The sequence below is a fragment of the Rehaibacterium terrae genome, assembly GCF_014202935.1.
Taxonomy (GTDB): Bacteria; Pseudomonadota; Gammaproteobacteria; order Xanthomonadales; family Xanthomonadaceae; genus Rehaibacterium; species Rehaibacterium terrae.
Map to the genome: position 1 here is coordinate 55,262 of NZ_JACHHX010000008.1, position 56,392 is coordinate 111,653.

Annotated in this window: 46 protein-coding genes (2 of these 46 cut by a window edge); 16 read left to right on the forward strand and 30 right to left on the reverse strand. The window is 71.3% G+C overall.

The window, feature by feature from the left end; all coding sequences use genetic code 11:
* Window positions 1–599 carry the 5' portion of a sensor histidine kinase gene (locus tag HNQ58_RS07075; RefSeq protein ID WP_183948211.1) on the reverse strand. 454 nt of this gene lie to the left of the window's left edge, so only the first 599 of its 1,053 coding nucleotides appear in the window; the start codon lies at window positions 597–599; the stop codon falls past the left edge of the window.
* A gap of 270 nt (window positions 600–869) precedes the next feature.
* On the opposite strand from HNQ58_RS07075, the gene HNQ58_RS07080 reads away from it, so the two are divergent.
* Window positions 870–1,589 carry a hypothetical protein gene (locus tag HNQ58_RS07080; RefSeq protein ID WP_183948212.1) on the forward strand — a complete coding sequence of 240 codons (720 nt, stop codon included), beginning with the start codon at window positions 870–872 and terminating at the stop codon, window positions 1,587–1,589.
* Window positions 1,590–1,664: 75 nt separating this feature from the next.
* Here HNQ58_RS07080 and HNQ58_RS07085 read toward each other — a convergent pair whose 3' ends face one another.
* On the reverse strand, window positions 1,665–2,477 hold the full coding sequence (locus HNQ58_RS07085) for a rhomboid family intramembrane serine protease (RefSeq protein ID WP_183948213.1): 813 nt from the start codon (window positions 2,475–2,477) through the stop codon (window positions 1,665–1,667).
* A 150-nt stretch (window positions 2,478–2,627) separates the two neighbouring features.
* Here HNQ58_RS07085 and HNQ58_RS07090 point away from each other — a divergent pair, with 150 nt between their 5' ends.
* The 5 genes from HNQ58_RS07090 (at window position 2,628) to HNQ58_RS07110 (ending at window position 8,064) form a co-directional block, all read left to right on the forward strand.
* Entirely contained in the window at window positions 2,628–3,818 is a 1,191-nt protein-coding gene (locus HNQ58_RS07090; protein WP_183948214.1) for a GGDEF domain-containing protein, read from the forward strand.
* A gap of 40 nt (window positions 3,819–3,858) precedes the next feature.
* The gene (locus HNQ58_RS07095; RefSeq protein ID WP_183948215.1) at window positions 3,859–5,034 is read left to right on the forward strand and encodes a class I SAM-dependent rRNA methyltransferase; all 1,176 of its coding nucleotides are present in this window, start codon (window positions 3,859–3,861) and stop codon (window positions 5,032–5,034) included.
* A gap of 124 nt (window positions 5,035–5,158) precedes the next feature.
* Window positions 5,159–5,725: a GbsR/MarR family transcriptional regulator gene (locus HNQ58_RS07100; protein WP_183948216.1), complete on the forward strand. Its 567-nt coding sequence runs from the start codon at window positions 5,159–5,161 to the stop codon at window positions 5,723–5,725.
* Window position 5,726: 1 nt separating this feature from the next.
* Window positions 5,727–7,070 carry a cytochrome ubiquinol oxidase subunit I gene (locus HNQ58_RS07105; protein WP_183948217.1) on the forward strand — a complete coding sequence of 448 codons (1,344 nt, stop codon included), beginning with the start codon at window positions 5,727–5,729 and terminating at the stop codon, window positions 7,068–7,070.
* A gap of 1 nt (window position 7,071) precedes the next feature.
* Window positions 7,072–8,064 (forward strand): cytochrome d ubiquinol oxidase subunit II, encoded by a 993-nt coding sequence (locus HNQ58_RS07110; RefSeq protein WP_183948218.1) that lies wholly within the window; start codon window positions 7,072–7,074, stop codon window positions 8,062–8,064.
* 266 nt (window positions 8,065–8,330) lie between these two features.
* Here the strand turns inward: HNQ58_RS07110 and HNQ58_RS07115 are convergent, their stop codons facing one another.
* The 7 genes from HNQ58_RS07115 to HNQ58_RS07145 form a co-directional block, all read right to left on the reverse strand.
* Entirely contained in the window at window positions 8,331–8,825 is a 495-nt protein-coding gene (locus HNQ58_RS07115; RefSeq protein ID WP_183948219.1) for a GNAT family N-acetyltransferase, read from the reverse strand.
* On the reverse strand, window positions 8,826–9,095 hold the full coding sequence (locus HNQ58_RS07120; protein WP_183948220.1) for a type II toxin-antitoxin system TacA family antitoxin: 270 nt from the start codon (window positions 9,093–9,095) through the stop codon (window positions 8,826–8,828).
* A 74-nt stretch (window positions 9,096–9,169) separates the two neighbouring features.
* Window positions 9,170–11,020 carry an exodeoxyribonuclease V subunit alpha gene (recD, locus tag HNQ58_RS07125; RefSeq protein WP_183948221.1) on the reverse strand — a complete coding sequence of 617 codons (1,851 nt, stop codon included), beginning with the start codon at window positions 11,018–11,020 and terminating at the stop codon, window positions 9,170–9,172.
* Window positions 11,017–14,634, reverse strand: a complete 3,618-nt coding sequence (gene recB / locus HNQ58_RS07130; RefSeq protein ID WP_183948222.1) for an exodeoxyribonuclease V subunit beta — start codon at window positions 14,632–14,634, stop codon at window positions 11,017–11,019. The genes recD and recB overlap by 4 nt, the downstream gene beginning before the upstream one ends.
* Window positions 14,631–17,927: an exodeoxyribonuclease V subunit gamma gene (recC, locus tag HNQ58_RS07135; RefSeq protein ID WP_183948223.1), complete on the reverse strand. Its 3,297-nt coding sequence runs from the start codon at window positions 17,925–17,927 to the stop codon at window positions 14,631–14,633. Before recC ends, recB begins: the two co-directional genes overlap by 4 nt.
* Before the next feature lie 124 nt (window positions 17,928–18,051).
* Window positions 18,052–20,448, reverse strand: a complete 2,397-nt coding sequence (locus HNQ58_RS13545; RefSeq protein WP_183948224.1) for a methyl-accepting chemotaxis protein — start codon at window positions 20,446–20,448, stop codon at window positions 18,052–18,054.
* Window positions 20,449–20,558: 110 nt separating this feature from the next.
* Window positions 20,559–20,951, reverse strand: a complete 393-nt coding sequence (locus HNQ58_RS07145) for a hypothetical protein (protein ID WP_221301199.1) — start codon at window positions 20,949–20,951, stop codon at window positions 20,559–20,561.
* A gap of 252 nt (window positions 20,952–21,203) precedes the next feature.
* Between HNQ58_RS07145 and folE the strand changes: the two genes are divergently transcribed.
* Window positions 21,204–21,797 carry a GTP cyclohydrolase I FolE gene (gene folE, locus HNQ58_RS07150; protein WP_183948225.1) on the forward strand — a complete coding sequence of 198 codons (594 nt, stop codon included), beginning with the start codon at window positions 21,204–21,206 and terminating at the stop codon, window positions 21,795–21,797.
* A gap of 114 nt (window positions 21,798–21,911) precedes the next feature.
* On the opposite strand, the gene HNQ58_RS07155 is transcribed toward folE, so the two are convergent.
* A complete protein-coding gene (locus tag HNQ58_RS07155; protein ID WP_183948226.1) occupies window positions 21,912–24,386 on the reverse strand; it encodes a TonB-dependent receptor plug domain-containing protein in 2,475 nt (824 codons plus the stop codon).
* 302 nt (window positions 24,387–24,688) lie between these two features.
* Between HNQ58_RS07155 and HNQ58_RS07165 the strand changes: the two genes are divergently transcribed.
* On the forward strand, window positions 24,689–24,979 hold the full coding sequence (locus HNQ58_RS07165) for a YchJ family protein (RefSeq protein WP_409616474.1): 291 nt from the start codon (window positions 24,689–24,691) through the stop codon (window positions 24,977–24,979).
* A 118-nt stretch (window positions 24,980–25,097) separates the two neighbouring features.
* On the opposite strand, the gene HNQ58_RS07170 is transcribed toward HNQ58_RS07165, so the two are convergent.
* Window positions 25,098–25,418, reverse strand: coding sequence for an I78 family peptidase inhibitor (locus HNQ58_RS07170; protein ID WP_183948227.1), 321 nt, complete (start codon window positions 25,416–25,418; stop codon window positions 25,098–25,100).
* 115 nt (window positions 25,419–25,533) lie between these two features.
* On the opposite strand from HNQ58_RS07170, the gene HNQ58_RS07175 reads away from it, so the two are divergent.
* Entirely contained in the window at window positions 25,534–26,292 is a 759-nt protein-coding gene (locus tag HNQ58_RS07175) for a pyridoxine 5'-phosphate synthase (protein ID WP_183948228.1), read from the forward strand.
* Between the two features lie 81 nt (window positions 26,293–26,373).
* On the opposite strand, the gene HNQ58_RS07180 is transcribed toward HNQ58_RS07175, so the two are convergent.
* The 13 genes from HNQ58_RS07180 to dnaA form a co-directional block, all read right to left on the reverse strand.
* Window positions 26,374–26,760 (reverse strand): ExbD/TolR family protein, encoded by a 387-nt coding sequence (locus HNQ58_RS07180; protein ID WP_183948229.1) that lies wholly within the window; start codon window positions 26,758–26,760, stop codon window positions 26,374–26,376.
* Between the two features lie 169 nt (window positions 26,761–26,929).
* The gene (locus HNQ58_RS07185) at window positions 26,930–27,316 is read right to left on the reverse strand and encodes an ExbD/TolR family protein (protein ID WP_246417145.1); all 387 of its coding nucleotides are present in this window, start codon (window positions 27,314–27,316) and stop codon (window positions 26,930–26,932) included.
* 60 nt (window positions 27,317–27,376) lie between these two features.
* A complete protein-coding gene (locus tag HNQ58_RS07190; protein ID WP_183948231.1) occupies window positions 27,377–27,790 on the reverse strand; it encodes an ExbD/TolR family protein in 414 nt (137 codons plus the stop codon).
* Window positions 27,791–27,825: 35 nt separating this feature from the next.
* Window positions 27,826–28,623, reverse strand: a complete 798-nt coding sequence (locus tag HNQ58_RS07195; RefSeq protein ID WP_183948232.1) for a MotA/TolQ/ExbB proton channel family protein — start codon at window positions 28,621–28,623, stop codon at window positions 27,826–27,828.
* An 18-nt stretch (window positions 28,624–28,641) separates the two neighbouring features.
* Window positions 28,642–29,307: an energy transducer TonB gene (locus tag HNQ58_RS07200; protein ID WP_183948267.1), complete on the reverse strand. Its 666-nt coding sequence runs from the start codon at window positions 29,305–29,307 to the stop codon at window positions 28,642–28,644.
* A gap of 128 nt (window positions 29,308–29,435) precedes the next feature.
* The gene (locus HNQ58_RS07205; protein WP_183948233.1) at window positions 29,436–30,716 is read right to left on the reverse strand and encodes a tetratricopeptide repeat protein; all 1,281 of its coding nucleotides are present in this window, start codon (window positions 30,714–30,716) and stop codon (window positions 29,436–29,438) included.
* A 105-nt stretch (window positions 30,717–30,821) separates the two neighbouring features.
* The gene (locus HNQ58_RS07210; RefSeq protein WP_183948234.1) at window positions 30,822–31,619 is read right to left on the reverse strand and encodes a M48 family metallopeptidase; all 798 of its coding nucleotides are present in this window, start codon (window positions 31,617–31,619) and stop codon (window positions 30,822–30,824) included.
* A gap of 132 nt (window positions 31,620–31,751) precedes the next feature.
* Window positions 31,752–32,723, reverse strand: coding sequence for an alpha-L-glutamate ligase-like protein (locus HNQ58_RS07215; RefSeq protein WP_183948235.1), 972 nt, complete (start codon window positions 32,721–32,723; stop codon window positions 31,752–31,754).
* A 7-nt stretch (window positions 32,724–32,730) separates the two neighbouring features.
* Window positions 32,731–34,290: an inactive transglutaminase family protein gene (locus tag HNQ58_RS07220; RefSeq protein ID WP_183948236.1), complete on the reverse strand. Its 1,560-nt coding sequence runs from the start codon at window positions 34,288–34,290 to the stop codon at window positions 32,731–32,733.
* Between the two features lie 254 nt (window positions 34,291–34,544).
* The gene (gene gyrB, locus HNQ58_RS07225; protein WP_183948237.1) at window positions 34,545–36,962 is read right to left on the reverse strand and encodes a DNA topoisomerase (ATP-hydrolyzing) subunit B; all 2,418 of its coding nucleotides are present in this window, start codon (window positions 36,960–36,962) and stop codon (window positions 34,545–34,547) included.
* 73 nt (window positions 36,963–37,035) lie between these two features.
* Window positions 37,036–38,151 (reverse strand): DNA replication/repair protein RecF, encoded by a 1,116-nt coding sequence (gene recF / locus HNQ58_RS07230; RefSeq protein WP_183948238.1) that lies wholly within the window; start codon window positions 38,149–38,151, stop codon window positions 37,036–37,038.
* An 88-nt stretch (window positions 38,152–38,239) separates the two neighbouring features.
* On the reverse strand, window positions 38,240–39,340 hold the full coding sequence (gene dnaN, locus HNQ58_RS07235; RefSeq protein ID WP_183948239.1) for a DNA polymerase III subunit beta: 1,101 nt from the start codon (window positions 39,338–39,340) through the stop codon (window positions 38,240–38,242).
* 211 nt (window positions 39,341–39,551) lie between these two features.
* Complete coding sequence (gene dnaA, locus HNQ58_RS07240) at window positions 39,552–40,895, reverse strand: chromosomal replication initiator protein DnaA (RefSeq protein WP_183948268.1); 1,344 nt, start codon at window positions 40,893–40,895, stop codon at window positions 39,552–39,554.
* 171 nt (window positions 40,896–41,066) lie between these two features.
* On the opposite strand from dnaA, the gene rpmH reads away from it, so the two are divergent.
* The 4 genes from rpmH to mnmE all read left to right on the forward strand — a co-directional run bounded on the left by rpmH (window position 41,067) and on the right by mnmE (window position 45,166).
* On the forward strand, window positions 41,067–41,207 hold the full coding sequence (gene rpmH / locus HNQ58_RS07245) for a 50S ribosomal protein L34 (protein WP_183948240.1): 141 nt from the start codon (window positions 41,067–41,069) through the stop codon (window positions 41,205–41,207).
* Between the two features lie 67 nt (window positions 41,208–41,274).
* Window positions 41,275–41,736 (forward strand): ribonuclease P protein component, encoded by a 462-nt coding sequence (gene rnpA, locus HNQ58_RS07250; protein WP_183948241.1) that lies wholly within the window; start codon window positions 41,275–41,277, stop codon window positions 41,734–41,736.
* 37 nt (window positions 41,737–41,773) lie between these two features.
* Window positions 41,774–43,483 carry a membrane protein insertase YidC gene (gene yidC / locus HNQ58_RS07255; protein WP_183948242.1) on the forward strand — a complete coding sequence of 570 codons (1,710 nt, stop codon included), beginning with the start codon at window positions 41,774–41,776 and terminating at the stop codon, window positions 43,481–43,483.
* A gap of 312 nt (window positions 43,484–43,795) precedes the next feature.
* Entirely contained in the window at window positions 43,796–45,166 is a 1,371-nt protein-coding gene (gene mnmE, locus HNQ58_RS07260; RefSeq protein WP_183948243.1) for a tRNA uridine-5-carboxymethylaminomethyl(34) synthesis GTPase MnmE, read from the forward strand.
* A 72-nt stretch (window positions 45,167–45,238) separates the two neighbouring features.
* Here mnmE and HNQ58_RS07265 read toward each other — a convergent pair whose 3' ends face one another.
* The 4 genes from HNQ58_RS07265 to HNQ58_RS07280 form a co-directional block, all read right to left on the reverse strand.
* A complete protein-coding gene (locus HNQ58_RS07265) occupies window positions 45,239–46,411 on the reverse strand; it encodes an ABC transporter permease (RefSeq protein WP_183948244.1) in 1,173 nt (390 codons plus the stop codon).
* Entirely contained in the window at window positions 46,408–47,154 is a 747-nt protein-coding gene (locus HNQ58_RS07270; RefSeq protein ID WP_183948245.1) for an ABC transporter ATP-binding protein, read from the reverse strand. Before HNQ58_RS07270 ends, HNQ58_RS07265 begins: the two co-directional genes overlap by 4 nt.
* 418 nt (window positions 47,155–47,572) lie before the next feature.
* Window positions 47,573–49,033: an alpha/beta hydrolase gene (locus HNQ58_RS07275; protein WP_183948246.1), complete on the reverse strand. Its 1,461-nt coding sequence runs from the start codon at window positions 49,031–49,033 to the stop codon at window positions 47,573–47,575.
* Between the two features lie 146 nt (window positions 49,034–49,179).
* A complete protein-coding gene (locus HNQ58_RS07280) occupies window positions 49,180–49,929 on the reverse strand; it encodes an FAD-binding oxidoreductase (RefSeq protein ID WP_183948247.1) in 750 nt (249 codons plus the stop codon).
* A gap of 185 nt (window positions 49,930–50,114) precedes the next feature.
* Between HNQ58_RS07280 and HNQ58_RS07285 the strand changes: the two genes are divergently transcribed.
* Window positions 50,115–51,053, forward strand: coding sequence for an ABC transporter ATP-binding protein (locus tag HNQ58_RS07285; protein ID WP_183948248.1), 939 nt, complete (start codon window positions 50,115–50,117; stop codon window positions 51,051–51,053).
* Window positions 51,050–51,829 carry an ABC transporter permease gene (locus HNQ58_RS07290; RefSeq protein WP_183948249.1) on the forward strand — a complete coding sequence of 260 codons (780 nt, stop codon included), beginning with the start codon at window positions 51,050–51,052 and terminating at the stop codon, window positions 51,827–51,829. The genes HNQ58_RS07285 and HNQ58_RS07290 overlap by 4 nt, the downstream gene beginning before the upstream one ends.
* A gap of 178 nt (window positions 51,830–52,007) precedes the next feature.
* Here the strand turns inward: HNQ58_RS07290 and HNQ58_RS07295 are convergent, their stop codons facing one another.
* The gene (locus HNQ58_RS07295; protein WP_183948250.1) at window positions 52,008–52,802 is read right to left on the reverse strand and encodes a TatD family hydrolase; all 795 of its coding nucleotides are present in this window, start codon (window positions 52,800–52,802) and stop codon (window positions 52,008–52,010) included.
* A gap of 96 nt (window positions 52,803–52,898) precedes the next feature.
* Between HNQ58_RS07295 and hrpB the strand changes: the two genes are divergently transcribed.
* A complete protein-coding gene (gene hrpB / locus HNQ58_RS07300) occupies window positions 52,899–55,388 on the forward strand; it encodes an ATP-dependent helicase HrpB (RefSeq protein ID WP_183948251.1) in 2,490 nt (829 codons plus the stop codon).
* 355 nt (window positions 55,389–55,743) lie between these two features.
* On the opposite strand, the gene HNQ58_RS07305 is transcribed toward hrpB, so the two are convergent.
* Window positions 55,744–56,392 carry the 3' portion of a class I SAM-dependent methyltransferase gene (locus tag HNQ58_RS07305; RefSeq protein ID WP_183948252.1) on the reverse strand. It continues 101 nt past the right edge of the window, so the window shows 649 of its 750 coding nt (coding positions 102–750); the start codon falls outside the window, past its right edge; the stop codon is at window positions 55,744–55,746.

Genomic DNA, 56,392 nt, shown 5'->3' on the forward strand with positions numbered 1-56,392 from the left:
GCCAGCTCGCGCCGGCCGGCCAGCGCCGGGTCGCGCGCGAGCGCGCGCAAGTTGAGCTTGAGAGCGGTCAGCTTGTGCCCGGCGACGTCGTGCAACTCGCGTGACAGCCGCAGCCGCTCGGCGTCGCGCGCGCTCTCGTCGAGCAGTGAGCGGGTCGCCAGCAGACGCGCGTTGACCTCGCGCAACTGCTCGGCCATCGCCTCGGCGTGGTTGGCATAGCGCAGCACCAGCGCGGCGAAGACCTGGAACGCGCCGTAGGCGACCACGCTGGTCAGTGCGTAGGTCCAGGACACCTGCCAGCGCCAGCGCAGCAGGACCAGCAGCAGCAGGTTCACCGTCAGCAGGGCCAGCGTCAGGCCGCGGGTGTCGAAACGCTCGGCGAGCACGCAGGCCAGCAGCACCAGCAGGATCGGCGCGGTGCCGGTCGGTCCGAGCGCGATCAGCGCGAACGCGCTGCCGGCGAGCGCCAGCAGGACGACATCGTCGTGCCAGCGCAGCTGGCGCGGCGCGCAGGCGAGCACACGGAGCCAGGCGGCGAGAAACACCAGCAGCGCGATCCGCGCCGCCCAGCCGAGCGCGGCCCCGCGCGCCGCCAGCATGCCGACGCTGCCGAGCCAGACCGCGGTCCAGGCGGCTTACGAGGCCAGCGCGAGCGGCGAGAGCAGCTGCTGAAGCGGGCGCGGAAGGCGATCGAGCATGCGCCAGAACTACCCCCGCCGCGGCGGCGCGGCAAGAGGCGCGACGCAGAAAGTGACTTCCGGCACCCGGCCGCGGTGACCGCCGGCACCTGCCGCGGCCAGGGCCGTCGTCGAGACTGCCCCTCGCCGGCTGCACCGCGTGCGCGGCCGGCGTTGCCGCAGGAGCTTCCGATGAGCCTCTATCAGACCAGCCTGTTTCTCCACGTCGTCGCCGGCAGCCTCGCACTGGCCACGTTCTGGTTCGCCGCGGCGCTGCGCAAGGGCAGCCCGCTGCACCGCCGCAGCGGCCAGCTCCATCTGCTGGCGATGCTGGCGGTGATCGTGAGCGGCGTGCCGCTGACCGCTGTCTTGTTCGCGCGCGGCCAGGCCGTGTTCGGCCTGTTCCTCGGCTTCCTGCTCGTACTCGTCGCCACGAGCTGCTGGAACGCCTGGCGGGCGATCCGCGACCGTCACGCCCCGGCCCGCTACGCCGGGACGGTGTTCCGCCTGCTCGCCGTGCTGCTGTTCACGGGCGGGCTGCTGCTGGGCGCGCTCGCGCTGCGCTGGCAGCAGCCGCTGCTCGGCGTGTTCGCCGCGATCGGCGTGCTCGCCGGCCTCGACGCGCGCCGCTTCCTGCGCCGTCTGGCGCAGGGCGCGCTGCCCGCCAACTGGTGGCTGCGCGAGCATTACGGCGCCATGATCGGCAACGGCATCGCCGTCCACATCTCGTTCTTCGGCGTCGGTCTGCGCACGCTGCTGCCGCAGCTCGACCCGGGCCTGCAGCTGTACCTGATGTGGCTGCTGCCGGTCGCTGGCGGCCTCGCCGCGGGCTGGTGGCTGGACCGGCGCTACGGGCGGACGATGGGTGGCAAGGCGGGGGTGGCGACCCGGCAGCCGGGGCTGGGCACCTAGGCCGGGCTGGTAAGCGTAGCCGGCCGGCAAGCCCGGCACTCCCGCAGGCCACGATGCTGGGCTTATCAGCCCAGCCTACGTCCCCGGTCCTTGCGACTCGCCGTCCGCGCGACGATCGGGAAAGCGCAGCACCACGCCGCGGCTTTCCGGCGGCCGCTGCCAGAGCACCGGCACGTCGCGCGGCGGCGGCGGCTCGTACTGGCTGGCCTCGCTGGGCGGGCCGCCGTCGCCGGTGTCCCCGTCCTCGTCTTCCCAGCTGTAGCGGCGGCGCGGCGGCGCCGGGTCGAGCCGGCGCCACAGCACGGCCGCCAGCACGCCGGCCAAGGCACCGAACAGGTGGTATTCCCAGCTCACGCCCGGCTCGCGCGGCAGCACGGTCAACAACATGCCGCCGTACAGGAAGAAGGCGATCATGCCCGCCGCGATGGCAGGCCGGTCGCGGCGCAGCAGGCCGAGCAGGAAGACGAAGAACATCAGTCCGTGGGTGAGTCCGCTGGCGCCCAGGTGCGCCGGCGGCCGGCCGACCCACCACACCAGCGCGCCGGACAGCAGCCAGATCAGCGGCAGCGCGCGCAGCGCGGCTTTCGGGTAGACGCTCAGCGCCAGCCAGCCCAGCACCAGCAGCGGCAGCGTGTTGGCCGTCAGATGGGCGACCGAGCCATGCAGCAGCGGTGCGGTGAGGATGCCGACCAGACCCACTGCCTCGCCCGGCCGCAGCGCCAGCGCGGAAAACGCGCCCAGCCAGGCCTCCAGCAGCTTGATCCACCACAGCAGGGCGACGAAGGCCGCGCTGGCCAGCAGGGCGTGCACGAAGCGGGCGCGGTCGGCGCGCGCCTGGGCGGCGGGATCGGCGGGATCGGCGGGCGGGGCGGGCTGCGGCAGGTCCATGTTCAACAGGGTGTGGGCGATCGCGGGCGACACAAGCCGCCGCGGCCCGGGAGGCAAGGTCCCGACGGACGGAACGTCCTGACGCCGACAGCGCCGGAATCGGGTAGGCTCCGCGCAATGGCCGGGGAGGACGGCCGCTCGGGTAGCGCCATGGACCTGGATCTGCGTAGCGTCGTCGCCGTCTGTGCCTTCCTCACCCTGCTGCTGGCGGTGTTCATGCACTTCGCCAGCGCCCGCTACCCGGCCAAGTGGCGTCCGACGTTGCTGCTGTGGAGCCGCGCCCTGTTCGTGCTGCCGCTCGGCTGGGCCCTGCTGAGCCTGTACGAGCAGTTGCCGCTCTCCCTCGGTGTGGCGCTGCCCAGCCTGCTGCTGTACTACGGCTTCGGCCTGCTGGCGGTCGCGCTGGCCCGCTTCATGGGGGTGCGCGGCCCGCAGTGGCAGGTCTGGACGGTGGTGGCGCTCACCGCGCTCAGCACGCTGTTCTTCACTTTCGTCCACGAAAGCCATCTGGGCCGGGTGCTCAGCGGCTCGCCGCTGCTGGCGCTGCTGTTCTTCCTGACCGCACGGCCACTGCTCGACGCGTTCCGGGCCGGCGGCGCGGTCAGCCAGCGCATCACCGCCACGGTGTTCCTGACCGGCGTGGCGCTGATGCTGGCGCGGACCGTGGTCGAGTCGATTCCCGACTGGCGCGCGCAGGGCCTGTACGACCTGCACTCGATGCAGCCGCTGGTGCTGTTCTACCTGCCGGTCGCGCCGCTGATCGCCACCTTCGGCTTCCTGCTGATGTCGGCCGACCGGCTGCACGCCGAGCTGGAGCAGCTCGCCACCCTCGACCCGCTGACCGGAGCCTGGAACCGGCGCGCCATGCTCGAACAGTGCGCGCGCGCGCTCGGCCTGGACCGCCGCCACCGCCGCCCGTCCGCGCTGCTGCTGCTCGACGCTGACCACTTCAAGCGGGTCAACGACACCTACGGCCACGAGGCCGGCGACGCCGTGCTGCGCGAGCTGGTGCGGCGGATGCGCGAGGTGCTGCGCCACGAGGATCTGGTCGGCCGGCTCGGCGGCGAGGAATTCGTCGCCCTGCTGCCGGGCACGCCGGAGCAGGGCGCGGCCGAGGTCGCCGAGCGTCTGCGCGAGGCGGTGGCGCGGGAGAATTTCTTCTACCGCGGCGAGGAGATCCCGCTGACGGTCTCGATCGGCGTTGCCGAGCGCGAGGTCGGCGAGGCCGACATCGCCGCCCTGGTGCAGCGCGCCGACCGCGCCATGTACGCCGCCAAGCGCGCCGGCCGCGACCGCGTAGTGACCGCCTCCTCGTTGCGGGCCGCGGCGACCCTGGCCTGAGCTTGGGCGGCCGTCCGGCCGCAGCCGGTACAATCCGGCGATGAACGACATCCACGCCCTCCCCGCCGTCCGCCTCAAGATCGAACGCCGCTCCAACCACCCCTGGATCTTCCAGAAGATGGTCGAGAAGCCGGCGCAAAAGCCCAAGCCGGGCAGCGTCGTCGACATCCACGACAACACCGGCGCCTGGGTCGGGCGCGGTTTCTACAACGGCCATTCGCGCATCGCGCTGCGCGTGCTCACCGAGAATCCCGACGAGGCCATCGACGAGGCCTTCTTCCACGCGAAGATCGCCGAGGCGGTGCGGCTGCGCCGCGAGATCCTCAGGCTCGACGCGGTGTCAGACGCCTGGCGCGTGTTCCACTCCGAGGGCGATGGCATTTCCGGCCTCGTGGTCGACCGCTACGGCGACCTGCTGGTGGTGGAGTTCTTCTCCGCCGGCGCCTTCCGCCACCGCGATTGGATCTACGCCGCGCTGCGCGCGCAGTTTCCCGGCTGCCGCTTCTACGCCTTCGCCGAGGAGCACGTGCAGAAGCAGGAGAGCTTCGACTTTCGCGCCCCCGAGGCGCCGGCGCCGAGCATCATCACCGAATACGGCGTGAAGTTCCGCGCCAGCCCGGGCAGCGGCCACAAGACCGGCTTCTTCGCCGACCAGCGCGACAACCGCGAGTACCTGAGCCGCTTCACCGAAGGCAAGCGCGTGCTCGACCTGTGCTGCAACTCCGGCGGCTTCGCGCTCTACGCCAAGGCGCGCGGCGGCGCCGACGAGGCGATCGGCGTCGACCTCGACGAGGAGATTCTGGAAATCGCCAGGAAGAACGCGCAACTCAACCAGGTGCGCGTGCGCTTCGTCCAGGCCGACCTGTTCCCCTGGTTGCGCGACGCCCACGCCAACGGCGAGCGCTTCGACGTGGTCGTCCTCGACCCGGCCAAGCTCACCCGCGACCGCGAGCAGGTGATCCCGGCGCTGAAGAAATACCTGGACATGAACAAGCTCGCGCTCGGCGTGGTCAAGCCGGGCGGCATCTTCCTGACCTGCTCGTGCACCGGCCTGGTCAGCGAGGAGCAGTTCCTCGACATGCTGCGCCGCGCCGCCTTCTACGCCGGCCGCACGGTGCAGGTGCTCAAGGTGGCCGGCGCCGGCGCCGACCACCCCTTCCTCGCCCACGTGCCGGAGAGCCGCTACCTCAAGGCGGTGTTCTGCCGGGTGTGGTGAGTCGGGCCGGCGGCCCGTAGGCCGACATCGGCCATCGGCCCGCCGGTGCAACACAGTGTCTTCACGCCGCCGACGGGTCCTTGCGTTAGGATATTTCAGAAATTTCTGAAAATTCGGTAGCTGCATGAACCTGCCGCCACTCATCCAGGCCTTCGTGCTCCATTTCGGCGAGATGGGCAGCCGCTGGGGCATCAACCGCACCGTCGGGCAGATCTACGCCCTGCTCTTCGTCGCCGATCGTGCGCTCAACGCCGATGAAATCACGGAAAAACTCGGGGTTTCCCGCTCCAACGTCAGCATGGGCCTGAAGGAGCTGCAGGCCTGGCGGCTGGTGCGGCTGGAGCACCGCCCGGGCGACCGCCGCGAGTACTTCTCCGCGCCCGAGGACGTCTGGACGATCTTCAAGACCCTGGCCGAGGAGCGCCAGCGGCGCGAGGTCGAGCCGACCCTGTCGATGCTGCGCGACGCCCTGCTGGTCTCGCCCGACTCGGCCGAGGAGCGCCACGCCCAGGCGCGGATGCGCGAGATGTACGCGCTGATGGAGCAGATGACCGAGTGGTTCGCCGAGATCCGCAAGCTGTCGCCGGAGACGCTGGCGCGGCTGATGGCGCTCGGCGCCAAGGTGCAGAAGCTGCTGGAGATGAAGGACAAGCTGCGGCTGGTGCCGCCACCGCCCGAGGAGGTCGCCTGAGATGGACACCGCCGTCGATCCGGTGATGCTGGCGCGCATCCAGTTCGCCGCCAACATCACCTTCCACATCCTGTTTCCCGCCATCACCATCGCGCTGGCCTGGATCCTGCTGTTCTTCAAGCTGCGCTTCGCCGCCACCGGCGAGCAGCGCTGGATGGACGCCTACGGCTTCTGGGTGAAGGTGTTCGCGCTGAGCTTCGCGCTCGGCGTGGTCAGCGGCATCACCATGAGCTTCCAGTTCGGCACCAACTGGCCGGGCTTCATGGAGCGGGTGGGCAACATCGCCGGGCCGCTGCTCGGCTACGAGGTGCTGACCGCGTTCTTCCTGGAAGCGACCTTCCTCGGCGTGATGCTGTTCGGCCGCAAGCGGGTGGGCGAGCGCATGCACACGATCGCCACCTTGCTGGTCGCCGTCGGCACCTCGCTGTCGGCGTTCTGGATCCTGGCGCTCAATTCGTGGATGCAGACCCCGGTCGCGTTCGAGATGATCGACGGCCAGGCGCATCCATTGAGCTGGTGGGGGGTGATCTTCAACCCGTCCTTCCCGTACCGGCTGGCGCACATGCTGCTGGCCTCGGGCCTGACCGCGGCCTTCCTGGTCGCCGGGCTGTCGGCCTACCGCCGCCTGCGCGGCGACCGCAGCGCCGGCGTGCAGGCGGCGTTGCGCACCGGCGTGGTCGCCGCCGCGCTGCTGATCCCGCTGCAGATCTTCGTCGGCGACCTGCACGGCCTGAACACCCTCGAACACCAGCCGGCCAAGGTGGCGGCGATGGAGGGCATCTGGGAGGACGAGCAGGGCGCCGCGCTGCGGCTGTTCGCCTGGCCCGACGAGGCCACCCGCAGCAACCGCTTCGAGCTGAGCATCCCCAAGGCCGCCAGCCTGATCCTCACCCACTCACTCGACGGCGAGGTCAAGGGCCTGAATTCCTTCCCCGACCACCCGCCGGTGGCGCCGGTGTTCTGGAGCTTCCGGGTGATGGTCGGCGTCGGCCTGCTGATGCTGGCGGTGTCGTGGCTGGCGGCGTGGCAGCTGCGCCGCCGCGGCGAACCGGCGCCATGGCTGCTCAAGGTGCTGGTGGCGATGAGCTTCTCCGGCTGGGTCGCCACCGTCGCCGGCTGGTACGTCACCGAGATCGGCCGCCAGCCGTGGCTGGTCTACGGCGTGCTCACCACCGCCGAGGCAGCCTCGGACGTGCCGGCGCCGCTGATCGGCCTGAGCCTGTCGGCCTATCTCACCGTCTACGTGGTGCTGCTGCTGGCCTACGTCTCGGTGCTGTTCCACATGGCGCGCAAGGCGTCGCAACCGCATGTCGACGCCGCCCCCGCCGCGGCGCAGGAGGCCTGAGATGGACGCCTGGCTGCCGTTGATCTTTCTGGGCCTGATGGCCCTGGCGATGCTGGTCTACGTGGTGCTGGACGGCTACGACCTCGGCGTCGGCATCCTGCTGCAGGGCGCAAGCGACACGCAAAAGGACGCGATGATCGCCTCGATCGGCCCGTTCTGGGACGCCAACGAGACCTGGCTGGTGCTGGGCGTCGGCCTGCTGCTGGTGGCCTTCCCGATGGCGCACGGGGTGATCCTGACCGCGCTCTACCTGCCGGTGGCGGCGATGCTGATCGGGCTGATCCTGCGCGGCGTGGCCTTCGACTTCCGGGTCAAGGCGCACGACGAGCACAAGCCGTTGTGGAACGCCGCCTTCTGGGCCGGCTCGCTGCTGGCCGCACTGGCGCAGGGCTTCATGCTCGGCCAGTACATCCTCGGCTTCCGCAGCGACGGCGTGGCGCTGCTGTTCGCCGCCTTCATCGCCGTGTGCCTGTGCGCCGGCTACGCCCTGCTCGGCGCCTGCTGGCTGATCATGAAGGCCGAGGGCGAGCTGGTGGACCGCGCGGTGCGCTGGGCGCAGCGCGCGCTGTGGCTGACCGCGATCGGTATCGCGGCGGTCTCGATCGCCACGCCCTATGTCAGCCCGCGCATCTTCGAGAAGTGGTTCAGCGTGCCGACCCTGTTCCTGCTGCTGCCGATCCCGGTGCTGACCGCGCTGCTGTTCGCCTGGTGCGAGAGCCGCCTGCGCCGGATGGCGCGCGGCGAGCACGGCAAGCCGTGGGCGCCGTTCGCGGCGGCGGTGGGCATCTTCGTGCTGGCCTTCGCCGGCCTCGCCTACAGCCTGTTCCCCTACCTGGTGATCGACCGCCTCACCATCTGGGACGCCGCCGCCGCGCCGGGCTCGCTCAAGTTCATCCTGGTCGGCGCGCTGATCACCCTGCCGGCGATCATCGGCTACACGATCTATTCCTACTGGGTGTTCCGCGGCCGCAGCGAGGCGCTGCACTACGAGTAGCGCCGGATCGGACATGATCGGCCGTCGCATCATCGACACAGCGACAGGGGACGTCATGGCCGAACGCCAGACTCGACGACAACGCCCGCCGCCGCTTTGCGCTGCGGCCGGTGTGGTTCCTGACCGGCGAAGACTGACCCCCGCCGAGTACCGCAATCACCACGAGGCCAGCGACTCTACTTCCAAAATGTCCGCTTGACGGGGGAGGTTACGAAGTCACTGGATCCCCACTTTCGCGGGGATGACGGCACTTGTTCAGCGCTTCCTCAACCCACGCGGCCCAGCGGCAGGTACCACTGTCGCTCGCCGTCGTCGCAGGGTGAGAACCCGTAGCGTTCGTAGAAGCGCGCGGCGCTGTCGTCGAGTGCATCGACGGCGAGGGCGTAGCAGGCGATCTCGTCGCCCGCGGCGAGGCAGCGCTTGACGGCGTTCTGCAGCAACAGCTCGCCGTAACCGCGTCCGCGATGGGCTTCATCGACGGCCAGCCGGCCCATGCGGGCGGCCGGCACCGGGTGGCGCGGCAGTTTCCTGCGCTCGGCCGGCGGCAGGTCGTCGAGCCGCAATGCGCCGAAGCTCAGGGTGTAGTAGCCGAGGATCCGGCGCGGTGCGGCGCTGTCGATCAGCACGTAGGTGGTGGAGACGCGCCTGCGCTGATGCTGTGCGGCGAGTTCATGCAGGTAGCGGTCGAGCGACGGCACGCCGCAATGGAAGTCGGCGCGGTCGTGGCGGGCGGCGTCCAGCCGCTCGATGGACAGCGGCATTCAAAGTCCGAGCTTGTCACCGCGGGCCAGAGCGGCCCGGAGTTTGGCATTGGGCGTGAACGGCCGATCCAGCGCCTGCAGGAAGCGCCGCGATTCCTTTGCCGAGAGCACGACGGTCTTTTCGGCCTCCAGCACGCGCTCGGCCTCGCGCACGAGCACGCTGCGCGCGAACGCGGAGACGCCCTCGCCCTGCAGCTCGGCGGCGCGGGCGATGGTCTGCTTGTCCTGCGCGCTGATGCGCACCTCGAGGCGGTCGGCGGTGGTGGTCATGGCGTCGCTCCTGCGTACGGCAATATGCCGTACATGCGCCCATCCCGCAAGCGGACTGGCGCGGCGGCCTGGCGTCATCCTTGCGCCAAGCGCTCGACCAGCCCGCTCCAGCGCTGCGTGCGTCGGGCGATCGCCGCGCGCAGCACGTCCTCGCGCGCCCACAGGGTGACCGCACGGCGGGCGCGGGTGAGGCCGGTGTAGAGCAGCTCGCGGCCGAGCACGCGGGCGTCGCGTTCGGGCAGGGCGAGGAAGACGTCGTCGAATTCCGAGCCCTGCGACTTGTGCACGGTCAACGCATAGGCGCCGGCGTGCGCGGGCAGCGCGGCCGGCAGCCACGGACGCAAGCCGTCTGCGGTGTCGAACCACACCCGCAGCGTGCCGTCGGCTTCGCGCCAGCACAGGCCCATGTCGCCGTTGAACAGGCCGTGGCGGTAGCTGTTCTCGGTGACGATCAGCAGGCGGCCGTGGAACAGCTCGCCGGCGCCGTTGGGACGCAGCGCGTCGGTGATCTGCGCGTCCAGCGTGCGCGCGCCGGCCGCGCCCTCGCGCAGTGCCGCGAGCACGCGGAACGCGCGCGCTCGGCGCAGGCCCTCGCCCGGGTCGGGCGCGGCGGCGACGGCGCGGTAGTGCGGCAAAGCCGAGGCCAGCACCTGTTCGGCCAGCGCGCGGTCGCTGCCCTGTCGCCACGCCACGCCGGTGAAGTCGCCGCGCTGCAGGCCGGCGATCGCCGCCTCGGCCTCGCCGGCGCGGATGCATGCGGCCAGCGGCGCCAGCGCCAGCCCTTCGCCCTGGCGGTAGGTGCGCCGCAGATGCACGCGCGCGCCGGCCAGCGGCGCGTCGCCGTCGCGCACGGCGACCGGCGCGCCGAGCAGGCCGCCGGCCCATTCGGCGAAGGCGCCGTCGAAGCCGTCGCCCTCGCCGGCGGCGTCGCACAGCGCGGCCAGCACGTCGCCGGTTTCCACCGAGGGCAGCTGGTCGCGGTCGCCGATCAGCACCAGCCGCGCGCCGGGCGGGACGGCCTCGACCAGTTTGGTCATCAGCGGCAGGTCGATCATCGAGGCCTCGTCGACGATCACCAGATCGGCCGCAAGCGGGTGGCCGGCGTGGTGGCGGAAGCCGGTGCGGCCGGGCTGCCAGCCGAGCAGGCGGTGCAGGGTTTTCGCGTCGCTGGGAATGCGCGCGGCGAGCGTTTCATCGAGTGCGCCGGTGGCGACCAGCCGGGCGAGGTTGTCGCGCAGGGCTTCGGACAGGCGGGTGGCGGCCTTGCCGGTCGGCGCGGCCAGCGCGATGCGCGGCAGCTCGCCGCCGCCCTGGAGGGCCTGTTCGACCAGCAGCACCAGCAGGCGGGCGACGGTGGTGGTCTTGCCGGTGCCCGGGCCGCCGGTGAGCAGCAGCAGGCGGCGGCGCAGCGCGGCCAGCGCGGCCAGGGCCTGGGCGTCCGGCGCGTCATCGCCGCTGGCCGGGAACAGGGCGTGCAGGCGCGCGCGCAGCCAGGCCTCGTCGCCGGCCTCGCCGCATGGCCGGGCGAGCCGGCGCAGCGCGCTGGCCAGGCGCTGCTCGTAGTCGTGGTAGCGGCGCAGGTAGAGGCGGTCGGCATCGAGCACCAGGGGGTAGCCGCGCGTGGGGTCGTCCGGGTGTTGCGCCGGGAGCGCCGCCACCCATGGCGAGGCGGCGAGCGCCTCGCGCCATTCCGCCAGCGACGGCAGTGGCGGCGGTGCAGGCTCGGGCGCGATCTCGCGCAGGAAGTCGTCGATGTGCGCCAGCGGCAGGCCGCTGTGGCCGTGGGCGACGGCGTGGCTGGCGAGCGCGGCGGCGGCGAGCACGCGCGGGTCGGTGTCCGGGCGCCGCCGGCGCAGCGTATCGGCCAGGGCCTCGTCGATGGCGCGCAGCCAGCCGCCCCGGCGCAGGGCGTCGTACAGGCTCATGCGGCATCCTCCCCCGGGGTGCCGAACAGCGCGTCCAGCCCTTCGATCAGCGCGCGCGGCGGGGTGCAGGCGAACACGCCCGGCGAGGGCGCGGCGTCGGCGTCCAGCCCGCGGCAGAACAGATAGCGCACGCCGCCGAAGTGGCGATCGTAGTCGTAGTCGGGCAGGCGGAAACGCAGCCAGCGGTGCAGCGCCAGGGCGTAGATCGCGTACTGCAGCTCGTACTCGCCGTGACGCATCGCTTCCAGCACGCCCTCGGTCCCGTAATCCCGCAGCCGGTTGGACTTGTAGTCGAGCAGGTAGCAGCGGCCGGCGTGCTGATAGACCAGATCGATCTTGCCGGTCATCAGGCCCTCCAGCCGCTCGCGCGCGCCGAAGCCGTGGCGCGCGCGCAGCAGGCCGTGCGCGTGCAGCAGGTCGAGCAGGATCGGCACCGTGACCGGACGCAGGGCGAAATGGAACTCCAGCTCGTTGCGGCGCGCCTGTGGCGGCAGTTCGGCGAGGCGGATGCCCTCGGGCAGCGGCGTGTTGAGCGTGTGCCGAACCAGCGCGGTGAGCAGGCGCTCGCCCTCGGCCAGCAGGGTGTCGCTGTCGTAGCCGCCGCCGCGCAGCGCCTCGCGCAGCGGCGCGGCCTGCGCCGGTGGCGGCTCGTCCCGGCGCCAGCCGTGCCAGGCGGCGAAATCGACCCGTTCCAGCGCGGCGTGCAGCACGTTGCCGAAGCGCGCGCCGGCGAACGGCGAGCGTTCGGTCTCCGCCTCGGCCGATGCCGGCATCTCGTCCTCGGCGCGGCGCTCGTCCTCGCCGCCGTCCTCGCGGGTGAGCTGCGAGAAGCTGTGCACCCACCAGTCGCGGCGCAGCGTGCGGCGCGGCGTGCGCAACGGCGGTGGCGCCTGGTGGCTCGCCGCCGGCGGCGGCGGATACTCGGCATCCAGCGCCGGGAACGGCTCGTGGACGATGGCGTCCGGCGCGACGGCCGCCAGCGCTGCGATGGCGTGCAGTACCTCGTCCTCGCCGAGCGTCGCGGGGGTGCCGCCGCCACCGAGCAACCAGGCCAATGCGCTGTCCTCGCCGCCGTTGACCGCGCCGGCCGCCAGCCACAGCGCATGCCGCGCGCGGGTCAGGCCGACGTAGAGCAGGCGCAACTGCTCGGCGAGGATTTCCCGGCTGGCCGCCGCGGCCGCGTCGTCGTAGCCGTCGTCGAGGCCGGCGATCTTGGCGTGCTGCACGCGGCGCGCGCCGTCGTGGTGTTCGACCAGCGCCAGCCCCTGCTGTCCGCGCGCCGGCGGCAGCGCAGCGAAGGGCAGGAACACCAGCGGGAATTCCAGGCCCTTGCTCCTGTGCAGGGTGAGGATGCGCACGCGCTCGGCATCGGACTCCAGCCGCAGTTGCTGCGTCTGGTCGTGCTCGTCGGCCTCGTCGATGCGGCGCGCCAGCCAGTCGACCAGACCGGCCGGGCCGAGCGCGAGCGCAGCGGCTTCCTGCAACTGCTCGGCGAGCTGCAGGTAGTTGGTGAGCCGGCGCTCGCCGTCGGCGAGCCGCAGCAGGCGCGGCGCGGCCTCGGCCACGCATGCGGTGATCGGCGCCAGCGGGCCGTGCCGGTCCCAACGCTCGCGCCACTGCGCGAAGGCGTCGAGCCAATGCCGGTGCGCGGCCTGGTCGTGCGCGAGCGCGTCGATGGCGGCGGCGTCGAGGCCGAGCAGCACGGTGGCGAGCGCGGCACGCAGGCGGCCCTCGTCGGCGGGGTCGCGCAGGGCGTCGAGCAGCCACAGCAGTTCGCGCGCTTCATCGGTGGCGAACAGGCTGGCGCGTCCGGCGGTGACGGCGGGAATGCCGCGCGCCGCCAGTGCGCGCTGCACCAGGGCGGCCTCGTCATGCTTGTTGACCAGCACGGCGATGTCACCCGGCCGTGGCGGCCGCATGACGCCGTCGTCGCGCAGGCAGGCATCGCCGCCGCTCAGCAGGGCGTGGATGCGCGTGGCGGTGGCGGTGGCGGCCAGCGCGCGTGCCTTATCGGTCTTGATGGTGGCGACGCCGCCCTTGGTCGTGGTCTCGCCCGGCCGCAGCGGCAGCGACCACAGGTGCAGGGCCGGCGCGACGGACCCGCCGAGCCGGAAGTCGTCGTCGGCGATGCGCCCGCCGGGCCGCACGGGCGGGAACGGGGTTTGGCCGTCGGCGAAGGGGAAGTCGCCGCCGCGCGCGAACAGCGCCGCGATCGCGCGCAGCAGCGCCGGCCGCGAGCGGAAGTTGGCGTCGAGCGCATGGGTGGACTGCACGTCGCGGCCGGCGCGGTGGTAGGTGTGCACGTCGCCGCCGCGGAAGCGGTAGATCGCCTGCTTGGGGTCGCCGATCAGGTACAGCGCGGTCGCTTCGGCGGTGGCCGCCTCGACATACAGGCGCCGGAAGATCGCCCACTGACGGGCGTCGGTGTCCTGGAACTCGTCCACCAGCGCCACCGGGTATTGCGCGCGCAGCGCGGCGGCGAGCGCGTCGCCGTGCGGGCCGTGCAGGGCGTCGTGGACGCCGGCGATCAGGTCGTCGAAACCGAGCTGGCCGCGCTGCGCCTTGAGCTCGCGCAGCCGCGCGGCGGCGGCATCGCGCAGGTCGTGCAGCAGGTTGGCGACGGCCTGCCCTTCGGCGCGCAGGGCGGCGGCGCGGGCGGCGAGGAAGTCGGCGATGGCGGCGAACAGCGGCGAATCCGGAACCTCGTCCTCGCGGCCGGCCTTGCTGCGCGCGCGCAGGCCCTCGGCGGTCACGTAGTCGAGCCTGTCGGTGGGCGGCTCGGGCAGGGTGGCGTCGGCGGCAAAGGCGGCCAGCGCATCGCGGAGCCTGCCCAGGGTGTCGGCGCGCAACCTGTTGCCGTTGAGCACTTTGCGCGCGCGCGCCTCCTCGATGGCGGCCCAGGCCTGCGCGCCATGCGCACGCCAGGCGGCGCGCAGCGCGGCGGCGGCCGTGGCCAGCGCCGCCACCGCGCCGGTATCGACCTCGCCACGCGGCGGCTGCAGGGCATCGGCCCGCAGCAGGTCGCGCAGGTCGCGGGCGAAGGCGGCCGGATCGCGCCACAGCGCGGTCATCCGGCCGGCATCGTCGGCTTCGCGGGTACGGCAGCGCCACAGGTCGCGGGCGACTTCTTCCAGCAACGGGCGCTCGTTGCCGAGCATCTCGCGCGGCAGCAGCGGCTCGCCGACGGCCAGCGCATGCTCCTTCAGCGTGCGCTGACAGAAGCCGTGGATGGTGAACACCGCGGCCAGGTCGATGTCGGCGGCGGCCTGGCGCAGCCGCCGCGCCAGCGCGGCGGCCGGCTCGTCCTGCAGACGGCGCGCGATCAACAGGGCGGTGAGGGCCTCGGCGGCCTCCGGCGAGGACAGCGCGGCGACGCGCTCGGCGCCGTCGCCGGCCAGCGCGGCGGCACGGTCGAGCTGCTGGCGCAGGCGCTCGCGCAGCTCCTGGGTGGCCGCCTCGGTGAAGGTGACGGCGAGGATGCGGCGCACGTCGAGCCCGCGCTCGATCACCAGCCGGGTGTGCGCCAGCGCGAGCGTGAAGGTCTTGCCGGTGCCGGCACTGGCCTCGATGCGGTGGACGCCGGCCAGCGGCAGGTCGAGCACGAGGTGGTTCATGCCGCCTCCTCCGGCACGCGCGCCTCGCGCAGGGCGGCGAAGATCGCCCGCGCCAGCGCGCCGAAGCGGGCGGTGGCGGCCGCATCCACGAAGGGCTCGGCGCCGCGCAGCGCCAGCGCCGTCCACGGGTCGGCGCCTTCGCCCTGGTCGTCCTGGTTGCGCCACTTCGCTTTCGCCCGCTCAAGCGCGCGGACTTCGCGTTCCTCGTCGTGTGCCGCCTCGTCCCAGGCCCTGGCCCATTCGTGGCCGGCGGCGGGACGGAACGGCAGCGGCTGGCACAGGCCCCGCGTCATCAGGCCCGTCAGCCAGCGCAGCGCGGCGTGCGCGGCCTCCGGCGCGTGGCGAGGCAAGGCCAGCGGGCCGTGGCCGTCACGGCCGAAATCGGCGAAGGCCAGCAGCGGACGCGGTTCGTCCAGTGCCGACAGCACCAGCGCGTCCAGGTGCCAGCGCAGCCAGTCGCGGCCGGACGGTTTGCCGGCCTTCGCGCGCAGGAAGGCATCGGCCTGGCCATCGTCGAGCGCGCCGTGCAGACGGGTCTCGCCGAGGTCGAGCGCGAACGGCATGGCCCGCGCCTCGCCGCGCCGGTGCCTGCGCCATGCGGCGGCCACCGGCGCGGCCAGATCGATCAGTTCGCGCAGGCGCAATCGCCCGGCCGCGGCCGGCGGCAGCCAGGCTTCGGCCTGCAGGCGGCGGCACAGCGCGTCGCGGTCGAGGTCGTCGTCGTCGGCCAATGCGATCAGCACGCGCTGGCGCAGCACAGACGCGTCGAAGCCGTCCGCGGGCGCGAAGGGCTCGTCCTCCGGCAGCCGCGCCGCACGCTCGGGAATGGAGAGGCCGAGCCGGCCGCGCAGGAAGGCGCGCGGCGGATCGAGCAGGAAGCGGCGCAGCGCGGTGTAGTCGATGTCGGCGCTGCCGGCCTGCGCCGGCAGGGGCGCAGGCGCGAACGCCGGCATGCTGGCCGCGCCCGGCGTGCGCGGCAGCTGCCAGGCCGGATCGAAACCGGCACGGCGCGGATCGGCATCGGGCGCGGCGCCGAACGGCTGCAGCGGGTGGTGCAGCACCAGCCGCTGGCGCGCCGCCTCGGGATCGTCGAAGTAGCACGCGGCCTCGTCGAGCAGCTCGGACACCAGCACGCTCGGCTCGCGCGCGCTGCCATCCCCGGCGTCGCGGCCGAGGTAGCTCAGGTAGAACACTCGGTCGGCGGCGTTGAGCAGTTGCAGGAACAAAAAACGGTCGTCCTCGCGCACCGAGCGGTCACCCGGGCGGCGCTGGCCGGGCGCGTCGAGCGCGGCGACCAGCCGGTTGAGCGCGGCCGGCGGCTCGCGCCGCGGGTAGTCGCCATCGTTCATGCCGAGCAGGCAGATCACGCGGAACGGGATCAGCCGCATCGGCACCATGCGGCAGAAGGTGACGCCGCCGCTGAGGAACGGCTGGCGCGTGTCGGCCTCGCCGAGCCGGGCGCGGAAATGCGCGCGCACCACCTCGGGCGGCACCGGCGCCTCGACGCCGGCCTGCGCGGCGGCCTCGGCGAAACGCCGGAGTTCGTCGTCGAGACGCTCGAGCGCGCGGCGGTCGCCGGGCTCGGCAGGGGTGTCGGACACCAGTGCGCGCAGCCCCTCGCCGAGCGCACGCTTCCAGACCGCCGGCGGTTGCGGCTCGGCGAAGCGCCGTGCCAGCGAGGCCAGCGTGCGCAGCAACCGCAGCAGGGCGTCGAGCGCGCGCAGGTCGCCACCTTCGAGTTCCGGCCAGGGCGCGACGCCGGCGATGTCGTCGTCGCCGCCGGCGGCATGCCCGAGCAGCAGGCGCTCGATGGCGAAGGCCCAGGTGCAGGCATGCTCGCCGGGAGCACCGAGGCGCGCACGGTGGTCGGCGTCCAGCCCCCAGCGCGCGCCGGCGGCGGCAAGCCAGCCGCGCAGGGTGTCCAGCCGCTCGGGATCGACGCCGTACTGGCGCGCCACCGGCGGCAGCGCCAGCAGGTCGAGCACCTCGTTGGCGGTGAATCGCGCGCTCGGCAGGTCGAGCAGGCGCAGGCACAGGTCGGCCAGCGGTTGCGTGGCCAGCGCGCTGCCGTCGGCGACGGTGTAGGGAATGAAGCGCGGCGTGCCCTGGGCGCCGCCGAACACGGCGGCGACATAGGGGGCGTAGAGGTCGATGTCGGGTGCCATCACCGCGATCTGGCGCGGCTCCAGGTCGGGCTGGTCTTCGAGCAGCGCGCGCAACTGGTCGTGCAGCACCTGCACTTCGCGCAGGCGGGTGTGGCAGGCATGCACCTGCAGCGAGCGGTCGCCGGCCAGCGACGCCAGCGGCCGCCTGAGCTCTTTCTCGGCGGGCGGCGGCTGGCGTTCGAGCAGGTCGCGGCGCAGGTGCTGCAGCAGGCCGCCCGCCTGCTCCGGTTCGACATAGGCCTCGGTTTCGCGGGCGGTGAGCCCGGCATCGGCGAACAGCGTGGCGACGAAATCGCGCCCGGCCCGGCCCCAGCGCGCCAGCAGCGGGTTCTCGCCCACCTCGAACGGATCGCTGTCGCCGGCGGCCAGGCGTTCACGCAGGGTCCGCAGGTCGCCCCAGTACTTGCGGGTCGGCGTCGGCAGGTAGAAGTGCAGCGTGCAGGCGCGGGCGGCGGCGGCGAACACGCGCAACACGTCCGGCGAGACGTTGATGCAGGCGAAGGCGAACACCCGTGGCGGCAGGCCGCGTGGCGGCGGCGCGTCGTCGCCGGCGTGGCGGCGCAGGAAGTCGTCGATGGCGCGGGCCCGGTGGCGGCCGCCGGCCGTCACCCGCCGCCACAGCTCGGCCTGCCAGTCGTGCGGATCGGCGCCGTCGTCCCAGCGCAGCAGCCAGTCGCGTCGCCAGGCCTGGTATTTGGCGAACACCTCGGCCAGCTCACCGGCCAGGCACCAGGCCTTGAGCACGGCCTCGGCGCCGTCGAGGTAGCCGGCCAGGACGCCGGCCAGGGCCGGATGGGCGAGCGCGTCGCGATCCCGCAGGACCGCGAACAGCCGCCAGCGCAGGATCTCCGGATCGGCACTGGCGATGTCCTCGCCGGCGGGCAGATTGGCGGCGAGCACGCGGCCGACGAACTCGCCCGGGGCGAGGAATTCGAGGTTCGCCGCGATGCCGTGGCGCTCGGCCAGCACTTTCACCAGCCAACGCTTCATCGCCGCCTGCGGGATCAGGATCAGGTCCGGGTCGAGCGTGCCGGCGCCTTCGGCCGGCGCGCGCAACTGCTCGGCCAGCAGGCCGGCGAGCACGTCGAGATCGTTGCCGTGGCAGAGGCGGAAGTCGGGCGCGGGCATGGGCGGGGATGATGCCCGATCCGCCGTCTCAGCGGCCGAGACTCAGCGGCGCGGCCGGGGACAACGAGAAACGAGAAACGGCGGCCCGAGGCCGCCGTTTCGTCGTCGTCGCCGACCGCGCCGGTCAGAACTCCTGCCAGTGCTGGTCGTCGGCGTCGATCTTTCCGCGCGCCTTGCCGTTGCCGCCGGCCCGCAGCGGCTTGACCGCGGCGGCGGCGGGCCGCGGCGCGGCCTTCGGCCGGGCGGGCGGCGCCGGCGCGAACAGGGCATCGGCCTCGTGCTGCAGCGCCGACACCGCGTGCAGGTGCTGCTCGGACAGGCGGAAGGCGGACACCGCGCGCGCGAGGTTGGCGGCCTGCTCCTCCAGCGAGCGGGCGGCGGCGGTGGCCTCTTCCACCAGCGCGGCGTTCTGCTGGGTGACCTCGTCCATGTGGGTGACGGTCTGGTTGACCTGCTCGATGCCGGCGGCCTGCTCGTCGGAGGCGGCGGCGATCTCGGCCATGATGTCGGTGACGCGCTTCACCGAGGTCACGATCTCGGCCATCGTCTTGCCGGCCTGGTCGACCAGCAGGGTGCCGTCGGCGACCTTGTTCACCGAGTCGCCGATCAGGCCCTTGATCTCCTTGGCGGCCTCGGCCGAACGCTGCGCCAGCGAGCGGACCTCGGAGGCGACCACCGCGAAGCCGCGGCCCTGCTCGCCGGCGCGGGCGGCCTCGACCGCGGCGTTCAGCGCCAGGATGTTGGTCTGGAAGGCGATGCCGTCGATCACGCCGATGATGTCGACGATCTTCTTCGACGCGCTGTTGATCTCGTTCATCGTGGCCACGACCTCGCCGACCACGCTGCCGCCCTTGACCGCGACGTCGGAGGCGCCGATGGCGAGCTGGTTGGCCTGGCGTGCGTTCTCGGCGTTCTGCTGCACGGTGGAGGTGAGCTCCTCCATCGACGAGGCGGTCTCTTCCAGCGAGGCGGCCTGCTGCTCGGTGCGGCTGGACAGGTCGGCGTTGCCGGAGGCGATCTCGCGGGCGGCGACGTTGATCGCGTCGGTGGCCTGCTTGATGCCGCCGACGATGGCGGTGAGCTGGTCGACGGTGGCGTTGGCGTCGTCCTTCATCTGGCCGAACACACCCTGGAAGTCGGCCTCGATCTTCTGGGTGAGGTCGCCCTTGGCCAGTGCGGCGAGCACGCGCTGCACCTCGTCGATGCTGGCCTTGTTGGTGTCGAGCATGGCATTGATGCCGTCGGCGAGCTGGCGGAAGAAGCCCTGCTTGCCGTCGACCGGGATGCGTTTGTCCAGGTCACCGACCGCGGCGGCCTGGATGACCTCGGCCACCTCGCGCTCGACCGCGACCTCGGCGGTGCGGTCGCGCCACTCGACCACGAAGCCGAGGCGTTCGCCGTTGGCGTCGAGCACCGGCGAGATGGTCTGGGCGAACCAGGCGTTGCCGACCCGGATCTGTGAGCGGTGGATGCTGTCGAGCGCGTCCAGCAGCTCGGCCACGCGCTCCGGCTCGTCGTGGAACAGGTCGATGCTGCGGCCGACCAGCTTGTGCGCGTCGAAATCGGGGTAGCGCTTGCGCAGCTCGTCGGCCTGCTTGTCGAGCAGATCGACCACTGCGTGGTTGGCGTAGATCACGTTGCGCTGGATGTCGGCGATCATCACGCTGGTGCTGGACATGTCCAGCGCGTTGCGGATGCGCAGGTTCTCGGCGGCGATGCGGCGGTCGCGCTCGATCCGCTCGCGCAGGTCGCGCTGCATGGTCTGCATGGCCTGCATCAGCTCGCCGACTTCGTCCTTGCCGGCGACCACGATCTCGCCGTCGAGCTTGCCGCCGGCCACCTCGCGGGCGACGCGCACGGCGCCCTGCATGCCCTGGCTGAGCATCCGCGCGACGAACCAGGCCAAGCCCAGGCCGGCGGCGATGCCGATCAGCACCAGCACCAGGATCGAGCTGCTGGCGGCGACATAGGCCGAGTCCGCCGCCTCGGCCGCCATGTTCGCGCTGCCGGCATTGAGATCGACCAGCGAGTCGAGCTCGGCGACCAACACCTCATAGGCGTTCTGGGCATCGCCGAGGTGGAAGTCGATCGCGTCCTCCTCCAGCTCCATCTCGATCAGTTCGCGCACCGTCCTGGAGATGTCGTGGAAGGCCTTCCAGCTCTCGATCACGCGTTCGGTCAGGGCGCGCTCCTCGTCGCTGGCGACCAGCTCCAGCTGCGCGTGCTCCAGCTCGTCGATCTCGGTGGCCAACTCGTCCAGGCGCGACATCGCCTCGGCCTTGACCTCGTCGCTGGCGCGCATCAGCAGGCGGTATTCCTGGGTGCGGTAATCGCCGACCAGGGCGCGCAGCAGGGTGGCGTTGCGGACGCTGTGCATCGCCGCGGTGATCTCGTCCGCCGCCTCGTCCAGCGACGACAGGCCGCGGAACGAGGACACGCCCTGGATCAGCGACAGTGCCAGCACGAGCCCGAACGCCAGCAGCAGCTTCGGGGCGATCTTCAGGTTGCGTACCCAGTTCATCGGATCTTCCTTCGGGGGCATCGGCGGAGCGCGGCTCCGCGCAAAGCGCTTGAACGGTGCGGAAATCGACGGGCCGGCCAGTGACGCTCCGGCCCGCCGCCGGGGAAGCTTCAGTCGGCGGCCAGTGCCAGCGACGAGGGTGACGCCACCACGATCTCGGCGCGGCCGCTGGCGCGGGCGATGCGGCCGGTGGCGCACAGCACCTTGCCGGCCAGGGCCTCGGGCTCGGGCCGGAACTTGTCGCGGTCCTTGCCCCAGATCCGTACCGAGAAGGTATGCCTCGGGAAGTCGCCACCCATGTACAGGAAGGTCGGCTCGCCGCTGCTGTTCTGGGCGTGGCGGACGCTCTCGACCTTGCCACAGACGGTGCCCTCGCGGTCGACGAACTCGATCGCCTGTTCCGCCGGGATCTGGCCACGGATCGCGCTGCGCACGGCCTGGGCGTCGGCGTCGACGCTGAACGCGAGCGCCAGCACGGCCAGCAGGCAAGAGGTCTTGTACATCTCGTCATCTCCAACGGGTTCTACAGGGGGGCTCGGGAGCCGTGGTGGCGGTCGGTCCGCACACACGGGGCTCCACCTTCGCGACCGGTAGCGGCACGAAGGGGCCGAAGCTGTAGCCGATCGTTGGCTTTGTGTGACGGAGTCGAGATTTTCCCGGCCGGCCCGGGGTGTGACCGGGGGAGGGCGGCGCCTCCGGCGTCGGCCGGGATAGACTGGTGATGGCATCGCCGCCAGCCACCGGGAGCATGTCGCATGCGCCGCCACCCCAGCGAAGCCGTGACCCGCGAGGACGCCGAGGCCGCCGTCCGCACCCTGCTGCGCTGGGCCGGCGACGACCCCGACCGCGAGGGCCTGCGCGACACCCCGCGCCGGGTGGTCGAGGCCTACGCCGACTGGTTCTCCGGCTATGCCGAGGACCCGGCCGAGTACCTGCGCCTGACCTTCGAGGAAGTCGGCGGCTACGACGAGATGATCGTGCTGCGCGACATCGACTTCCAGTCGCACTGCGAGCACCACATGGCGCCGATCATCGGCCGTGTCCACGTCGGCTACCTGCCGATTCGCAAGGTGGTCGGGATCAGCAAGCTGGTGCGGGTGGTGGAGGCCTATTCCCGCCGCTTCCAGGTGCAGGAGAAGCTGACCGCCCAGATCGCCCAGTGCATCGACCAGGTGCTGGCGCCGCGCGGCGTCGGCGTGGTGATCGAGGCCAGCCACGAGTGCATGACCACCCGCGGCGTGCGCAAGCCCGGGGTGACCATGATCACCAGCGAACTGCTGGGCTCGTTCCGCGACGATGCCCGCACCCGCGCCGAGTTCCTGCGCCTGGTCGGACGCGGCGGGGTCTGAGCGCCTGCCGGTTCTCCGGGCGCGGGGCCACCGTCGAAGGCGGGCACGGTCGCGCGCATTCCCGCGGCCGCCGAGCGGACCGCTCCGCCTGCGGGCGGAGCGGTCCGGCGTCACTCAGAAGGTCCAGTCGACCCGCGCGTAGTAGAACGCGCCGTTGTAGCCGAACGGGGCGCTGGTCGAATACGGCAGGATGCCGTTGAAGGAATTGGCCGGGATCACCTCGTCGGGGTAGGCGTCGAACACGTTGTCGGCGCCCACGGTCAGCCGCAACCCGTTGCCGAAGCGGTAGCCGGCGGCCACGTCCACCACCAGCTCGCGGCCGAAGGTCTGGTCCAGGGCCGGGTCGGTGTTGTTGAAGGTGGTGTACTTGCCGTAATGGGTGGCGCCCAGGCGCAGGTCCCAGGGGCCGAGGCGGTAGTCCAGGCCCAGCACGCCCTTGCTCTTGGGGGCGCCGTCCTGGATGCGGCCGAGCTCGGCGCGGCCGATCCGCTGCAGGCCGGGGTCGACCTGCCGCAGGCTGGCCGGATTGGGCGCCAGCCGGGTCACCTCGGTGTCGTTCCAGTTCCAGGCCAGGGTCAGGCCCAGCTCGCCGGCGCCGAGCGCGTACTGGCCGCTGGCGACCAGGTCCACGCCGCGGGTGCGGGTGTCGGCGGCGTTGGTGAAGTAGCGGCCGCCGCTGGCGTTGGGAAAGCCGTTGGCGACCAGGAACTGCCGCACCGGCGTGCCGACCAGGTTCTCCGACAGCAGGATGCGGTCGTCGATGTCGATCCGGTAGGCATCGATGGTCAGCGTCCAGCGGTAGCCGAGCGCGGCGCTCAGGCCGAGGCTGAGGCTGCTCGACTTCTCCGCCTTGAGCGGTTCGGCACCGAGCAGCTGCGCCACCGGATCGGTGACCGGAAAGGTGCGCACCTCGAACGGCTGCAGCACGCCGCCGATGTTGATGAAGGTGGTCGCGGTGGTCGAGTAGTACTGCTGGGCCAGCGAGGGCGCACGGAAGCCGGTGCTGGCGGTGCCGCGCAGCGCCAGCGCGTCGGTCAGCGCGTAGCGGCCGGACAGCTTGCCCGAGGTGGTGCTGCCGAAGTCGCTGTAGTCCTCGTGGCGTACCGCCGCGCCGAAGGCGAGGCGATCGCTCAGGTCGCCCTCGAGATCCAGGTACACCGACCAGGCGTCGCGGCTGACGTCCACCTGGTCGGACGGACGGAAGCCGGGGAAGACCTGGGCGCCGCCGGGCACGGTCGGCGTGGCCGGGTTGAAGAAGTAGCTCTCCGGCTGGCCGGCGCGGATGCGGAACTCGTCCTGGCGGTACTCCAGGCCGACGGCCAGGTTGAGCGGATAGGCCAGGCCGCCGACCTCCAAGCCGCGGCCGAGATCGAGGTTGAACGCGGTCAGGTCGTTGGTCAGGCTGCCGGCGTAGAAACGGGTCGGACTGGCCGCGCCGAGCGCGGTGTTCACGCTGTTGGCGACGTGGAAGGCGAAGTCGTTGCCGCCGGTGGTGAGGCTTGCATCCCAGCGCCACCCGCCCGCGGCGGTGCCGCGCACGCCGCCGGCCAGGCTGCGGTCCTGGCTGTCGGAGACGATCAGCGGCAGAAAGCCGTCGGGATGGATCGCCGGCACGTTGCGCGGGTCGAGCGGGCGGCGGAAGAAGCCGGCCGACTCGCCGTCACGCTGGCCATAGCTGCCGAAGGCGTAGAACTCGACGTCGTCCCCCAGCGCTGCGCCGCCATTGAAGAACACGATCCGGTCCTGGACGTCGGCGTCGCCCTGGCGGTGGTTGAGGCGGTTGATCGTGGCTTCGCGCGGATCGGGCTGGCCGTCGATCAGCGGGTACTGCTGGCGCGGATCGGGCCGGGAGCGGTTGGTGAAGCCGCGGTCGCGGTACTCGGCGGTCACGGTCAGGTGGCCGGCGCCCATGTCCAGGCTGGTGCTGGCGGCGACCTGGACCAGCTCGCCATCGCCGGCCTTGTGCTCGCCGTAGCGGGCATCCAGGCTGCCGCCCTCGCGCCCGCTCCTGAGCACGATGTTGATCACGCCGGCGATGGCATCGGAGCCGTACAGCGCCGAGGCGCCGTCGCGCAGCACCTCGATGCGCTCGATCGCCGCCACCGGGATGGTGTTCAGATCCACCGGCGAGGAGCCGCGGCCGATGGTGCCGTTGACGTTGACGATCGCGGTGGTGTGGCGGCGCTTGCCGTTGACCAGCACCAGCACCTGGTCCGGGGCCAGGCCGCGCAACTGGGCCGGGCGCACGTGGTCGGTGCCGTCGGTGATCGACGGGCGCGGGAAATTGAACGAAGGCACCAGCCGCGCCAGCGCGGCGTTGATCTCGGGCGAGGCCTGCGCCTGCAGGGTCTCGACCGGGATCAGGTCGATCGGCGACAGCGATTCGGCGACGGTGCGGTCCAGCGCGCGGGTGCCGGTGACGACGACCGCGTCGAGGGCGCGGGCCTGGTCGCGTTCGGCCTCCTCCTCGGCGACGGCTTGCGCCTGGGCGCCCCCGGCCAGCAGGGCCAGGGCGATCGCGGACAGCAGCGGGCGCCGGCGCAAGGCGTCGGCGGCGGAAGGTGATGTGGCGGCGTGCTTGTCGTTCATGGTCGATCCTTTGGGGGGTCCCGCGATCGACGCGACGCACGCTGGCCCGGCCGTCCCGCACGGGCAGCGCCGTCGCGGGTCTCGGGGAGGGTCAGGGGGAGGTTTCTGGGGGCGCCTGACTCAGCAGCACCGGGTCCGCACGGACGCAGACATGCCACCGCAACAACAGGTGATGGACGCGTGAAGACGGGCGGCGATACGGGTCATGGCCGGCCGAGTATGCCGGCAGACGCCGCACCGCTGTCAACCCGGCATCGCACGGACGGGTAGACTGCGCGGTGTCGTTCCCGCGCTGTCCCGGCATGCCCGCCTTCTGCCCCTGCGGCTCCGGCCGCCCGTACGCCGACTGCTGCGGCCGCCGGCATGCCGGCGAGGCCGCACCCGGCGCCGCGGCGCAGATGCGCTCGCGCTGCAGCGCCTACGCGCTGGAACTGCGCAATGACCTGCTGACCACCTGGCATCCGGACACGCGTCCGGCCGCGCTCGCACTCGAGGCTCCGCCGGGCGCGCGCACTACCAGGCTCGGACTGCAGGTGAAGCGGCAGGTCGTCACCGGCCCGGATCGCGCCGAGGTCGAGTTCATCGCCCGCTGACGCGGCGGCGGCAGGGCGCAGGGCTGCACGAGCGCAGCCGCTTCCGCCGCGAGCGCGGGCGCTGGTTCCACCTCGACGGCGACAGCCGCTGAGGCGCGCCTGGAGAGTCCGCAAGCCCTCAGCCGCAGCGCAACGCCACCACCACGCCCTCTTCGTCCAGTTCGGCGTTGAGCCGGGCGTGATGGTATTCCAGCGTCACCGCCTGTCCCGGCCGCAGGTAGCGGGCCAGGTCGGCGCCGGCGTCGAAGCGCAGGCGTTCGAGCAGTTCCTCGCTGGCCGTTTCGCCGATCCCCCACTGCGCGCGCTCGGCATCGCAGCCGGCTTCCGGCAGGGCGGCTTCGCTCTCGACCGTCGACGGCCCGGTCGGTGCGGCGGCCTGGTCGCAGGCCGCCGCCAGCACGGTGAGCAGCAGCACGGCAAGAACACGGACGGCAGGCATCGCGGGTCTCCCGGGGGGGGGTCGGATCGCTCCGGATTATCCCGGATTCCGCCGTCGGGCGTGCCCGGGCGGGCGCCCTACCCGCCGTGCGCCCGCTCGCGTAGGCTTGCGCCGCATGACCCTGCTCAGCGTCAACCTCAACAAGATCGCCGTCCTGCGCAATTCGCGCGGCGGCCATGCTCCCGCTCCGGTCGCGGCGGTGGACACCGTGATCGCCGCCGGCGCCGGCGGCATCACCGTGCATCCCCGCCCCGACCGCCGGCATGTCACGCCGGAGGACGTCCTGGCGTTGGCCGCGGCCATCGCCGGCCGGGTCGAGTACAACCTGGAAGGCAACCCGTTCGCGCCGCCGCGCGAAGGCTACCCCGGCTTTCTCGCCCTGTGCGCCGCGGCGCGGCCGACCCAGGCCACGCTGGTGCCGGACAGCGACGGCCAGATCACCTCCGACCACGGCTTCGATCTGCGCCGCGATGCCGCCCGGCTGCGGCCGGTGGTGGCCGAGCTCAAGGCCCTGGGCTGCCGGGTCAGCCTCTTCGTCGATGCCGGCGTCGAGGGCCTGGAAGAAGCCGCCGCGATCGGCGCCGACCGCATCGAGATCTACACCGGCCCCTACGCCCAGGCGCATGCCGCCGGCGTGCCGGAGCGCGAGCTCGCCCGCTGTGCGCGCACCGCCGAGCAGGCACGCGCGCTCGGCCTCGGGGTCAATGCCGGGCACGACCTCAGCCAGGCCAACCTCGGCGACTTCCTCCGCGCCGTGCCGCAGGTCGGCGAAGTCTCGATCGGCCACGCACTGATCGGCGAGGCGCTGTACGCCGGCCTGGACGCTACCGTGCGCGCCTACCTCGCCATCATCGCCGCCGCCTCGCACGGCTGAGCGCGGACAGCCGCGCACCCTCGCGCGCCCGTTCGGTCGCGGACGAAAGGCGGCGGACGCGCCGCATGGGCAGCCTGCCGTCTACTCCACGTCGATCGCGGTCAAGCCGGCATTGCGCGCTGCGGCGAGGGCGAAGCTGAGCGTCTGGTATTCGCTGTCGTGGTCGGTGGCCAGCTGCAGGCGGGCGTCCGGGGCGCGGCCCACGACTTGGCGCAGGCGCTCCTGCAGTGCGGACGGCGGCAGCGGCGCGCCGTCCAGCCAGTATGTGTCGGCCGCGATCCGCAGGCGCAGCACCGTGTCGGGCGGTGGCGACGTCTCGATGCTGCGGTACGGCAGCTCGAGCGGGATGCGCTGGATCGCCAGTGGCGCGCTGACCATGAAGATGATCAGCAACACCAGCAGCACGTCGATCAGGGGCACGATGTTGATTTCGGCCCGCGGGGTATCACCGGTCGAGCGGAAAGCCATGACGCGTCTCCGTGGCGGTGGACGCCTCCTTCTTACGCCGGCTCGGCCAAGCCGGCAAGCCTGGCCGGCGGCGACGGTGCCCTTTGCCCGCTACGTGAGGCGGCGAGACCAAAACGAAAAACGCCGCCCGAAGGCGGCGTTTTCGCGGTCTGCGAGGCTGCGCGCAGGACTAGCGCAGGGTCTCGACGAAACCGATCTTCTCCATGCCGGCGTTCTTGGCGATCGCCAGCACCTCGGCCAGCACCTGGTACTGGGCGTCGGGGTTGGTCTCGATCTCCAGGGTCGGCTGCGGCCGGTCGTTGTACTGGGCCTCATTGACCACGGCGATGAAGTCGTTGGTCAGCTGGCGCATCAGCACCGGCACACCGTCCTTGAAGATCTCGCCGTTGGCGTCGATGCGCAGGGCGATCGGCGGCGGCGGATCCTTCGGCTGCTCAGGCTGCGCACGGCTGGCCTGGGGCAGGTCGATCTGGATCTGGTAGGACACGGCCGGCACGGTGACCATGAAGATGATCAACAGTACCAGGAGCACGTCGATCAGCGGCACGACGTTCATGTCGCACTTGGCGCCGGCTCCCTGTTGCGATGAAAAGGCCATGCGATGCTGCTCCGGATATCAGCTGGAAGGAGTGGCCACGAAGCCGATCTTGCGGATGCCGACATCCTTGGCGGTCTTCATCACGCCCTGGACGATCGCATAGCGGGTCGTCTTGTCGGCGCGGATGTCGACCTGGGGCTGCGGCGTCTTCTGCGCTTCCACGGCGAGCTGCGTCTCCAGCAGCTCGCGCGTGACCGGCTGGTCGTTCCAGAAGATCTCGCCGGTCTCCTTGATGGACAGCGTGATGATCTGGGGTGGCACCTCCGGCCGCTGTTGCAGCGCCGCCTCCGGCAGCACGATCTGGACCTTGTGGTTCATCAGCGGGGCCGTGACCATGAAGATGATCAGCAGCACCAGCATGACGTCCACGAGCGGGACGACGTTGGGTTCGGTGAACCCGCCGCCTTCGCCTTCGTTGGCGCTGAATGCCATGGGGTGTCTCCGTCAGCCTGCTGTCTCGAACCGGCTCAGCGCTTGACCGCCGCGGCCGCATCGCCGACGCGGGAACCGGTGGCGAAGAAGTCGTGCAGGTCGTGCGCGAACGAGTCGAAGCGGGTGTTGATGACGCGGTTCTGGCGGGTGAAGGCGTTGTAGGCGATCACCGCCGGAATCGCGACGGCCAGACCGATCGCGGTCATGATCAGCGCGGCGCCGACCGGGCCGGCCACGGCGTCGATCGAGGCCGAGCCGCTGACGCTGATGCCGATCAGCGCGTGGTAGATCTTCCACACGGTGCCGAGCAGGCCGACGAACGGAGCGGTCGAGCCGACCGTCGCCAGCAGGGTCAGGCCGTTCTCGAGCTTGGAACTCTCGCGGGTGACCGCCTGGCGCAGGGCGCGATCGATGAACTCGGAGCGGTTCAGGGCCTCGACCAGGCGCGAGCCTTCATGCTTCTGGTGGTGCGAGGCGGCCTCGGCGGCATCGAGCGCGATCTTGGAGAACGGCTCGTCCTTCGGCTGCTCCTCCATGAACTTGATCGCGTCCTGGGCATTGGTGGTCTGCCAGAAGGTGGCGATCACCTTGTCCGCGCGGGCCTTGATCTTGGCGTTGCGGATCCAGTTGACGATCGTGTAGTACCAGGCGGCCAGCGACTGGACGATCAGCACGATCAGGATGAAGGCGGCGACGTTCTGCTCGCCCGCCAGCATCTCGCCGATCATGTGGTCGAAGCCGAACTGCTCGGCGCCGGCGACGCCCGTCTCCAGACCCTGGATCGGCTGGTTGGCGGCCTGGGCGGCCGCGGTGTTGGTGGTGTCCTGCAGCATAACGCGTACCTTTGGTGATTAAGCTTCGTCAAGTCGGAAGTTGATCGGGACCAACACCCAGCCCTGGACCGGCTGGCCGTTGCGGATGCCCGGGTTGAATTTCCACTGCCGCACCGCATCCATGGCGGCACGGTCGAGGAGGCGTGAACGGCTCGATTTCTCGACTTCGATCTGGATCGGATCGCCGTTCGTATCCACCAGAACGCGGAGGATCACCTCACCCTGCTCGCGGTTGCGAAGTGCCTGCGGCGGATAGCGCGGCGGGCGTATCCGGCGGTAGGTCTGGTCCTCGCTCGGCCCGTAGTCCTGCGGGGGGGCCGGCGGCGCCGGCGGCGCCGGCGGCGGCGCCTCGACCGCCATCGGCGAGGCGTCCTCGAACACCACCGGCGGCTCCGGCGGCGGCGGCTGCGGTACCGGCTGCGGGCGTTCGACCACCTTCGGCGGCGGACGCTTGGGCGGCTCCGGCGGCGGGGGCGGGGGCGGCGGCGGCGGCGGCGGCGGCTCGATGAAGGTGACCTGGACGATGTCTTCCTTCTCCTCCGCCGGGGCCGACTTGGATACCGGGGCGAGCAGGAACAGGCCGGTCGCGATGTGCAGCGCCGTGGCCACCGAGATGCCGGCGACGCGGATCCAGCTGAACTGGTCCGGTTGCTCGCTTTCGATTTTGTATTTGATGTCCGTCATGCGGGAATGACTGCGTTGCTTCCGCCGCGGCACCCACCGTCACCGCGGCAGGCGGCGGAAGGGGCCGGTGAATGCGGGAATCTCCTAGCTTATAACAAGCAGGCGTGAAAAAAACGTTCTGCGGTCGGTCAGCGCCGGCGCACCTGCCTCAGCCACCGCTCGGCCTGCTCCTTGGTTTCCGGGTACTTGGCGGCCTGCTCGAAGGCAGCGATGCCGGCGGCGCGGTTGTCCAGGCCGTAGAACTCGGTGTTGCCGAGGATGATCCAGGCGTCGCCGGGCCGGCGCAGGCCCTTCTGCAGGGCCTCGTTGGCGGCCTGCTTGGCCTCGGCGTAGCGCTCGACCTCGTACAGCACGCGGGCGAGGTTCAGGGCGGTGTCACCGGTGGTGGCGTACTTGGCCGCTTCGCGATAGGCCTCGATGGCCTCCTGCGGACGGTCGGCGAAGTAATAGGCCTGGGCCATCACCGTGTAGGGCTCGGCCGAAGGCCGCAGGATGCCCTTGTCCAGCCCCTCGCGGATCACCGCCACCGCCTGCATGTCCTTGCCTTCCATGTTGGCGTAAATGCGGTACAGCTGCTGGTACTCGCGCTCCTGGGTGAACAGGCCGCGCGCGCGCATGTCCTCCAGCACGGCAGCGGCCTTGTCCAGCATGTCGGCCTGGACATAGATGCTGGACAGGTTGAGCAGCAGCGCCTTGTCGTCCGGATTGGCTTGTGCCAGACCCTCGGCGATGCGTGCCGCCTGCTGCGGCTGGTCCATTTCGAAGTAGCTGGCCATCAGCAGCTGCGACCAGCTGGATGGCGGCGCCTCGTGCGCCTGGATGGCCTGCTGCAGGAGCTGCGCCGCCTCGGGGTAGCGCTCGAGCCGGTACAGGATGTTGCCCTTGAGGGCCAGATGTTCCGGCTTGCGGCTGCCGGACTCGTTCAGGAAGCGGTCGATGGTGACCAGCGCATCGGCGTACAGCTCCTCCGACAGCTGCAGCTGGGCCACCTGCAGCATGGTCTGGAAATGGTGGTTGTTCGGCAGCCCGTCGGCGTCGACGGCGCGCTGCAGATACTCGATCGCGCGTGGGTAGTCGTCCTTTTCGATGTAGGCGGCACCGACATACTGCAGCGCCAGTGCACGCTCGAAGTCGTTGGCACGGCTGTCCTCGGCCAGCTCCAGGCCCAGGGCGATCACCCGGTCGAAGTTTTCCTTGTCACGCTCTTTGACGAGCGCGGTGAGGGTCTTGCCGCCGCGCTGCGAGGCCCGGTTGGGTTTGTCCGGGCGCTGGGCATCGGGGAACAGCACCTCGGTCGCCTGCGCTGAGCGGGCGGAGCGACGGTCACGCTGGGCATCGGCCGCGGGGGCCGTGAGCAGGCCGACGGCGAGCGCGATCAGCGCAACCCTGGTGATGGAGATCAACTTCATCGTGGACACCTCTGGGGTCGACGCCGGCCGTAGGCCTGGGCGACGTGGGGAACTGTCAAGAGTACTCGTAACTAGTGCAAACGCTCAAGTGAGCAAACCGGGAGCTCATCCACACTTCGGATCGCGCCCTGCGGCCCGTGCCCGCTGGTATACGGGAGCCAGTTCCGGCGCCCGCTCGGCCAGCCGCTGCACGCGGTTGCCCGGGTCGGGGTGGGTGGACAGCAGTTGCGGCGGACGACCGGCGTTGCCGAGCGCCTGCATGTTGCGCCACAGGGTCACGGCGGCGGCCGGGTCGAAGCCGGCGCGCGCCATCAGTTCCTGGCCGTAGACGTCGGCCTCGCGTTCCTGTTCGCGCGAGAACGGCAACAGCACGCCGACCTGCACACCGGCGCCGAGCAGGCCCATCAGGGTGCGGGTGCTTTCCGGCGAGCCGCGCGTCCCGGCGTAGGCGCCGACCACCGACACCCCGGTTTCGGCCAGCGCACTGCGCGAGACACGCTCGTTGGCGTGGCGGAACACCACGTGGCCGACCTCATGTCCCAGCACCGCCGCCAGCTGGTGCTGGTCGGTGGCGACGCGGAGCATGCCGGTGTTGACGCCGATCTTGCCGCCCGGGAGGGCGAAGGCGTTGGGAGTGGCGTCCTCGAACAATTGGGTTTCCCAGGGCAGCCGCTGCCATTCGGCCGGCAAGGCGCGCACCAGATGGTCGGTCACGCAGCGCACATAGGCCTGCTGCCGGGCGTCGCCCGCCAGCTTGTCCTTGGCCTTCATCTGTTCGAAAGCGGCGATACCCATCTGCTGCATCTGGCTGTCGGATACCAGCAGCAGCTGGCTGCGACCGCTCGGCGCGGTCGCGCAGGCGACGGTGAACAGGGCGATGGCGAGGACGCTCAGTGCGCGCATGGGCAGGGCCTCGGTTCGGGGGATGGGTCGGTTCTACGCCTGCGGAGATTAACCCGCGGTCAACGCCGCGACCGCGTCGGCGATCCCGCCGGGCGCGCCGGAACGTTCGCCCGCACGCCGGGGCGACGATGTTCAGCCCAGGGTCGGGAAGTTCGCGCGGGCGAAGGCGACCCGTTCGGCCGGGTCGCCCGACAGCTGCCCGGCCGCCTTGAGCGCCTCGACCTTTTGCAGGCGGCCCAGCAGGCCGTTGCCGTTGGCGATCTGGATCGACAGGCCGGGGCGGGCGTTGAGCTCGAGGATCAGCGGCCCCTTGTTGCGGTCGAGCACGAAGTCGACGCCGACATAGCCCAGCCCGGACAGCTCGTAGCAGCGCGCGGCCATCTCCAGCAGCCGGTCCCAGTGCGGGATCTCCAGGCCGACGATGCTGTGCTCGGTGTCCGGATGCTCGCGGATGATTTCGGTGCCCCAGACGCCGCGTTTGGTCTTGCCGCTGGGGATGTCGATGCCGACGCCGATCGCGCCCTGGTGCAGGTTTGCCTTGCCGTCCGACAACCGGGTCGGCAGGCGGATCATCGCCATCACCGGGTAGCCGAGAAAGACGATGATGCGCACGTCCGGCACGCCCTTGAAACTGACCTGGTCGAAAATCGGATCGAACTGCACGCAGTATTCGACGATCAGGTGGTCGGGCTGGCCGCCCAGCGAGAACAGCCCGGACAGGCCGTTCGAGAGGTGGTGCTCGAATTCCTCGCGGCTCATCAGGTGGCCGTTGGCGCGGCGGTACTTGTCGCCGCGGCGGCCGACGATGACCAGGATGCCGTCGCCGCCGGAACCGTGCGCCGGCTTGACCACGAACTGTTCGCGCTCTTTCAGCCTGTCGTGCAGCTCGGCGATCTCGTGCTCCTCGCGCACCACCGCGTACAGGTCGGGTACCGGCAGGCCGGCGGCGATCGCCAGCTTCTTGGTCAGCAGCTTGTCGTCCACCCGCGGATAGAACTTGCGCGGGTTGTACATCAGCACGTAGTCGGCGTTGCGCTGGCCGATGCCCATCAGCCCGATCCGGCGCAGGCGCCGGGCGACGGTGAAGGGATTGAACAGGCCCATGGCGATATCAACCCTTGCCCGGCGGCGGCACGATCGGGTCGGCCTCGCGCGCCAGGGCGCGGAAGCGCAGCAGCTCGCTCAGCCGGTAGCCGGAATAGCGGCCCAGCACCAGTGACAGCGCGAACAGGATCAGCAGGAACTCCGGGAACACGAACAGCAGGTGTTCCAGCGGATCCCAATTCATCACCAGATAGGCCAGCGCCGCGACCACCAGCGAACCGATGCCCTCCTTGATCGCCGAACCGCCGCCGCGCTCTTCCCAGGCCACCGACATGCGCTCGATGGTCATGGCCATGATCACCATCGGAAACAGCGCCACCGACAGGCCGACCTCGATGTTGAGCTGGTTGGCGAGCACGCTCACGGCGGCCATCAGCAGCACCACCACGGTCAGCACCGCGGTCAGCCGCGGCACCAGCAGCAGCCGCAGGCGCTCCAGGTAGAAACGCACCAGCAGGCCGGCACCGACCACCAGCACGAACAGCACGATGCCGGCGACCAGGCCGGTGTCGCGGAAGGCCAGCGCGATCAGCACCGGCATGAAGGTGCCGAAGGTCTTGACGCCGACCAGGTTGCGCAGCACCAGCATGATGAAGGCACCGACCGGCACCATCAGCAGCACCTTGTAGACCTCCTGGGTCTGCAGCGGCAGGCTGAGCAGCGAATACTTCACCAGGTTGGCGTTCTGCACCTCCAGCCGGCGCTCGGCCACCGCCATGGCGTCGGCGAGGTTGCGGCTGACGCTGAACTCGACGCTGGCGCGCGGGTTGCCGTCGACCACCAGGATCGGCCGTTCGCTCGCGGTCCACAGGAACAGGTCGCGCGGGAAGCCTTCGGCTGCGGTGCGCGGGTCGATGGTGACCCAGGCGGTACCGGTCCACACCACCAGCCAGGGCTGCAGCGCGGTGCGGCCGTCCTCGCTGCCCAGACGCAGACCGTGGATCACCCGCGCCGGGATGTTGCGCACCGCCAGCAACTGGGCCAGGAAGCGCGCCTGCGCCTCCGGCGTGACATGGTCCTCGGCGAGGATCGCGACCTCGGGGCTGGCCGGCACTTCGTTGAAACGCCGCACCAGTTCGCGCGCGTAGGTGACGATGTCGGCCGACTGGTCGCGCACCTGGTCGAGCAGGGTCTGGGCCGCGGTGGCCTTCGGTCCGTCCAGCACCGGCGCCTCCGCCAGCCGCGGCTCGAAGGCGAACTGGACCGGGCCGCGCGGCTCGGCGCGCACCACGGTGGCGCGGTAGTACAGCACCTGGTTGCCGACAGCGCGACGGATCGCCCACTGCACTTCGCGTCCGTCGGGGTGCGATTCTTCCAGCCGGGAGTAATTGCGGGCGACGAACTTTTCGTCGATCACCGCGAAGCCGGGCGTCTCCGCCGGCACCTGCAGCGCGACGGTGTTCGGTCCACGCCGCGGCTGGTATTCGATCCGCGCCTGCAGGGTCCAGACCTCGACGTCCGCCGCCGGCTGCAGCGGAAACTGCAGCACCTTCCACTTGTAGACGATGGCGGACAGCGCAACGCTCGCGATCGCGAGCGCCAGCAGGTACAGGTGCGTCTTCTTCATGGAATGTCCGGGCGTCCCGCTCGGGTCAGGTCGTGGCGCTCCCCGCGCCGCGGCACCCCAGTATACGTTGCGCGATACGTTGCGCGCCGCGCGGCCTGTGCTGCCGGGGATTCAGCGACAACGCGTGCGAACGCGGCACGGACACGCCGGTCTTGGCCTGGTCCCGTTGCCCGCACCCCGCCGCCGCCCGCCTCGGGCGGCCGGCCTGCGACCGGTCCGATGAACGCGCGCCTGCGCGCCGACCGCCTTCCCGCTCAGACGTCGAGGTTGGAGACCTTCAGCGCGTTGTCCTCGATGAAGGCGCGACGCGGCTCCACGATGTCACCCATCAGGGTGGAGAAGATCTGGTCGGCGGCGACCGCGTCCTCGATCCGCACCTTGAGCAGCCGGCGGGTCTCCGGGTTGACCGTGGTTTCCCAGAGCTGCTCGGGATTCATCTCGCCCAGGCCCTTGAAGCGCTGGATGGTGCGGCCCTTCTTGGCCTCCTCGAGCAACCAGGCCTGCGCCTCGCGGAAGCTGCTCACCGGCTGGCGCTTGCCGCCGCGGGCCACGCTGGCGCCGGGCTGGATCAGGCCGTGCAGCTCGGCGGCGATCTGCGCCAGCGGCAACAGCTCGCCGGACTCGAACAGTCCGGCCGGCAGGGTCTGCACGCTGCTCAGGCCATGGTGCCGTTTTTCCACCACCAGCGCGCCGGCGTGCCCGTCGTCGCCCGCCTGCACACGGATGCTGTAGCGCGGCCGGCCCAGGCCGGTGGCGTTGACCGCGGCCTCCAGCCGGGCGACGAGCGCGGCCAGGGCGTCGGCGTCGCGGAAGGCGGCATTGCCCAGCGGCGGCAGCTCCACCAGCGCCTCGAGCAAGGCACTGTCATAGCGATGGGCGACGCGGGCGATGGCCTCCTGGGCCGCGGCATAGCCGAGCATGAGCTTCTCCAGTGCCGGGCCGGAAATCGCCGGCTGGCCCTCGCCCGGCACCAGCTCGGCACCCTCGACCGCATTGTTGACCAGGTACTGGTTCAGCGCCGCGTCGTCCTTGAGGTACAGCTCGGTCTTGCCCTGCTTGACCTTGTACAGCGGCGGCAGGCCGATATAGATGTGGCCGCGCTCGATCAGCTCCGGCATCTGCCGGTAGAAGAAGGTCAGCAACAGGGTGCGGATGTGCGAGCCGTCCACGTCCGCGTCGGTCATGATGATGATGCGGTGGTAACGCAGCTTGTCCGGGTTGTATTCGTCCTTGCCGATGCCGCAGCCGAGCGCGGTGATCAGGGTGCCGACCTCGGCCGAGGCCAGCATGCGGTCGAAGCGGGCGCGCTCGACGTTGAGGATCTTGCCCTTGAGCGGCAGGATCGCCTGGGTCCTGCGGTTGCGGCCCTGCTTGGCCGAGCCGCCAGCGGAGTCGCCCTCGACGATGAACAGCTCGGACAGGGCCGGATCCTTTTCCTGGCAGTCGGCCAGCTTGCCGGGCAGGCCGGCGATGTCCAGCGCGCCCTTGCGCCGGGTCAGCTCGCGGGCCTTGCGGGCGGCCTCGCGGGCGCGGGCGGCGTCGACCACCTTCTCGGCGATGGCACGCGCCTCGTTGGGGTGCTCTTCCAGGAACGATGTCAGCTTTTCGCCGACGATCGCTTCAACTACCGGCTTTACCTCTGAAGATACGAGCTTTTCCTTGGTCTGGCTGGAGAAGCTCGGATCCGGCACCTTGACGGAGAGCACGGCGATCATGCCCTCACGCATGTCGTCGCCGGCCAGCGTGACCTTGGCGTTCCTGGCCAGGCCGTTGGCCTCGATGTAGTTCGACAGCGTGCGGGTCAGCGCGGCGCGGAAGCCGGCCAGGTGGGTGCCGCCGTCCTTCTGCGGAATGTTGTTGGTGAAGCAGAACATCGTTTCCTGGTAGGCGTCGGTCCACTGCAGCGCCACCTCCACGGAAATGCCGTTGAGCTCACCGCTGACCGCGATCACGTTCGGATGCAGCGGGGTCTTGAGCTGGGCCAGGTGCTCGACGAAGGAACGGATGCCACCCTCGTACTGGAACAGGTCGCGCTTGCCGTCGCCGCGTTCGTCGATCAGCTCGATCTTGACGCCCGAGTTCAGGAACGACAGCTCGCGCAGGCGCTTGGCGAGGATGTCGTAGTGGAATTCGACGTCGCTGAAGATCTCGGCGCTGGGCTTGAAGCGGATCTGGGTGCCGCGCCGGCTGGCCGGGCCCACCGCCTTGAGCGGATACAGCGGCTCGCCGAGTGCATATTCCTGCTGGTGGTGCTGGCCATCGCGCCAGATGTCCAGCCACAACCGCTCCGACAGCGCATTGACCACCGACACGCCGACGCCGTGCAGGCCGCCGGAGACCTTGTAGCTGTTGTCGTCGAACTTGCCGCCGGCGTGCAGCACGGTGAGGATGACCTCGGCCGCCGAGCGCCCTTCCTCCTTGTGGATGTCGACCGGGATGCCGCGGCCGTTGTCCAGCACCGAGACCGAACCGTCCTTGTGCAGGGTGACCACCACATGGTCGCAGTAGCCGGCCAGGGCCTCGTCGATGGAGTTGTCGACCACCTCGAACACCATGTGGTGCAGGCCGGTGCCGTCATGGACATCGCCGATGTACATGCCCGGCCGCTTGCGGACGGCTTCGAGGCCGCGCAGGACGGTGATCCGGCTGGAATCGTAGGTCTGTTCAGTCATGGCTGGCTGCTTTTCCGGGCTACGGCCGCGTCCCGCGGGAGGGCGGCGCGGACCGGGGGTCACAAGCGGTCGATTATAGCGCGCCCCCCACCTGCGCCGGCGGTCGCGGGAACACCCGGCGCTGTTCCACGTGGAACCACTGGGCCGGGGCGTCGAGCGCACGCAGGGCGGGCGGAGGGTCGGTTCCGGTCAGCAGGACCTGGGCACCCGAGGACAGCAGCACGCGCAGCACCTGCTCCTGGTGCGGCCGGTCCAGCTCCGAGGCGAGATCATCGAGGCAGATGACCGGCCACTCGCCACGCGCACGGGCGAACTCGCGCGCCTGGGCCAGGACGCAGGCCAGCGCGGTCAGTTTTTCCTGCCCGCGCGACAGGCTTTCCCGGCCCGGCAGCCCGGCGTACCGCACCTGCCAGTCGGCCCGCTGCGGCCCGACCGTGGTGTGACCGAGCAGCAGGTCGCGCTCGCGGGACAGGACCAGGGCATCGTGCAGGGGCAGCTCCTCCCGGCGCCAGCCGGGGTGGAAGCCGAGGTCGGCGGTGCCGAGCTCGGGCAGGAACTCGTCCGCCGTCTCCACCAGCGCCGGCCGCAAGCAGTCGAGGAACCCCAGCCGCAACCGGGTCAGCTGTTCGCCGGCCTCACCCAGTTCGCGGTCCCAGGGTTCCAGCGCGGCCGGGACCGGACCCGACTTGAGCAGGGCGTTGCGCTGCTTCAACGCCCGCGCGAAGCGGCGCCAGACCGGCAGGAAAGTCGGTTCCACGTGGAACAAGGCCCAGTCGAGGAACCGCCGCCGGTGCTCGGCCCCACCGGCGATGAGCTCATGACTGCCCGGCTCGAAGGTCACCACGGCGAAGGCGGCACACAGATCGGCCAGGGTGGCGACGGCCTCGCCGTCCAGCCGCGCAGCCCAGTGCCGGCCGGCGTGCTGCAACCCGGCGCGATGCAGGCGGCCGTCGTTGCCCCCGCGCCATTCGGCGTAGACCTGCAGATCGGCGGCACCACTGCGGATCAGCCCGTCGCGCACCCGGCCGCGGAAGCTGCGGCCGTAGCCGAGCAGATGCACGGCCTCCAGCACACTGGTCTTGCCGGCGCCGTTGGCGCCGGTGAAAAGAACCACCCCGGCCTCCAACGCCTCCAGCGCCACTTCGTCAAAACAGCGCAGGCGGGCGAATTGCAACCGGGTCAGGTGCATCGGCGGACGGGTTGCCGCACCCCGGAAACGCAACCGCCCGATCGGGATCGGGCGGCGCGGTCGACGGTCTGGTGCGGACGGTTGCGCATCAGAGCCGCAGCGGCATGACCACGTGGCGCGAGCGGTCGTTGCTGGCCTCGCGCACCAGGGCGCTGGAGTTGGCGTCGCGCAGGTTGATCATCACCCGCTCCTCGCGCAGCGCGGCCAGGGCTTCGAGCAGGTAGGTGACATTGAAGCCGATCGCCATGCCGTCGATGGCGGTGTCGGCCTCGACTTCCTCCTGCGCCTCCTCCTGCTCCGGGTTGTGGGCGACGATCCGCAGCAGGCCCGGCGAGACCTCCAGCTTGACGCCACGGTACTTCTCGTTCGACAGGATCGCGGCGCGCTGCAGCGCGGCCCGCAGCGCCTCGCGGTCGACCAGCACGGTCTTGTCGGCGCCGATCGGGATCACCGCGTCGTAGTCCGGGAAGCGGCCGTCGATCAGCTTGGAGGTGAACGTGAACTCGTCCCGCTTGACCCGCAGGTGGTTGCGCCCGACCTCCAGTTCCAGCTCGCGGTCGCCGCCCTCCAGCAACCGTTGCAATTCCAGCACGCCCTTGCGCGGCAGGATGATCTGCTTGCGGGTCTGCGCGCCGGCCGGCAGGTCGGCCTCGCACAGCGCCAGCCGGTGGCCGTCGGTGGCCACGCAGCGCAAGGCGTTCTCGCGCAGGTCGAGCAGCAGGCCGTTGAGGTAGTAGCGCACGTCCTGCTGCGCCATGGCGAACGCGGTCCGCTCGATCAGCTCCTTCAGTGCGGCCTCCGGTACCCGGATCCGTTCGACCAGTTCCAGGTCCTCGACCGCGGGGAACTCGTTGGCCGGCAGCGTGGCCAATGTGAACCGGCTGCGCCCGGCCTGCACGGTGACCTTGTCGGCGCCCTGGCTGAGCGTGACCCGGCTGCCGTCGGGCAGCGCGCGGACGATCTCGAACAGCTTTCGGGCCGGGATGGTGGTCTCGCCGGGTTGCGCATCCTCGACTTCGGCGCGGGCGACCATTTCGACTTCCAGGTCGGTACCGGTCATCGACAGGCGCGAACCTTCGACGTTGACCAGGAGGTTGGCCAGCACCGGCAGCGTCTGTCGGCGTTCGACCACGTTGGCGACCTGCTGCAGCGGCTTGAGAAGGACTTCGCGCGGGAGGCTGAAACGCATGCGTGGACCCCTAATCCCGATGTTGGATATTTGTATCCGGTGGTGGTGATGGTGGTCGCGAAACCCACCGGACAACTCGCCTAAGTTTTTGTTTCTGATTGTTTTTATGGAAGGGCAAAGCGTGTGGAGCAGGCCCTGCCGGCTTGGGGAAGACCTGTGGATAAATCGGTGGCCTGCGCGGCGTCCCCAACTTGTCCACAGCTCGTCCCGGTCACTCTGTGAGTTTGCGGATCAGCTTGTCCCAGTCCTCGCGCAGCTTGCCGTCGGCTTCCAGCAGTTCACGCACCACCCGGCAGGCATGCAGCACCGTGGTGTGGTCGCGTCCGGCGAAGGCATCCCCGATCTCCGGCAGGCTGTGCTCGGTGAGTTCCTTGGCCAGCGCCATCGCCATCTGCCGCGGCCGCGCCAGCGAGCGCGTGCGCCGCTTGGAGAGCAGGTCCGCCACCCGCAGCTGGTAGTAGTCTGCCACGGTCTTCTGGATGTTGGAGATGCTTATCGCCTGCTGCTGCGCGCGCAGCAGGTCGCGCAGCGTCTCCTGGGCGAACTCGGCGGTGATCGCCCGGCCGGTGAAGTTGGCGCGGGCGGCCAGCGTGTTGAGCGCGCCTTCCAGGTCGCGCACGTTCGAGCGCATCCGCTTGGCCAGCAGGTAACCGACCTCCTCGGGCAGGGCGATGCCGCGTTCGGCGGCCTTGGAGATCACGATCGCCGCGCGCGTCTCGAAGTCCGGCGGCTCGATCGCCACGCTCAGACCCCAGGCCAGGCGCGATTTCAGCCGCGGCTCCAGGTTCTCCACCTCGCGCGGGTAGCGGTCGCAGGTCAGGATGATCTGCTGCTTGCCGTCGAACAGCGCATTGAAGGTGTGGAAGAACTCCTCCTGGGTGCGGTCCTTGCCGGCGAAGAACTGGATGTCGTCGATCAGCAGCGCGTCCACCGAGTGGAACTGCCGCTTGAACTGGTCCATCGCCTTTTCCTGCAGCGCCTTCATCATGGCGCTGAAGAACTGCTCCGAACGCAGGTACAGCACCTTCATGCCCGGGTTGTTGGCGCGCATCTGGTTGCCGGCGGCGAACATCAGGTGGGTCTTGCCCAGCCCGGTGCCGCCATACAGCAGCAGCGGGTTGTGTGCACGGTCGCCTGGCTTGTGCGCCGCCTGCCAGGCGGCGGCGCGGCCGAGCTGGTTGCTGCGGCCCTCGACGAAGTTGTCGAAGGTGTAGTGCGGATCGAGGTTGCCGTTGAACGGCTCGGCCGCGGCGCGCGCGGACGCCGTGATGCCGCCGTTGCCGTTACTGGCGGCGGCCGCAGCCGGCGCGGCGCGGCGCAGCGCGCCCACTTCCAGCGTCACCGGCAGGGCGGCGCCGGCGAAATGGGCGATCAGTTCGCGGATGCGCGCCAGGTAGCGGCTGCGCACCGTTTCGATCACGAAGGCGTTCGGCGCGTACAGGGTGAGCCCGTCGGCCTGGGCGTCGGCCTGCAACGGCTTGAGCCAGGTGTGCACCTCTTCGGCCGGCAGTTCGGCTTCCAGGCGTTCGAGGCAGCGGGGCCAGGCGGAGTCGATGGACACGAGGTGATCGTCCGCGGCGTCGAGGCGCGCCGCGATGGCTCGGCAAGATGGCCCCGCAGTCTAACCGTCGCCCCGCACGGCTGCCAATGCCGTCTTGCTTGCGTCGTGCCTGGGTGGCCGCTATGATTTGCGGTCTTTTCCGCCAAAAACCGACAGAGTGCCGCCATGGCCACCAAGCGCACCTACCAGCCCAGCAATCTCAAGCGCAAGCGCGACCACGGCTTCCGCGCCCGCATGAAGACCGCCGACGGCCGCAAGATCCTGGCCCGCCGCCGCGCCCGCGGCCGCAAGCGCCTGGCGGTCTGATCCGATCCGCATTCCGCCGGCGGCGAACGCCGCCGGCGCGGATCCCGGCGGCGCGAGCCCACCGCGCATGATCGAAACCGATCCCGCCGCGCCGACGTTCTCCTTTCCGCGCAGCGCCCGTCTGCGCCAGCCGTCCGAGTTCCAGGCCGCCTTCGCCGAAGGCCGCCGCCTACACGGCACCTGTTTCCGCCTCCATGTCCGCCCGCACCCCGCGGGCCGGGCGCGGCTCGGCGTGTCCGTGTCGCGGCGGGTCGACCTGCGCGCGGTGGTGCGCAACCGCATCAAGCGGCTGGCGCGCGAGGTGTTCCGCCATGCCGCCCCCGGACTGGCACCGGGCGATTACGTGCTGGTGGCCAAGCGCGAGGCGGCGGCGGCGCTGCGCGCCGGCAACGCCGCCGCGGTTCGCGAGGAGCTGCGGCGGCTGTTCGCGCGCTGCCCGTCGTTGAAGCCTGGCGAGGCGGGCGGCACAATGCCGGCCTCGACGCCGGATGCCGCCGACGCGCTGGCGCCCCCCTCCTCCGACTCCTGATCGCGGCGCGCGCCTTGCCCGCCGCAGACCCTGCCCGATGAATCAGACCCGCACCTTCCTGCTGATAGCCTGGCTGTTCGTCGCCTTCCTGATCTGGGAGGCCTGGACCCGGGATACCGCCGCGCCCCGTCGGGAGGCGCCGACGCCGACCGAGCCCGTGCCGGGCGGCGTGGACGGCGGCGTGCCCGCTGCCGACGGCATCCCGGCCATGGTCGCGGTCGAGCCGTCGAGGCCGGAAGGCGAGGTGCCGGGCGCCGCCGCGCCCGCCACCGCCGCGCCGCAGGGCGTGGTCACCCTCACCACCGACGTGCTGCGGCTGCAATTCGACGCCCGCGGCGGCACCCTGCTGTCGGCCGAACTGCTGGCCTACGGCCAGACTGCCGACCCCGCCTCCCCGCCGGTGCGCTTGCTGTCGCCCGAGCCGGGGCGCTACTTCGTGGCCCAGTTCGGCCTGACCAGCAACAGCGAGATCAAGCCCAGCCACGAGGCGCCGTTCCGCACCGCCGACGGCGGCCGCGACTACGCCCTGGCCGACGGCGCCGGGCGCATCGAGCTGCCCTTCGTCTGGACCCACGACAGCGGCCTGAGCGTGCGCCGTGTGTTCACCCTGGAGCGTGGCAGCTACGTGCTCGGCGTGCGCGAGGAGGTGAGCAACGCCGGCGAGACCGCCTGGACCGGCGCCGCCTACTGCCAGCTGCAGCGGGTACCGCCGCAGGTGCGCTCGGGCTTCACCAACCCCGAGGCCTACAGCTTCGCCGGCGCCGCCTGGTACAGCCCGCAGGACAAGTTCAACAAGATCAAGTTCGACAAGTTCGCGTCCGAGGCCCCGCTCAACCGCCAGGCCAGCGGCGGCTGGATCGCGATGCTGCAGCACCACTTCTTCGCCGCCTGCATCCCGCCGGCGGAGGCCACGGCGACCTTCTCGCTGGCCAGCGCCGGCCAGCCGGGCGCGCCGATCTACCGCATCACCAGCGTCGGCCCGGCCCTGAGCGTGGCGCCGGGCGGCAGCGGCCAGGTCGAGACGCGGCTGTGGGTCGGCCCCAAGCTGCAGTCGGTGCTGCCGACGGTCGCGCCGGGCCTGGACCGCACCAGCGACTACGGCATCTTCACCATCCTGGCCGAGCCGCTGTTCTGGGTACTGGACAAGCTGTACCGCCTGTTCGGCAACTGGGGCTGGGCGATCATCGGCCTGGTGGTGCTGATCAAGCTGGCCTTCTACAAGCTCTCGGAAACCCAGTACAAGAGCTTCGCCAAGATGCGCGCCGTGCAGCCGCGCATCGAAGCGCTCAAGGAGCGCTATGGCGACGACCGCCAGAAGTTCCAGATGGCGATGATGGAGCTGTACAAGAAGGAGAAGATCAACCCGATGGGCGGCTGCCTGCCCATCCTGGTGCAGATCCCGGTGTTCATCGCGCTGTACTGGGTGCTGCTGGAGTCGGTCGAGATCCGCCACGCGCCGTGGATCGGCTGGATCCACAGCCTGACCGACCGTGACCCCTACTTCATCCTGCCGGCGCTGAACATGGCCACCATGTGGCTCACCCAGAAGATGTCGCCGACCCCGGGCATGGATCCGGTGCAGAAGAAGATCATGCAGATCATGCCGCTGGCCTTCGGCGTGCTGTTCGCCTTCTTCCCCGCCGGCCTGGTGCTGTACTGGACCACCAACGGTGTGCTCGGCCTGGCCCAGCAATGGGTCATCACCAAGCGCCATGGGCAGCAGGGCAAGTCGCCGGCCAAGGCCTGACCGCTGCCGCCCAAGCGCACGCACGAGGCCCATCCTGCGCAGGGCTTCGCCGGGGGTCTTCAATGCTTCCATCGCATCGGGAGCAGGCATTCCTCGCCGCTGGCCGGAGTGGGCGGCACACGGGTGCGGATGGCGTGTCGGACGCGAGCGGCAGCTGCCCCCTGAGTGAGGGGGCGGCGCGGCAATGCCGCGCCGGGGGTGTGGAGGCATGACGGCGCGGCCGGCGCCGACGCGGACAGCGGTATGCGCGAGGCCGGCATGACGCGGGCCTCGTCGTTTCGGCCACTGCGGCCCGCGCCGACTTCTGCGAGGATGCGCCGCGTGAACACCATCCCGACCACCGACGCCGCCGACACCATCGCCGCCATCGCCACCGCGCCAGGTGCCGGTGGGGTCGGCATCGTGCGCGTGTCCGGTCCGCGCGCGTTCGCCATCGCGCGGGCGATCGCGGGCGTGGAGCCGGCGCCGCGCCGGGTCGCCTACGCGCACTTCCGCGACGGCGACGGCCAGGTCATCGACGACGGCGTGCTGCTCGCCTTCCGCGCCCCGCATTCATACACCGGCGAGGACGTGGTCGAGCTGCAGGCGCACGGCAGCCCGTACGTGCTGGCGGCGTTGGTCGCGCGCTGCTGCGCGCTCGGCGCGCGGCCGGCGCGGGCCGGCGAATTCACCGAGCGCGCCTTCCTCAACGGCAAGCTCGACCTCGCCCAGGCCGAAGCCGTCGCCGACCTGGTCGCCGCCGGCAGCGAGGCCGCCGCCCGCGCCGCGCGGCGCTCGCTCGACGGCGCCTTCTCGCAGCGCGTCGAGGCGCTGTTCGAGGCGCTCACCGGCCTGCGCGTCTACATCGAGGCGGCGATCGACTTCCCCGAGGAGGAGATCGACTTCCTCTCCGGCGACGAAGTACGCCGGCGCCTCGCCGACACCCAGGCCAGGCTGGCCGACCTGCTCGCCGGCGCCGAGCGCGGCGTGCGCCTGCGCGACGGCCTGCACGTGGTGATCGTCGGTCCGCCCAACGCCGGCAAGAGCTCGCTGCTCAACGCGCTGGCCGGCGAGGAGCGCGCCATCGTCACCGACATCGCCGGCACCACCCGCGACCTGCTGCGCGAGGCGGTGCGCATCGACGGCATCGAACTGACCCTGGTCGATACCGCCGGCCTGCGCGAGAGCGGCGATGCGGTCGAGGCCGAGGGCATGCGCCGCGCCCGCGCCGAACTGGCGCGCGCCGACCTCGCCCTGGCCGTGCTCGACGCCCGCGAACCCGCTGCCGGCCGCGCCGCCGTCGCCGCCGACCTCACCATCGTGCCGCGCACGCTGTGGCTGCACAACAAATGCGATCTCGTCGGCGAACCCGCGCGCCGCGAGGTCCGCGCCGACGGCGTTCACCTGTGGCTGTCGGCCCGCACCGGTGAGGGTCTGGAGGCCCTGCGCGCCGAACTGCGCGACGCCGCCGGCCTCGGCGAAGGCAGCGCCGGCGCCTACAGCGCCCGCCAGCGTCATCTCGACGCGCTGCACCGCACCGACGAACACCTCGCCCTCGCCGCCGCCCAACTCGCCGCCGGCGCCGGCGAACTCGCCGCCGAGGAACTGCGCCTGGCCCAGGACGCCCTCGGCGAGATCACCGGCCGGCTCGGCGCCGACGCCCTGCTCGGACGGATCTTCGCCTCGTTCTGCATCGGCAAGTAGGGCGAGCCCGGGCCGAAGAAAGCGAAGGGCCGCACGTCGCGGCCCTTCGTCCGTCCGGCAAAGGCTCGGCGCTCAGCCCGAGATCGCCAGCTTCTCGCGGTGGTACAGGCGCGCGGCGATCAGCCACAGCAGGGCGCCGGCGCCGAAGCCGGCGGCGAGGTACACGCCCCACTCCTGCGCGGCGATCTCCTCGCCGCGGGCGATGCGCAGGATCATCTGGTTCTGCGCCAGGAACGGCACCGCGAACATCCACAGCTGCGACTTCACCGGGTTGATCAGCAGCACCACGGTGGGGATCACCGGCAGCAGCATCAGCACGCTCATGTAGCTCTGCGCTTCCTTCACCGATTTGACGCTGGCGGCGATCAGGGTGAGCAGGGTGGTGCCGAGCAGCACCATCGGCAGCAGGACCAGCAGCAGCTTGGCGATGCCCAGCGCGGAAACATCCAGCCGGATCGGCAGTTTCGGCCCGAACTCGGCGCTGAGCTTGAAGGCGACCAGCATCAGCAGCAGCCCGGCGACGCCGAACACGCAGGCGGCGGCGATCTTGCCGCTCATGATCGCGCCGCGCGGGGCCGGCGTGGCCAGCAGCGGTTCCAGCGATTGCCGCTCGCGCTCGCCGGCGGTGGTGTCGATCACCAGGTAGGCGCCGCCGAGGAAGGCGAACAGGATCAGGAGGTAACTCATCATGCCGCCGACCACCTGGCCGCTGCGCGACTCGGGCGTGGACAGGTCGCGCGGGGCGACCAGCACCGGCTGCGCCACCGCCGGGTTGATGCCGCGCGCCAGCAGGCGCAGGCTGCCGACCGTCTGCCGGTACTGGTCGAGGATGCGCTGCAGGCGCTGCATCGGAATCTGCGTATCCTGGCGCGAGCTGTCGTGAAGGATCTCCAGCGTCGCCGGCAGGCCACGCCGCCAATGCTCGCCGAAGTCCTCCGCCACGCGCAGGATCAGGTCGTGCTTCTGGTCGAGGATGGCGCGCTCGGGCTCGGCCGGCGGATCCACGATCCGCACGTTCTGCCCGCGCAGCCAGTCGATCAGGTTGGGCGCGTGCTCGGCGCCGACCACCGGCAGTTCCAGCGGCTTCTCCAGCTGGGTGGTGATGCGCTTGTGCGCCAGCGAGCCGATGCCCATCATCAGCGCCGGCACCAGCAGCGGACCCATCAGCAGCGAGATCATCACGGTGCGGCGATCGCGCAGCAGATCCTTGAGCTCCTTGAGCATCACGGTGAGCAGGGCGTTCATGCGTGCAGGCCCTCCTCGGAGCCGATCAGCTTGACGAAGGCGTCCTCCAGGTTGTCCGCGCCCGCCTGCGCGCGCAGCTCGTCGGCGCTGCCGGCGGCGACCACGCGGCCGTGGGCGACGATGACGATGCGATCGCACAGCGCCGCTACCTCCTGCATGATGTGGCTGGAGAAGATCACGCAGCGGCCCTCGCGCCGCAGTTGCTGCAGGAAGCCGCGCATGGCGCGGGTGGTCATCACGTCCAGGCCGTTGGTGGGCTCGTCGAGGATGACGTTCTTCGGATCGTGGACCAGGGCGCGGGCGATCGCGGTCTTGGTGCGCTGGCCCTGCGAAAAGCCCTCGGTCTGGCGGTCGAGGATGTCGTGCATGTCCAGCGCGGCGGCCAGCGCCTCGGTGCGCCGAGCGATGGTGGCCGCATCCAGCCCGTGCAGGCGGCCGAAGTAGGCGATGTTCTCGCGCGCGGTCAGCCGCTTGTACACGCCGCGCGCGTCCGGCAGCACGCCCAGCCGGCGCCGCACCGCCGTGGCGTCGCGGCAGGCATCCAGCCCGTCCACGCGCACCTGCCCGCGCTCGGGCCGCATCAGCGTGTAGAGCATGCGCAGGGTGGTGGTCTTGCCGGCGCCGTTGGGGCCGAGCAGGCCGGTGATCTCGCCATCGCGGGCGACGAAGCTCATCCCGTCGACGGCGCGTACCACGCCGGCCTTGGTCTTGAAGGATTTGTGCAGGTCGGAAGCTTCGATCATGTTCCCGGTTCCATGAGGGGCGAGCTCAAGACGGTGCGCCGAAGTGGACGGCACGGGCGTGGCGAGGGCGCGCCGCGATGCGAGCGGCAGCTGCCCCCTGAGTGAGGGGGCGGCGCGGCAACGCCGCGCCGGGGGTGTGGAGGCATGACGGCGCGGCCGGAGCCGACGCGGGCAGCGGTATGCACGAGGCGCATCCTGCGCACGGCTTCGCCGGGTGTCTTCAATCCTTCCGTCGTTTCGGGAGCAGGCATTCCTCGCCGCTGGCCGGAGTGGGCGTCACACGGGTGCGGATGGCGTGTCGGACGCGAGCGGCAGCTGCCCCCTGAGTGAGGGGGCGGCGCGGCAACGCCGCGCCGGGGGTGTGGGGGCATGACGGCGCGGCCGGAGCCGACGCGGGCAGCGGTATGCACGAGGCCCCCTAAGGCTCCCACCCGTAATACCCCGCGAACGGCGGCGTGTAGGGCAGCGTGTCGAGGCAGGTGGCATCGAGTCCCTTGGCGTCGAGGGTGTCGAGAAAACGCGCCACCAGCCGCGGCGTGCAGCCGATCGGCAGCACATTGTGGCCCTGGCCGCGCAGCACCAGGTGGCGGGCCTTGGGCAGTGTGGCGGCCACTTCCTCGCCATAGCGCGGTGGCGTGACCGGGTCGAGCTCGCCGGACAGCAGCAGCGCCGGCACCTCACCGGTCAGCGGCTGGTTGAAGTCGGCCGGCTTGTCGCCGCTGGGCCACACCGCGCACTGGGCGCGGGCGAATTCGATGAACTCGGCGCCGAGCACGCTGCCGGCATCGGCCGGGTCGGTGGTGAAGCCGGGCGCGTCCTCGGTGCACATCACCGACAGCTGCATGCCGTGCATGATCTGTTCGCTGAGCTGGCTGACGATCAGCCGGGTCTGCGCGGCCAGCGGTTCCAGCCGGCCCTGCTCGGCCTCGTGCAGCAGCAGCGGCAGCATCGCCGCCGCCATCGGGATGTAGCTGTACAGCCGCACCAGCCCGGCGAGGTGGCCGCGGGTGTAGTCCTCGCTGCGCAGCTCGCCGGTGTTGGGGTCGCGGTAACTCACCGGCACCGAGGCCTCGCCCAGCCGCCGCAGCAGGGCGGTGAGCAGCTCGCGCGGATCGCCGAAGCGCTCGCGGCAGAGCGCGTCGTCGTTGCAGCGGGCGAAGTGCAGGTCGAGCGCGGCCTCGAGATTGCGGGCGTGCTCGTTGCCCAGCACCAGGGTGTTCGGCACCACGCCGTCGAGCACCAGGGCGCGGGTGTGCTGCGGGTGGCGGCGCGCGTACTGCTGGGCCACGCGGGTGCCGTAGGAGATGCCGACCAGGTTGATCGTCTCCGCGCCGATGGCGGCGCGTACCGCGTCGAGGTCGGCGACCGCGTCGGTGGTGGTGTAGAAGCGCAGGTCGGCATGCGCCTGCAGCTCGTCGCGGCAGCGTTCGGCGAAGGCCTGGCCGGCTTCGGGCGTGGCCTCGTCGGTGATAGCGCTGCGGCCTTCCTCGTCGCGGCAGGCCAGGCGGTGGGACCCGCCGGTGCCGCGCTGGTCGACCAGCAGGAGATGGCGGTTGCGGCGGGTGGCGGCGAAGGCGGCGGCGGCCTGCGGATAGGTCTCGCGTGCCGACTGGCCGGGGCCGCCGGCGAGCATGAACACCGGGTCCGGCGCGGCGTCGCGTTCGGCCGGAATCCAGGCGATCGCCAGGGCGATCCTGCGGCCCTCGGGGGCGGCGTGGTTCTCGGGCACCTCCAGCGTCGTGCACTGGGCTTCGACCGAGGCCGCGCTCAGCGGTGCGGTGAGCGTGCAGGGCGAGAACACCAGCGAGCCCAGTGTGCGGGCCTGCGTGGCCAGCGGCAGCCCGGCCAGCAGCGCCAGGCACAGGATGGTCTTGCGCATCGATCTCCCTCGACGGTTGCAGCGCTCGAAGCACCGCATTCTGCCAGAGGCCGGCGGCGGGTCGGGGACGGCATGACTTGCCGCCATCCCGGCTTGCGCCGGGGTGCGGGATGACGGTGTTCCCGAGTGCTTTCGGATTTCCGCCCTCAGCGCGAGCTGACGTACTTCTCGCGGCGGATGTGCGGCACCGGCAGGCCGTGGCTCTTGAGCGCCTCGAAGCAGGCATCGACCATGTTCGGGTTGCCGCACAGGTAGGCGATGTCGCCTTCGGCATCCGGCGCGAATTCGGCCAGATGCTCCTGCACGTAGCCCCGGCGGTCGTCGGCGCGCGGGGTCGCCGGCAGCTCGCGGCTGTAGCAGGGCACGAAGCGGAAGCCGGGCGTGGCCTCGGCGAAGGCGGCGAACTCGTCGCCATAGAGCAGCTCCACCGGGGAGCGCGCGCCGAACAGCAACACCACCTTGATGCCGCGGGCTTCGATCTGCCGCTTCAGCTCCGGCAGCATCGCGCGGTAGGGGGTCACGCCGGTGCCGGTGGCGATCAGCAGGTAGCGCCGGTTGTGGTCGTTGGGCATCAGGCAGAAGCGTCCGAACGGGCCGCTGGCCTCGATGCGATCGCCTTCCTGCAGCCGCTCGAACAGCTGCGTGGCGGCGCCGCCGGGCACGTAGCTCACCGCGATCTCGATCGGATCGTCGGCGTGCGCCGCGCCGTTGCGCACGCTGGCGATCGAGTAGCTGCGCTTGGTCGGGGTGCCGTCGGCGTAGCTGAAATGCACCTGCAGGAACTGGCCCGGGATGAAGTCCAGCGGCGCGCCGTCGTCGCGGGTGAACACCAGGTGGCGGACGGTCGGCGCCAGCATGCGGCTGGACACCAGCTTGAGCGGAAAGTGGACGGGCACGGCGACTCCTTCGGGGGCGGACGGCGGCAGCGCCGCGTCCGGGCGCCAAGTTTAGCCGGCCAGGCCGTCGGCCGCAGGGGCGCGGCGCCCGGGAAACGCAGTGTTCCGCCCGGATCGGCATGGCAGGCGGCCGATATACTGGCCGCCTTGCGTCGAAGCACTCGACCCGTCACCGACCGGCTTCCATGTCCCAGCAACCCGCCCTGGAGGTCGTCGACCTCCGCAAGACCTACGACAACGGCACCCAGGCGCTCAAGGGCATCTCTCTGAGCGTCGCGCCCGGCGACTTCTTCGCCCTGCTCGGCCCCAACGGCGCCGGCAAGTCCACCCTGATCGGCATCGTCAGCTCGCTGGTCAACGCCAGCGCCGGCAGCGTGAGGGTGTTCGGCGTCGACCTGTTCGCGCAGCGCCAGGAGGCCAAGCGCCTGCTCGGTCTGGTGCCGCAGGAAATCAACTTCAACATGTTCGAGAAGCCCTACGACATCCTGGTCAATTACGCCGGCTTCTACGGCATCCCGCGCGCGGAGGCCCGCGCCCGCGCCGAGCAGGAGCTCAAGCGCGCGCAGCTCTGGGACAAGGCGCACACCATGTCGCGCACCCTCTCGGGCGGCATGAAGCGGCGGCTGATGATCGCCCGCGCGCTGATGACCCGGCCCAGGCTGCTGATCCTCGACGAACCCACCGCCGGCGTCGACATCGAGATCCGCCGCGGCATGTGGAAGCTGCTGCGCGAGATCAACGCGGCCGGCACCACCGTCATCCTCACCACGCATTACCTGGAGGAAGCCGAGAGCCTGTGCCGCAACCTGGCCATCATCGACCACGGCCGGATCATCGAGCACGGGCCGATGAAGGCGCTGCTGGCCAAACTCGACATCGACAGCTTCGTGCTCGACCTGGAATTGCCGCTGACCAGCACCGTGCCGCACGTCGAGGGCGCGAAGCTGGTCGCCGTCGACGACCACACGCTGGAAGTCGACATGCCGCGGGCGATGGATCTCAACCGCATCTTCGCCGCGCTCGGCGAGGCCGGCATCCGGGTGCGCTCGATGCGCAACAAGTCCAACCGACTGGAGGAGCTGTTCGTGCGCCTGACCGGCAGCAACGCGGAGAAGGCGGCATGAGCGCGCACACCCGCGAAAACCTCATCGCGCTGTACACCATCGTCCGCCGCGAGGTGATGCGCATCCTGCGCATCTGGGGCCAGACCTTGGTGCCGCCGGCGATCACCATGACGCTGTACTTCCTGATCTTCGGCAGCCTGATCGGCCGCCGCATCGGCGAGATGGGCGGCTTCGACTACATGGACTTCATCGTCCCCGGGCTGGTGATGATGAGCGTGATCCAGAACAGCTACGGCAACATCTCCAGCTCGTTCTTCGGCGCCAAGTTCGGCCGCCACGTCGAGGAGCTGCTGGTGGCGCCGCTGCCCGACATCGTCATCCTCGGCGGCTACGTCGCCGGTGCGGTGCTGCGTGGCCTGATGGTCGGCGCGATCGTGCTGGCCATCGCCATGCTGTTCACCCGGGTGAGCATCCCGCACCCGTTCGTCACCCTGACCACCGTGCTGCTCGGTGCGACGATCTTCTCGCTGGCCGGCTTCGTCAACGCCGTGTACGCGAAGAAGTTCGACGACATCGCCATCGTGCCGACCTTCATCCTCACCCCGCTCACCTACCTCGGCGGCGTGTTCTACTCGGTCAGCCTGCTGCCGGACTGGGCCGAGCAGGTCAGCTACCTCAACCCGATCCTGTACATGGTCAACGCCTTCCGCTACGGCCTGCTCGGCGTCAGCGACGTGCCGCTGGCCACCGCCTACGCGGTGATGCTGGCCTTCGTGGCCGGCCTGGGCTGGCTGGGCCTGAGGCTGCTGCAGCGCGGCGTCGGCCTGCGCAGCTGACCTGCGGCCTGCAGTGGCAGGAACGCCGCCGTCGTGCGCCGGAGGCTCACGCCGGGTCGCGGCTGAAGCCGCCTCGATGAGAAGACACCGCCCGGCGCATCGACACCGCGCGTTTGCGCATCCGCTGCTGACCGCGTTCGACGCGATGGGCGTGCGCGTGCTCTGACGCGCGATCCGCTCAGGGCGCGGGCAGGCGGAAGAACGCCCGCGCCGTGGCGGTGGTCGCGGCGGCGGTGACTTCCACCGGCTCACCGCGGTCGCGCGCCAGTTCCTCGACGATGTGGCGCAGGTACATCGGCTCGTTGCGCCGGTGCGAGGGCTGCGGCCGCACCGTGCGCGGCAGCAGGTAGGGCGCGTCGGTCTCGATCATCAGCCGTTCGGCGGGGATGTGCCTGACGATCTCGCGCAGGTGCAGGCCGCGGCGCTCGTCGCAGAGCCAGCCGGTGATGCCGATGTGCCAGCCCTGGTCGAGGTAGTCGAAGAGTTCTTCCTTCGTGCCGGTGAAGCAGTGCACCACCGCCGGACCAAGCCGGCCGTCGAAGTTCCTCATCACCGCCATGAAGTCGGCGTGGGCGTCGCGCTGGTGCAGGAACAGCGGCTTGCCGGTGTCCACGCCGAGCTGGAGCTGGCGCTCGAACGCGCGCCGCTGCGCGTGGCGCGGCGAGAAGTCGCGGTAATAGTCCAGCCCGCACTCGCCCACCGCGACCACCTCCGGGTGCGCGTGCAGCGCGCGCAGCTCGGCGTCGGCCTCGTCGGTGTACTCGATGGCGTGGTGCGGGTGCACGCCGGCGGTGGCGTACAGGAAACCGGCGTGCGCCTGCGCGATCTCCAGCGCCCGTGCCGAGCCGCCGCGGCTGGCGCCGGTGACCACCATCTGCACCACGCCGTGCGCGCGGGCGCGCGCGAGCACGGCATCGAAGTCGTGCTGGAAGCTTTCGTGGCCGAGGTTGGCACCGATGTCGATCAGTTGCATGGGGTCGGGTCGCCGGTCGCGGCTCACGCCGCTCCTGCACATCGGGATTCCGAAGGGCGCGCAGTGTACCGCAGCCGCGCGGGTATCCTTGCGCGCGTGAATTCCCCCGCCTTTCCCATCGACCCGCTGCTGCCGGACATCCTGCGCAGCCTCGCCGCGCATCCGCGGCTGGTGCTGGAAGCCCCGCCCGGCGCCGGCAAGACCACCCGGGTGCCGCCGGCGCTGCTCGACGCGCCGTGGCTGGGCGGGCGCCGTGTGCTGATGCTGGAACCGCGCCGGGTCGCCGCGCGTGCGGCGGCCGGCTTCATGGCGAAACAGCGCGGCGAGGCCGTCGGCGAGACGGTCGGCTACCGCATCCGGTTCGAGAGCAAGGTGTCGGCGGCGACCCGCATCGAGGTCGTCACCGAGGGCATCCTCACCCGCATGATCCAGGACGACCCGACGCTCGACGGCGTCGGCGCGCTCGTGTTCGACGAGTTCCACGAGCGCCATCTGTCCGCCGACCTCGGTCTGGCGCTGGCGCTCGACGTGCAGGCGCAGCTGCGCGAGGACCTGCGCATCGTGGTGATGTCGGCCACGCTCGACGGCGACAGGCTGGCACGCTTCCTCGACGCGCCGCGGCTCAGCTCCGAAGGCCGCGGTCACCCGGTCACCCTCACCCACTTCCCCGCCCGCCGCGACGAGCCGTGGCAGGCGCAGTTGCGCCGCTGCGTCGAGCACGCGCTCGCCGCGCACCCGGGCGACCTGCTGGTGTTCCTGCCCGGCCAGCGCGAGATCGCGCAGGCGCACAAGGTGCTGGCGGGCGCGCTCGGGGAAGACCGGCAGGAGCTGCTCCCCCTGCACGGCGATCTGCCGGTGGAGGAGCAGACCCGCGTGCTGCAGCCGGCGCCCGACGGCCGCCGCCGCATCGTGCTCGCCACCAACGTCGCCGAATCCTCGGTGACGCTGCCCGGCGTGCGCGTGGTGATCGATTCGGGGCTGGCGCGCGAGCCGCGCTACGACCCCAACTCCGGTTTTTCGCGGCTGGAAACGGTCGCCATCTCGCAGGCCTCGGCCGACCAGCGCGCCGGCCGCGCCGGCCGCGTCGCGGAAGGCTGGTGCTATCGGCTGTGGCCGGAATCGCAGCGGCTGGAGCCGGCGCGGCGCGCCGAGATCCACCAGGTCGAGCTGGCCGCGCTGGCGCTGGAGCTGGCGGCGTGGGGGGAGGCCGACCTGCGTTTCCTCGACCCGCCGCCGCCCGGCGCGCTGGCCTCGGCGCGCGAACTGCTGCAGCGCCTGGGCGCGCTCGACGGCAGCGCGATCACCGCCTTCGGCCGCCGCCTGCTCGCGCTCGGCACCCATCCGCGACTGGCGGCGATGCTGCTCGCGCCCGAGGACGCCGCCGAGCGCGCCCTCGCCTGCGACCTCGCCGCCCTGGTCGAGGCGCGCGACCCGCTGCGCGGCAGCCGTCGCGACGACTGGGCCGCGCGCTGGCAGGCGCTGGCCGCATACCGTGCCGGCCGCGTGCCGGCGGAAGCGAGCCGCGCGGCGCTCGCCGCCATCGACCAGGCGGCGAAGCAGTGGCGGCGCCGCCTGCGCATCGATACGCCGCCGCCCGCCGACGCGCCCGCGCACCGGCTCGGCGACCTGCTGCTGCACGCCTTCCCCGACCGCATCGCCCGCCAGCACCCGGCCGATCCGCGCCGCTACCAGCTCGCCAACGGCCGCAGCGCGCGGCTGTTCGACGACAGCGCCCTGTACGGCGAGCCGTGGCTGGTCGCCAGCGAGCTGCGCCTCGAGGAGCGCGACAGCCTGATCCTGCGCGCCGCGCCGCTCGACCAGGCGCGCCTGGAACGCGACTTCCCGAACCGCCTCGTCGAGGAGGACCGGGTGATCTGGGACGCGCAGCGGCGCGGGATCGCGGCCGTGCGCGAGCGCCGCTTCGACCGCATCGTGCTGGAAACCAAACCGCTGGCCCGGCCCGACCCGGCGCGCTACGCCGACGCGCTGGTCGATGCCGTGCGCCAGCTCGGCCTCGACGCGCTGCCGTGGAGCGACTCGCTGGCGCAGTGGCGCGAGCGCGTGCGCTGCCTGCGCGAGTGGCTGCCCGAGCTCGGCCTGCCCGATCTCGGCGACGAGGCCTTGCTGGCCACGCTCGAGGACTGGCTCAAGCCGGCGCTGGCCGGCAAGACCCGGCTCGACGCGCTCGGCGCGGACGAACTGGCCGAGGCGCTGAAAGCCGGCATCGACTGGCACCTGCGCCAGCGCATCGACCAGCTCGCGCCGGTGCGGATCACGGTGCCCTCGGGCATGGCGCGCCCGATCGAGTACCGCCATGGCGAAGCGCCGGTGCTGGCGGTCAAGCTGCAGGAGCTGTTCGGCCTCGCCGACACCCCGCGCATCGCCGACGGCCGCGTGCCGCTGACCCTGCACCTGCTTTCGCCCGCCGGCCGCCCGCTGCAGGTGACCCGGGACCTCAAGGGCTTCTGGGAGCGCACCTACCCGGAAGTGAAGAAGGAAATGAAGGGCCGCTACCCCAGGCACCCGTGGCCGGACGACCCGTGGACGGCCACCGCCACCCACCGCGCCAAGCCGCGCGGCACCTGAGGGTCGGCGAAACCGCCCGCCGGGCGCGGAGGAAAAGAAAACGCCCCGGCTGGGGGGAGCCGGGGCGTTGGGCGGTCCACGTGGTGTCAGGGGAGGACACCGGAGCGGGGGAGGGAGCGGCGGACCGCGAAGCCATTGTCGCGCCGCCACGCCGGCGGCGAAACGGATGCACGGCACACACAGCGTTGCGCCAGGGGGACAGTCGGCCCGGCGCGCGCCGCGCCGGACCTGCGCGGACGCGTGTCCTTGGCGCAGGCGCGGCAGGTGTGGTCGCAGCCGGGGCCATCCGTGTCATCCCGGCTTGCGCCGGGATGACGATGCTACGGATGCTTTTTCCGGTTTCCGGTTCAAGCCCTCACCCCACCCGCCCGGCGCGGATCGCCAGCGGCCAGCGCACCGGCCGCCGCTGCTGCGGGTCGCCCCAGGCCTCGGCCATCTCGGCCGCCACCGCGTCCACGGCGTCGAAGCCGGTGGCCTGCAGGTGGCGCTGGCTGGCCGACCAGGTGCGCAGATAGGCCAGGTACTGGCGCAGCGTCCACAGGCAGACCATCTCGAAGGCCGGCGGCGCCGGCAGCGGCGCGAACGGGAACGGCAGGTCGCGGTAGCCGGTCTCGACATGGCGGCGGTCGGCCGGCCAGTACGGCCCCAGCCGGCCCTCGTAGAGCTTGTGGAAGACCGCGTCCACGCCCGGCGACACGCTCGACAGGCCGTAGGTCCAGGCGGCGATCACCCCGCCCGGCTTCAGCACCCGGCGCACCTGCGGGTAGAAGCGCGTGAGGTCGAACCAGTGCAGCGCCTGCGCCACCGTCACCAGGTCGGCGCAGGCATCGGGCAGCGAACAGTCCTCGGCAGCCTCGGTGCGGTACTCGACCTTCGGATGGGCGGTGGCGGCGGCGATCTGCGCGGCGCTGGGGTCGGTGGCGTGGACCCGGGCGAAGTGCGCCGCCAGCGCGACGGCCGCCTGGCCATTGCCGCAGCCGGCATCCCAGGCCAGCGCGTGCTCG

What these genes read in the sequence shown, in the direction of transcription:
- rnpA (WP_183948241.1), top strand. Translation starts at nt 41,275, where the DNA reads ATGATCGAAACCGATCCCGCCGCGCCGACGTTCTCCTTTCCGCGCAGC.
- recB (WP_183948222.1), bottom strand. Translation starts at nt 14,634, where the DNA reads ATGAACCACCTCGTGCTCGACCTGCCGCTGGCCGGCGTCCACCGCATC.
- HNQ58_RS07205 (WP_183948233.1), bottom strand. Translation starts at nt 30,716, where the DNA reads ATGAAGTTGATCTCCATCACCAGGGTTGCGCTGATCGCGCTCGCCGTC.
- HNQ58_RS07115 (WP_183948219.1), bottom strand. Translation starts at nt 8,825, where the DNA reads ATGCCGCTGTCCATCGAGCGGCTGGACGCCGCCCGCCACGACCGCGCC.
- HNQ58_RS07145 (WP_221301199.1), bottom strand. Translation starts at nt 20,951, where the DNA reads ATGTACAAGACCTCTTGCCTGCTGGCCGTGCTGGCGCTCGCGTTCAGC.
- HNQ58_RS07185 (WP_246417145.1), bottom strand. Translation starts at nt 27,316, where the DNA reads ATGAACGTCGTGCCGCTGATCGACGTGCTCCTGGTACTGTTGATCATC.
- HNQ58_RS07215 (WP_183948235.1), bottom strand. Translation starts at nt 32,723, where the DNA reads ATGGGCCTGTTCAATCCCTTCACCGTCGCCCGGCGCCTGCGCCGGATC.
- HNQ58_RS07295 (WP_183948250.1), bottom strand. Translation starts at nt 52,802, where the DNA reads ATGCAACTGATCGACATCGGTGCCAACCTCGGCCACGAAAGCTTCCAG.
- rpmH (WP_183948240.1), top strand. Translation starts at nt 41,067, where the DNA reads ATGGCCACCAAGCGCACCTACCAGCCCAGCAATCTCAAGCGCAAGCGC.
- HNQ58_RS07080 (WP_183948212.1), top strand. Translation starts at nt 870, where the DNA reads ATGAGCCTCTATCAGACCAGCCTGTTTCTCCACGTCGTCGCCGGCAGC.
- HNQ58_RS07105 (WP_183948217.1), top strand. Translation starts at nt 5,727, where the DNA reads ATGGACACCGCCGTCGATCCGGTGATGCTGGCGCGCATCCAGTTCGCC.
- HNQ58_RS07270 (WP_183948245.1), bottom strand. Translation starts at nt 47,154, where the DNA reads ATGATCGAAGCTTCCGACCTGCACAAATCCTTCAAGACCAAGGCCGGC.
- dnaN (WP_183948239.1), bottom strand. Translation starts at nt 39,340, where the DNA reads ATGCGTTTCAGCCTCCCGCGCGAAGTCCTTCTCAAGCCGCTGCAGCAG.
- HNQ58_RS07095 (WP_183948215.1), top strand. Translation starts at nt 3,859, where the DNA reads ATGAACGACATCCACGCCCTCCCCGCCGTCCGCCTCAAGATCGAACGC.
- HNQ58_RS07210 (WP_183948234.1), bottom strand. Translation starts at nt 31,619, where the DNA reads ATGCGCGCACTGAGCGTCCTCGCCATCGCCCTGTTCACCGTCGCCTGC.
- recF (WP_183948238.1), bottom strand. Translation starts at nt 38,151, where the DNA reads ATGCACCTGACCCGGTTGCAATTCGCCCGCCTGCGCTGTTTTGACGAA.
- HNQ58_RS07110 (WP_183948218.1), top strand. Translation starts at nt 7,072, where the DNA reads ATGGACGCCTGGCTGCCGTTGATCTTTCTGGGCCTGATGGCCCTGGCG.
- HNQ58_RS07170 (WP_183948227.1), bottom strand. Translation starts at nt 25,418, where the DNA reads ATGCCTGCCGTCCGTGTTCTTGCCGTGCTGCTGCTCACCGTGCTGGCG.
- HNQ58_RS07200 (WP_183948267.1), bottom strand. Translation starts at nt 29,307, where the DNA reads ATGACGGACATCAAATACAAAATCGAAAGCGAGCAACCGGACCAGTTC.
- HNQ58_RS07120 (WP_183948220.1), bottom strand. Translation starts at nt 9,095, where the DNA reads ATGACCACCACCGCCGACCGCCTCGAGGTGCGCATCAGCGCGCAGGAC.
- HNQ58_RS07275 (WP_183948246.1), bottom strand. Translation starts at nt 49,033, where the DNA reads ATGCGCAAGACCATCCTGTGCCTGGCGCTGCTGGCCGGGCTGCCGCTG.
- HNQ58_RS07090 (WP_183948214.1), top strand. Translation starts at nt 2,628, where the DNA reads ATGGACCTGGATCTGCGTAGCGTCGTCGCCGTCTGTGCCTTCCTCACC.
- HNQ58_RS07265 (WP_183948244.1), bottom strand. Translation starts at nt 46,411, where the DNA reads ATGAACGCCCTGCTCACCGTGATGCTCAAGGAGCTCAAGGATCTGCTG.
- HNQ58_RS07180 (WP_183948229.1), bottom strand. Translation starts at nt 26,760, where the DNA reads ATGGCTTTCCGCTCGACCGGTGATACCCCGCGGGCCGAAATCAACATC.
- HNQ58_RS07100 (WP_183948216.1), top strand. Translation starts at nt 5,159, where the DNA reads ATGAACCTGCCGCCACTCATCCAGGCCTTCGTGCTCCATTTCGGCGAG.
- HNQ58_RS07290 (WP_183948249.1), top strand. Translation starts at nt 51,050, where the DNA reads ATGAGCGCGCACACCCGCGAAAACCTCATCGCGCTGTACACCATCGTC.
- yidC (WP_183948242.1), top strand. Translation starts at nt 41,774, where the DNA reads ATGAATCAGACCCGCACCTTCCTGCTGATAGCCTGGCTGTTCGTCGCC.
- gyrB (WP_183948237.1), bottom strand. Translation starts at nt 36,962, where the DNA reads ATGACTGAACAGACCTACGATTCCAGCCGGATCACCGTCCTGCGCGGC.
- HNQ58_RS07155 (WP_183948226.1), bottom strand. Translation starts at nt 24,386, where the DNA reads ATGAACGACAAGCACGCCGCCACATCACCTTCCGCCGCCGACGCCTTG.
- HNQ58_RS07220 (WP_183948236.1), bottom strand. Translation starts at nt 34,290, where the DNA reads ATGAAGAAGACGCACCTGTACCTGCTGGCGCTCGCGATCGCGAGCGTT.
- recD (WP_183948221.1), bottom strand. Translation starts at nt 11,020, where the DNA reads ATGAGCCTGTACGACGCCCTGCGCCGGGGCGGCTGGCTGCGCGCCATC.
- HNQ58_RS13545 (WP_183948224.1), bottom strand. Translation starts at nt 20,448, where the DNA reads ATGAACTGGGTACGCAACCTGAAGATCGCCCCGAAGCTGCTGCTGGCG.
- HNQ58_RS07190 (WP_183948231.1), bottom strand. Translation starts at nt 27,790, where the DNA reads ATGGCATTCAGCGCCAACGAAGGCGAAGGCGGCGGGTTCACCGAACCC.
- HNQ58_RS07165 (WP_409616474.1), top strand. Translation starts at nt 24,689, where the DNA reads ATGCCCGCCTTCTGCCCCTGCGGCTCCGGCCGCCCGTACGCCGACTGC.
- folE (WP_183948225.1), top strand. Translation starts at nt 21,204, where the DNA reads ATGCGCCGCCACCCCAGCGAAGCCGTGACCCGCGAGGACGCCGAGGCC.
- mnmE (WP_183948243.1), top strand. Translation starts at nt 43,796, where the DNA reads ATGCGCCGCGTGAACACCATCCCGACCACCGACGCCGCCGACACCATC.
- HNQ58_RS07085 (WP_183948213.1), bottom strand. Translation starts at nt 2,477, where the DNA reads ATGGACCTGCCGCAGCCCGCCCCGCCCGCCGATCCCGCCGATCCCGCC.
- HNQ58_RS07285 (WP_183948248.1), top strand. Translation starts at nt 50,115, where the DNA reads ATGTCCCAGCAACCCGCCCTGGAGGTCGTCGACCTCCGCAAGACCTAC.
- HNQ58_RS07175 (WP_183948228.1), top strand. Translation starts at nt 25,534, where the DNA reads ATGACCCTGCTCAGCGTCAACCTCAACAAGATCGCCGTCCTGCGCAAT.
- HNQ58_RS07195 (WP_183948232.1), bottom strand. Translation starts at nt 28,623, where the DNA reads ATGCTGCAGGACACCACCAACACCGCGGCCGCCCAGGCCGCCAACCAG.
- recC (WP_183948223.1), bottom strand. Translation starts at nt 17,927, where the DNA reads ATGCCCGCGCCCGACTTCCGCCTCTGCCACGGCAACGATCTCGACGTG.